The 45,960-nt window shown below is 63.4% G+C and carries 40 protein-coding genes and 2 tRNA genes; 11 read left to right on the forward strand and 31 right to left on the reverse strand.

Annotated features, from left to right (window positions below; all coding sequences use genetic code 11):
• Positions 1–197: 197 nt before the first annotated feature.
• Positions 198–1,172 carry a LysR family transcriptional regulator gene (locus B552_RS0123980; RefSeq protein WP_237718347.1) on the reverse strand — a complete coding sequence of 325 codons (975 nt, stop codon included), beginning with the start codon at positions 1,170–1,172 and terminating at the stop codon, positions 198–200.
• 120 nt (positions 1,173–1,292) lie between these two features.
• Here B552_RS0123980 and B552_RS0123985 point away from each other — a divergent pair, with 120 nt between their 5' ends.
• From B552_RS0123985 to B552_RS0124000, 4 genes are all read left to right on the forward strand, one after another.
• On the forward strand, positions 1,293–2,525 hold the full coding sequence (locus B552_RS0123985; protein ID WP_019451603.1) for an acyl-CoA dehydrogenase family protein: 1,233 nt from the start codon (positions 1,293–1,295) through the stop codon (positions 2,523–2,525).
• The gene (locus B552_RS0123990) at positions 2,522–3,625 is read left to right on the forward strand and encodes a nitronate monooxygenase (RefSeq protein ID WP_019451604.1); all 1,104 of its coding nucleotides are present in this window, start codon (positions 2,522–2,524) and stop codon (positions 3,623–3,625) included. The genes B552_RS0123985 and B552_RS0123990 overlap by 4 nt, the downstream gene beginning before the upstream one ends.
• 47 nt (positions 3,626–3,672) lie before the next feature.
• Positions 3,673–4,677, forward strand: a complete 1,005-nt coding sequence (locus tag B552_RS0123995) for a tripartite tricarboxylate transporter substrate binding protein (RefSeq protein WP_019451605.1) — start codon at positions 3,673–3,675, stop codon at positions 4,675–4,677.
• A gap of 214 nt (positions 4,678–4,891) precedes the next feature.
• A complete protein-coding gene (locus B552_RS0124000; RefSeq protein WP_026036000.1) occupies positions 4,892–5,392 on the forward strand; it encodes a hypothetical protein in 501 nt (166 codons plus the stop codon).
• Positions 5,393–5,599: 207 nt separating this feature from the next.
• On the opposite strand, the gene B552_RS0124005 is transcribed toward B552_RS0124000, so the two are convergent.
• The 6 genes from B552_RS0124005 to B552_RS0124030 all read right to left on the reverse strand — a co-directional run bounded on the left by B552_RS0124005 (position 5,600) and on the right by B552_RS0124030 (position 12,193).
• Positions 5,600–6,871: a hypothetical protein gene (locus B552_RS0124005; RefSeq protein WP_026036001.1), complete on the reverse strand. Its 1,272-nt coding sequence runs from the start codon at positions 6,869–6,871 to the stop codon at positions 5,600–5,602.
• Between the two features lie 434 nt (positions 6,872–7,305).
• Positions 7,306–8,373: a porin gene (locus tag B552_RS0124010; protein WP_019451608.1), complete on the reverse strand. Its 1,068-nt coding sequence runs from the start codon at positions 8,371–8,373 to the stop codon at positions 7,306–7,308.
• Positions 8,374–8,457: 84 nt separating this feature from the next.
• Positions 8,458–8,982 carry a gamma carbonic anhydrase family protein gene (locus tag B552_RS0124015; RefSeq protein WP_019451609.1) on the reverse strand — a complete coding sequence of 175 codons (525 nt, stop codon included), beginning with the start codon at positions 8,980–8,982 and terminating at the stop codon, positions 8,458–8,460.
• A 23-nt stretch (positions 8,983–9,005) separates the two neighbouring features.
• Positions 9,006–10,001 carry a tripartite tricarboxylate transporter substrate binding protein gene (locus B552_RS0124020; protein ID WP_019451610.1) on the reverse strand — a complete coding sequence of 332 codons (996 nt, stop codon included), beginning with the start codon at positions 9,999–10,001 and terminating at the stop codon, positions 9,006–9,008.
• Between the two features lie 51 nt (positions 10,002–10,052).
• Complete coding sequence (locus B552_RS0124025) at positions 10,053–11,201, reverse strand: CaiB/BaiF CoA-transferase family protein (protein ID WP_019451611.1); 1,149 nt, start codon at positions 11,199–11,201, stop codon at positions 10,053–10,055.
• Between the two features lie 20 nt (positions 11,202–11,221).
• Entirely contained in the window at positions 11,222–12,193 is a 972-nt protein-coding gene (locus B552_RS0124030) for a hydroxymethylglutaryl-CoA lyase (protein ID WP_019451612.1), read from the reverse strand.
• A 132-nt stretch (positions 12,194–12,325) separates the two neighbouring features.
• Here B552_RS0124030 and B552_RS0124035 point away from each other — a divergent pair, with 132 nt between their 5' ends.
• Positions 12,326–13,234 (forward strand): LysR family transcriptional regulator, encoded by a 909-nt coding sequence (locus B552_RS0124035; RefSeq protein ID WP_019451613.1) that lies wholly within the window; start codon positions 12,326–12,328, stop codon positions 13,232–13,234.
• Positions 13,235–13,335: 101 nt separating this feature from the next.
• Here B552_RS0124035 and B552_RS0124040 read toward each other — a convergent pair.
• Both B552_RS0124040 and B552_RS0124045 read right to left on the reverse strand, forming a co-directional pair.
• A tRNA-Arg gene (locus tag B552_RS0124040) sits at positions 13,336–13,412 on the reverse strand.
• A 77-nt stretch (positions 13,413–13,489) separates the two neighbouring features.
• Positions 13,490–14,740, reverse strand: coding sequence for a GGDEF domain-containing protein (locus tag B552_RS0124045; RefSeq protein ID WP_019451614.1), 1,251 nt, complete (start codon positions 14,738–14,740; stop codon positions 13,490–13,492).
• 448 nt (positions 14,741–15,188) lie between these two features.
• On the opposite strand from B552_RS0124045, the gene B552_RS0124050 reads away from it, so the two are divergent.
• The 4 genes from B552_RS0124050 to B552_RS0124065 all read left to right on the forward strand — a co-directional run bounded on the left by B552_RS0124050 (position 15,189) and on the right by B552_RS0124065 (position 17,650).
• Positions 15,189–15,265: transfer RNA gene (locus B552_RS0124050), tRNA-Pro, on the forward strand.
• Between the two features lie 431 nt (positions 15,266–15,696).
• Positions 15,697–15,918: a translation initiation factor IF-1 gene (gene infA, locus B552_RS0124055; RefSeq protein WP_008641674.1), complete on the forward strand. Its 222-nt coding sequence runs from the start codon at positions 15,697–15,699 to the stop codon at positions 15,916–15,918.
• A gap of 159 nt (positions 15,919–16,077) precedes the next feature.
• Positions 16,078–16,554, forward strand: coding sequence for a histidine phosphatase family protein (locus tag B552_RS0124060; protein ID WP_019451615.1), 477 nt, complete (start codon positions 16,078–16,080; stop codon positions 16,552–16,554).
• 244 nt (positions 16,555–16,798) lie between these two features.
• Positions 16,799–17,650, forward strand: a complete 852-nt coding sequence (locus tag B552_RS0124065; protein WP_083860349.1) for a GNAT family N-acetyltransferase — start codon at positions 16,799–16,801, stop codon at positions 17,648–17,650.
• Between the two features lie 84 nt (positions 17,651–17,734).
• On the opposite strand, the gene ppx is transcribed toward B552_RS0124065, so the two are convergent.
• Positions 17,735–19,267 (reverse strand): exopolyphosphatase, encoded by a 1,533-nt coding sequence (gene ppx, locus B552_RS0124070; RefSeq protein ID WP_019451617.1) that lies wholly within the window; start codon positions 19,265–19,267, stop codon positions 17,735–17,737.
• A 110-nt stretch (positions 19,268–19,377) separates the two neighbouring features.
• Between ppx and ppk1 the strand changes: the two genes are divergently transcribed.
• On the forward strand, positions 19,378–21,498 hold the full coding sequence (ppk1, locus tag B552_RS0124075) for a polyphosphate kinase 1 (RefSeq protein WP_083860350.1): 2,121 nt from the start codon (positions 19,378–19,380) through the stop codon (positions 21,496–21,498).
• A 96-nt stretch (positions 21,499–21,594) separates the two neighbouring features.
• On the opposite strand, the gene phoR is transcribed toward ppk1, so the two are convergent.
• From phoR to B552_RS0124130, 11 genes are all read right to left on the reverse strand, one after another.
• Positions 21,595–22,947, reverse strand: a complete 1,353-nt coding sequence (gene phoR, locus B552_RS0124080; RefSeq protein ID WP_019451619.1) for a phosphate regulon sensor histidine kinase PhoR — start codon at positions 22,945–22,947, stop codon at positions 21,595–21,597.
• A gap of 123 nt (positions 22,948–23,070) precedes the next feature.
• Positions 23,071–23,778 (reverse strand): phosphate regulon transcriptional regulator PhoB, encoded by a 708-nt coding sequence (gene phoB, locus B552_RS0124085; RefSeq protein WP_019451620.1) that lies wholly within the window; start codon positions 23,776–23,778, stop codon positions 23,071–23,073.
• Positions 23,779–23,814: 36 nt separating this feature from the next.
• A complete protein-coding gene (phoU, locus tag B552_RS0124090; protein WP_019451621.1) occupies positions 23,815–24,519 on the reverse strand; it encodes a phosphate signaling complex protein PhoU in 705 nt (234 codons plus the stop codon).
• Positions 24,520–24,584: 65 nt separating this feature from the next.
• Positions 24,585–25,373 (reverse strand): phosphate ABC transporter ATP-binding protein PstB, encoded by a 789-nt coding sequence (pstB, locus tag B552_RS0124095; RefSeq protein WP_019451622.1) that lies wholly within the window; start codon positions 25,371–25,373, stop codon positions 24,585–24,587.
• Positions 25,374–25,418: 45 nt separating this feature from the next.
• Positions 25,419–26,321, reverse strand: coding sequence for a phosphate ABC transporter permease PstA (gene pstA, locus B552_RS0124100; RefSeq protein WP_019451623.1), 903 nt, complete (start codon positions 26,319–26,321; stop codon positions 25,419–25,421).
• Positions 26,318–27,283 (reverse strand): phosphate ABC transporter permease PstC, encoded by a 966-nt coding sequence (gene pstC / locus B552_RS0124105; protein WP_026036003.1) that lies wholly within the window; start codon positions 27,281–27,283, stop codon positions 26,318–26,320. Before pstC ends, pstA begins: the two co-directional genes overlap by 4 nt.
• Positions 27,284–27,396: 113 nt before the next feature.
• Positions 27,397–28,428, reverse strand: a complete 1,032-nt coding sequence (gene pstS, locus B552_RS0124110) for a phosphate ABC transporter substrate-binding protein PstS (protein ID WP_019451625.1) — start codon at positions 28,426–28,428, stop codon at positions 27,397–27,399.
• A 296-nt stretch (positions 28,429–28,724) separates the two neighbouring features.
• The gene (gene glmM, locus B552_RS0124115) at positions 28,725–30,071 is read right to left on the reverse strand and encodes a phosphoglucosamine mutase (protein WP_019451626.1); all 1,347 of its coding nucleotides are present in this window, start codon (positions 30,069–30,071) and stop codon (positions 28,725–28,727) included.
• A gap of 4 nt (positions 30,072–30,075) precedes the next feature.
• Entirely contained in the window at positions 30,076–30,945 is an 870-nt protein-coding gene (gene folP / locus B552_RS0124120; protein WP_026036004.1) for a dihydropteroate synthase, read from the reverse strand.
• A 102-nt stretch (positions 30,946–31,047) separates the two neighbouring features.
• Positions 31,048–32,949, reverse strand: coding sequence for an ATP-dependent zinc metalloprotease FtsH (gene ftsH, locus B552_RS0124125; protein WP_019451628.1), 1,902 nt, complete (start codon positions 32,947–32,949; stop codon positions 31,048–31,050).
• A 183-nt stretch (positions 32,950–33,132) separates the two neighbouring features.
• Complete coding sequence (locus tag B552_RS0124130; RefSeq protein WP_019451629.1) at positions 33,133–33,804, reverse strand: RlmE family RNA methyltransferase; 672 nt, start codon at positions 33,802–33,804, stop codon at positions 33,133–33,135.
• A 139-nt stretch (positions 33,805–33,943) separates the two neighbouring features.
• On the opposite strand from B552_RS0124130, the gene B552_RS0124135 reads away from it, so the two are divergent.
• The gene (locus B552_RS0124135; protein ID WP_019451630.1) at positions 33,944–34,450 is read left to right on the forward strand and encodes a YhbY family RNA-binding protein; all 507 of its coding nucleotides are present in this window, start codon (positions 33,944–33,946) and stop codon (positions 34,448–34,450) included.
• Positions 34,451–34,513: 63 nt separating this feature from the next.
• Here the strand turns inward: B552_RS0124135 and B552_RS0124140 are convergent, their stop codons facing one another.
• The 10 genes from B552_RS0124140 to B552_RS0124190 all read right to left on the reverse strand — a co-directional run bounded on the left by B552_RS0124140 (position 34,514) and on the right by B552_RS0124190 (position 45,843).
• The gene (locus tag B552_RS0124140) at positions 34,514–35,017 is read right to left on the reverse strand and encodes a DUF4149 domain-containing protein (RefSeq protein WP_019451631.1); all 504 of its coding nucleotides are present in this window, start codon (positions 35,015–35,017) and stop codon (positions 34,514–34,516) included.
• Between the two features lie 12 nt (positions 35,018–35,029).
• Positions 35,030–35,506, reverse strand: coding sequence for a transcription elongation factor GreA (greA, locus tag B552_RS0124145; protein ID WP_019451632.1), 477 nt, complete (start codon positions 35,504–35,506; stop codon positions 35,030–35,032).
• A gap of 239 nt (positions 35,507–35,745) precedes the next feature.
• Positions 35,746–38,994, reverse strand: a complete 3,249-nt coding sequence (carB, locus tag B552_RS0124150) for a carbamoyl-phosphate synthase large subunit (protein ID WP_019451633.1) — start codon at positions 38,992–38,994, stop codon at positions 35,746–35,748.
• A gap of 69 nt (positions 38,995–39,063) precedes the next feature.
• On the reverse strand, positions 39,064–39,738 hold the full coding sequence (gene leuE / locus B552_RS0124155) for a leucine efflux protein LeuE (protein WP_026036005.1): 675 nt from the start codon (positions 39,736–39,738) through the stop codon (positions 39,064–39,066).
• Between the two features lie 27 nt (positions 39,739–39,765).
• Entirely contained in the window at positions 39,766–40,914 is a 1,149-nt protein-coding gene (gene carA, locus B552_RS0124160; RefSeq protein ID WP_019451635.1) for a glutamine-hydrolyzing carbamoyl-phosphate synthase small subunit, read from the reverse strand.
• A 317-nt stretch (positions 40,915–41,231) separates the two neighbouring features.
• Positions 41,232–41,642, reverse strand: coding sequence for a RidA family protein (locus B552_RS0124170; protein ID WP_026036006.1), 411 nt, complete (start codon positions 41,640–41,642; stop codon positions 41,232–41,234).
• 44 nt (positions 41,643–41,686) lie between these two features.
• Entirely contained in the window at positions 41,687–42,106 is a 420-nt protein-coding gene (locus tag B552_RS0124175; protein WP_019451638.1) for an acyl-CoA thioesterase, read from the reverse strand.
• Complete coding sequence (locus tag B552_RS0124180) at positions 42,103–43,770, reverse strand: AMP-binding protein (RefSeq protein ID WP_019451639.1); 1,668 nt, start codon at positions 43,768–43,770, stop codon at positions 42,103–42,105. The genes B552_RS0124175 and B552_RS0124180 overlap by 4 nt, the downstream gene beginning before the upstream one ends.
• 45 nt (positions 43,771–43,815) lie before the next feature.
• Positions 43,816–44,982, reverse strand: coding sequence for an acyl-CoA dehydrogenase family protein (locus B552_RS0124185; protein ID WP_019451640.1), 1,167 nt, complete (start codon positions 44,980–44,982; stop codon positions 43,816–43,818).
• 9 nt (positions 44,983–44,991) lie between these two features.
• On the reverse strand, positions 44,992–45,843 hold the full coding sequence (locus B552_RS0124190) for an enoyl-CoA hydratase family protein (protein WP_019451641.1): 852 nt from the start codon (positions 45,841–45,843) through the stop codon (positions 44,992–44,994).
• Positions 45,844–45,960: the final 117 nt, after the last annotated feature.

Genomic DNA, 45,960 nt, shown 5'->3' on the forward strand with positions numbered 1-45,960 from the left:
CTTTCTTCCTGGGTTCATCGAGACATTCAAACGTCGGCTTCGTCCCAGATAACGAACCTTCTTGCATGACTCTTACGCGGCGCGTCATCGGCCAAAAGAGCAAGTGGTGAGTATCCGGGCCATGGTGTCTTACAGGGAGGAACACGCTGACGGGGAAGCCCAGGAACGTGGACCGTGCGGGCGTCGCACCCACCCTGCTAGCTCCTCCGCCACCGCCCTTCCTCGATCAATGCCTCGGCCAGCTTCGGGATCATCTGGGCCACCTGCCGCGCGGCCTCGGTGAACGGACGCTGGCTGCTGGTCGCCAGCACCACCGACTGGCGCAAGGCGCGGTCGGTCAGCGCCACTGCCTCGAACTCGCCACTGTCCAGCTCCGCCGCTACAGCGTGGTAGGGCAACACCGAATACGCCGCGTGATCGACCAGGATGCGCTTGATGACTGCCGACGAACTGGCGTCCATGCAAACGTTGAGCGCAATGCGCTGCGCACTGCCCAGTTCGTCGAGCAGGTTGCGGATCGCATTCGGCGGTGCCGGCAGCACGAGCGGCAGGCCAGCCATCTGTCGCATAGGCATTGACGTTGGCACGCCTCCCAGCGCACGCCAGCGCCGCCGCATCGATGCGCGGCTGCCGACCAGCATCAGCGGTGTGTCGAACAGGCGCCGGTAGCTATTGCGGCCTTCGGCGCGGTAACGGTTCACTACGGCGAGATCAATACTGCCCTGCGTCAACCGGGTCTCGATGTCGCCGCTGTAGCCCTCGACAATCCGCAGCCGCACGGCAGGTAGCCGTTCGCCGACCGCCGCGTACAGCCGGCTCGCCAGTAGTGGCGCCACCGCCGGCACGAGTCCGATCGTCAGCACGCCGCTCACTTTGCCCGCCTGCCCGCGCGCGCTTTCCACCAGTTGCCGTGCGCTGGCGAGCAGCGGCTCGGCGTTTTCGAGCACCTGTTCGGCCAGCGCGGTCGGGCGCACACCCCGTCCAGTCCGGTAGAACAGTGCGCCGCCGAACATGTGTTCGAGTTCGGCCACCTGCCGGCTGATCGCGGACTGCGCGACCCCGAGGTTCGCCGCCGCCCCCGACACGCTGCCAGCGCGCGCCACCGTGATGAAGGTCGTCAGCGCCTTCAGCGTCAGTTCCTGACCGGCCTCCGCCGGCAAGCCAGCTTCCATCTGCATGCCTCCTGCTATCTGTTTATCAGAAATCTGGTTTCCGTCAGCGGCATTGATCGCAGCATAGTGGCTATCTATCGTTATGGGCAAGCGACTATAAAAACCAGGAGACATCTGCCTATGCCACTCACCGCTCACCACCACCCGCTCGCTCCGCTCGATGGCGCCGAGGCCGACATGCTTGCTCGTGTCCAGGCGCTCGCGCAGGAACATATCGGCCCAAAAGCCAACGCGGCCAATCGCGGCGACGCGTTCGCCTGGGACACGTTCCGCCTGCTGGCCAGCCACGGCGTGATCGCCACCGCATTCCCGCGTGAACTGGGGGGTACCGACGCGTCGATGCTGCTACGCGTACGGATGATCGAGGAACTTGCACGGGTGTGCAGTACAGCGGCATCGCTTGTCACGGGCACCGACCTGTCCTCGCGGCCCATCGTCGCCGGTGCGTCGCCGGCGCTGGCCGCGCAGACGGTGCCGCTGCTGGCGCGCGGCGAGAAGCAGTCCGCCTTTGCGCTGACCGAGCCCGGGGCCGGCTCCGACCTCGCCCGCCTGCGCACGGTCGCTACGCGCGACACGGGTGGCTATTGCCTGCAGGGAGTCAAGAAGTTCATCACTCGCGCGTCGGTGGCCGATTTGTTCGTCGTGGTCGCCTCGCTCGCCGATGGCCCCGGGGGCAGCAGGGGCCTTACCGCCTTTCTTGTGCCGCGTGACGCCGCCGGCCTCAGGGTTTCCCCAATCATCCCGAAAATGGGCTGGCACGGCGTACCGATTGCCGAGGTGTATCTCGACGACGTCCATGTGCCCACATCGCATCGACTTGGCGAGGAAGGTCACGGCATGGCGATCGCGCAAGACACGCTCCTGCGCGCCCGTATCGGCCACGCAGCCATCGCATTGGGCCGCATGACCGGCGCATTGCAGATCGCTGCGCAGTACTCCGGGCACCGGCAGGTATCGGGCAAGGCGGTCGGCGAACACCAGGGTATCCAGTGGATGCTGGCCGACATGGCTGCGCGCATCGAGGCGGCCCGCTGCCTCATCTATTGCGCCGCACAGCGCTATGACCGCAAGGACGCCGATTCGTCGATCCACGCGTCTATCGCCAAGATGCACGCCACGGATCTCTGCATGCGTGTGGTGGTGGACTGCGCGCAACTGCTCGGCGGAAATGGCTACCTGGACGCGTATCCGATCGAACGTTTCCTGCGCGACGCCAAGATGAACCAGATTGGCGAAGGCACCAGCGAAGTCCACAAGAACCTGATCGGTCGTCACGTAATGAAGGCTGCCTCGGCCATGCCGCAGCACCCATGCCTCGACTTCGAACCAAACCTGTTCGGAGATGCCCGATGACCAGCGCCGACACCCTCGCCAACGATCTGTGCCGCCGACTCGGCATCCGATATCCGATCTTCGGGCTGGCCCATAGCATCGAGGTGGCTGCCGCCATCTCGAACGCCGGGGGGCTTGGCGTCTACGCCGCTGCACGGGACGGCCCCAACGAACTGGCACACAAGCTGCGCGACTTGCGCGCGCTATGCCCGGGCGTGCCGGTTGGCGTCGATCTGCTGCTACCAACGTCGCTGCCAGGCGAGTCGACGCCTGAGGACATCGCCGCTGCCATCCCTGAAGGCCATCGGCGTTTCATCGACAGCCTGTTCGATCGCTTCAACGTGCCGCCCGCCACGCGCGGCAACTTCTTCTCGCAGTACGTGCGTTCGCAGGCGCTGTTTGAAGAACAGGTGGAGGCGGTTGCGGAGAGCGACATGGACGTCTTCGCAGCGGGCGTTGGCACGCCGGCGGATACCCTCGCACGCGTCCGCCTCGCTGGCAAGACCACAATGGCGCTGGTCGGCGCGGTCAAGCACGCGCAGAAGGCCATTGCGGCAGGCGTCGATGTGCTGGTCGCGCAAGGCTACGACGCGGGCGGCCACACCGGCAAGGTCGGCACCTTCACGCTGGTACCCCAGATCATCGCGGCGTCCGCTGGACGGCCCGTTCTCGCAGCCGGCGGTATTGGCGAGGGGAGTCAGATCGCTGCCGCGCTGGCAATGGGCGCGCAGGGCGCGTGGCTTGGGACGGTCTGGCTCGGCAGCACCGAACACAACCTGCCGCGGGCGTTGACTGACCGGCTCCTGTCGGCCGGCAGCGAGGACACCGTAATCACGCGCGCTCACAGCGGCAAGCCGTGCCGCGTGGTTCGCAGCGCGTTTTCTGACGCATGGGAAGCGCCTGGCGCGCCGGCCCCGCTCGACATGCCTTACCAGCAGGCGCTGACCGGCCGGCTGCTCGCGGCTGTCGAGGAGCACGAAGTCGCGCCGCTGATCTATGAGGCAGCCGGGCAGAGCGTGGCGTGGGTGCGCGAGGTCGAGCCGGTCGTTCAAATTGTGAACCGGCTCGTGCGTGAAACGCGCCAGTCGCTGGAGAACCTGCGAGGTTATCTGCCGGCATGACCGAACACACCCGACGCAGATCGGGTGAGCACACATCTGGAGACAACATGAACCGTCGTGCCTTTGGCAAGACAACCTTGCAAACCGCGCTGATGCTGTCGGCCCCCGGCTGGCTGCCGGCGGTCGCCCGTGCCGCCACCCCGCCGGGTCCGAACGGCTTCCCCAGCAAGCCGCTGCGCGCCGTGGTGCCGTACCCGGCCGGCGGCGTAGTGGACGTAACGCTGCGCCCGGCAATCGAGCGGATGTCGCTCGACTTGCCGCAACGCGTTGTGGTTGAGAATCGCCCCGGTGCCGACGGCCGCATCGCCATCGAGTACGCCATACGGGCGCCAGCCGACGGTTACACAATCCTCGCTGTGACACCGGTGCTGGCGGTTGCGCAGACGCTCTATCCGAACTCGGGCATCCGCGTGCAGAGTTTCCGCGCGATCGGCGGGGTGGCTGCAGTGCCGTCAGTGTTTGTAGTCCACGAGAGCGTGCCGGTGAAGACCCTGAAAGAGTTCACCACGTGGGCCAAGGCACGGCCGGGCGAGGTCAATGTGCCGGTGCCGGGCAACGGCAGCTCACTGCATCTGGCGCAAGAACTCTTTTTCGAATCCGCCGGTATCCGCGTGACCAACGTTGGCTACAAGGGGCAGCCTCCAACGGTGCCTGACCTTGCTGGCGGGCAGTTGCAGTTCGCCCTTCTGTCGCAGAATCTCGCGTTGCCGATGATTCAGGCGGGGAAGCTCCGGCCGCTCGCTGTCAACGCGGTGCAACGCACTCGCTCGCTGCCCGACGTGCCAACCATCACCGAGGCCGGCTTTCCCGACACACTCGTGCAGTCGTGGTATGGGCTAGCCGTGCACGCCAGCACGCCACAACCTATCGCCGACTACCTCGGCGCGACGCTGCAAGCGGCAATGACGACGGCCGACGTGCGCAACAGGCTGGCTGCGCTCGACGCCGAGATCCTTGCGCTCGACGCGAACCGCTTCGACGCATTGATGCGATCTGAATCCGCGCGCTGGGCCGCCCTGATCAAGGCACGCCACATCAAGGCGGAAGCATGAGCACCACCACCACGAAGTCCTTCGCCGACTATACGGAACTCGGACTGAATGCGAAGAATGGGCACTGACGTGCTGCCCCTCCCGAAGCAGTTGTTCCAGGAGCCCTCCCCTTGCGGTCGATGCACTGCACACTGTATATTTATACAGTATCTTGATTCCGCAACCCTGGCCCGCAGCGACGGACCGCCTCCCTAATTCCTTGACGACCATTGCCATGTCCCAAAACGACACCGCCCTTTTGGAAGACGAAACCTCTCAAATCCATGAGCCCCGGCTTTGGCGGGACAAAGGCTGGACGGCGAAGGTGGTCAAGAACGAGGACGGCGAGGGATGGGCCGTCGAGATGATTCGCGACGGCAGCGCGGAACCTGCCCTCGTTGGCCCATGGACGATGGGCAGAAACAAGGTCGATCCGAAGCCGCTCGACGCTGTTGCACACCAGACATTGGTGAAGACGGCATCTGAGGTCATCCGCCGGCACGAGCAACAATTGCACGCACAGCTCAACAAGCAAGTCTCCATTGAGATCGCCTCGCAGCTCGTGAATGTCAGGCTGGCGATTACGCCAGACGAATTCGAGCCATTCGGCACGCTGACGGCCATCGATCCATGCGGGGACGTTCTCGCAAGCGTCAATGTGCAAGCGGACTTTCGTTTGACAACGGAAAGCGCAACAAGATGGGCGGATGGCGGATTTGCTCAGATCCGGCATTGAACGTGGTAGTCGCGACCGTCGAAGTACATACAGGAGCCGGGAGGTGGAGAACCTCGCCGGCCCTGCGGCAATCGGAACTTGTGACGAATACCGACAGGGGCGCCGAGCATGGTGCTTTGGCCGCTTGCCAGGAAGTGGCCACTGGCCACAGCATCCCCGTTGCAAGCGGCATATGCACCGCCCCATCCAACAACGCCTGCTATGGGGCTATCGAGAACACGTAAGGTTGACCGAGAGGCCGCCCCAACTCGTCGCCTGGTTGTTGTCGAGCTGTACCTGCAGCTTGTCGCTATGATTTACAGCGCCTGCCGGAGCCTGCGCATTGCAGCTCTGCTGACCGTTGCTGATCTTGCAACTCAAGCCGCTGACCGGAGCGAAGGTAGCTGAGGCGCCAGAACCCGTGACCTTGGACACCGCGAGGTTTAGCACGCCCGTTACCTTGCCAAGTGTCGTGGCCGTTAGGGTCACGCTGCTGCAATCGTACGGGATCGTAACGCCGAAGTCGTTCGGCAAGGGCACTGCGCCGCCGTCACCCGTCATGACATACGTGCCTCGACTCAGCGTGTCGGGCACATTGAAGTTGCCGCTGTAGTTGGTGCCGGCAGTCAAGGTCACGCCGGTGGCAGGCCACTTGCCGTCCGTCTTGGGACCGTAGAGGGTTGACGTCGAAGTATCGAGATAGAAGTCGCCGTTTGCCCCGATATCGTCGGTCGGCGCACCGCTGCCGGACAGGATATGGCCACCGGTGTCGGAACCACCGCTGCCGCTGCTACCACCGGTACCGCTACCACTGGAAGGTTGGCTGATCAGCGATACACCGGCCGGCCAGGTGCCATTGACCTTGGGCCCGTAAATTGTCCAGGTATTGGTGTCGAGATAAAAGTCGCCATTGTTGCCGACGGTGTTGCTGGGGGCACCGGTGCCCGACAGGATGGTACTGCCGTTGGCACCGGGGTTGCCGTTCGAGCCGGCCGGACCGACCAGCGAAACACCCGGCGGCCACGTGCCGTTAGCCTTGGGCCCAAACAGCGTTGAAGTGGCGGTGTTGATGTAATAGTCCCCGTTATTGCCGACGCTGGCGGTCGGGTCGGTCGAGCCGGAGAGAATGGTATTGCCGGCTGCGCCTGTATTTCCGGTGGCGCCAGTCTCGCCTTTGACGCCATTCGTACCCGCGGGGCCCGCCAAGGACACGCCTGCCGGCCACACGCCATTGGCCTTGGGCCCGAAGATCATCCAGGTGGTCGTGTTGATGTAGAAGTCCCCATCGTTGCCGACACTCGGGCCAGGATCCGTAGTGCCTGACAGAAGCGTATTGCGCGTGACGATCGGCGCTTGCGTTGTTGCTGGTGTTGTAGCCGTCGTTCCCGTGCTCGGAGTGGTGGTGCTTGTAGTTGTGGAGTCGCCGCCCCCACCGCAACCCGCCAACGTAATTGCCAGGCAGGCAAAAGACACCGCAGTCAGCTTCGCAGGATGTGTCATACATGGCCCCTATTTACCCGGATTTCTCTGTATTCGTTGTTCGACCGCTCTTCGTGAGCGCGACAACGTGTACATAACGTATATCCAAAAGTGACGTTTCAATATCGACTGTTTGGATGAAGCACTAATAGCTGAGCCAAAGTCCGTTGTGGCATCGATTAAAGCGGTCGTTATATTTATTCGATGCAAGGACAAGCGTTGCCAGCCTCAATCGTGAGTGCTCCGCCGCAAGCTCGACGGGCAGCGGATGACCGAGTGGAAATGACCATCGGCACGTTATGACGCACCAGCTTTCGCCGCGAAAAATGGAGGGCGCAAGAGCGCGTCGAGCCCTACCGTAGAGGGGGGTGAAAATGGAAAGAAAAGCCTAGTACAAAAGGATGAATTTCGGATGAGTTTCGGGGCTCGGCGCCATGGCGTTGGCGCTTCGCCGTTCAGAAGATGTGCTTGACCCCGGCCACCACGCCGGTCTGATTCACGCCGGGTGCCACGGTACCGCCATTGACCACGCCGAGCGTCGAAGCGCCCTTGTTATCCATATACGACGCATTGAGGTAAAGGTCGGTACGCTTCGACAGACTGTAGGCCATGGCAACGGCATAGTTCATGGCGTCATTCGGTGAATTGCGCAGGTCGGCACGATAAACGCCGGCCCGTACCACAAAGGCCGGCGTAAAGTTGTACGAACCGCCAATCCAATACAGATGCGCGCGCAGCGATGGCGTGGCAATGGTTCCCTGAAGGAAGCGATAGCCCACGGTGGCGGTGAAAGGCCCATCGCTCCAAAGCAGGCCCGTAGCGTAACGTCGTTCGATATTGCCTTGAGACCCTGCCGTAGTGCCGCGACGCTGGTCATATGCCAGCACCATGCCGAGCCTGCCGATTGTGTATGACGTGCCAGCGCCAATTTCCTGCCCGATACGCGGATTGCCAGGCACCTCGCTACCGTTTGCGATGGTGGCGTCGTAACCGGCGCTATACATGCCCGTGACAGTCAGGTCGCCAAAGTTGCCGGTGTACTTGATCACGTTGTCCGCGCGGTTGGCGAACTGCGCGTCCTGCGCCAGCAGACCGTAGCTGGTATAGCGCACGGGATCGAGCGGCACGAACAGGTCATAGAGCGTGTTGTTTTGCCGGCCGAGCGAGATCAGGCCCCAGTCCCCCTGCAGGCCAACGTACGCTTGCCGGCCGAACAGCCGTCCGCCCTGCCCTGACGTGCCGGTGTCGTTATTGAAGCCGCTCTCCAGCACGAATACTGCGCCAAGACCGCCGCCAAGGTCCTCCCTGCCGCGCAGGCCCCAGCGCGAGCCCGTTACGTTGCCGGAGGATATCCGGTACTGCGAACCCGAGCCATTGGCGCCCGCGTGATTCAGGAATTCAATACCGGTATCTACCAGCCCGTACAGCGTGACCGATGTTGACGATTGTGCGTGAGCACCGCCGATGCAAAGCGCGGACGCGAGTGCGCCCAGGGCGGGCAGCGCCAGCCTGTTCTTCTTCATGTCTCCTCCGTTGTGATAAAAGCGGGTTCGCGCCGGTCTGTCTGGTGGTCTGCGCGCCGGCTGCGAGCAAGGTGACCGGGGTCTTCAGTCCAGCCGGGTCAATGAGGTCTTGTAGAGCGTCGCGCGGCGCGCGTAGTCATCGGCGTTGGCACGCAGGTTGTTCACTTCTTCCTGCGTCAGTTCGCGCACGGCCTTCGCGGGTGCCCCGAGAATCAGCGAGCGCGGCGGAAAGGTCTTGCCTTCGGTGACCAACGCGCCCGCCGCCACCAGCGATTCGGCACCAATCTTCGCGTTGTTCAGCACGATGGCCTGGATGCCGATCAGCGCACCATCGCCCACCGTGCAGCCGTGCAGCATGGCCTGATGGCCCACGCTGACCCGTTCACCGATATCAAGCGGACATCCCGGATCGGTATGCAGGACGGCACCTTCCTGAATGTTGCTGCCGGCACCAATGCGGATCGACTCGTTGTCGGCGCGGACAGTGGCGCCGGGCCAGACGCTGACTTGCTCGGCCAATTCCGCACGGCCGATAACGGTGGCTTCATTGGCAACGAAAGCGGTGCCGGCAATTGCTGGCGCGTATTCGCCAAGTTTGTAGATGGGCATTGTGGATGGGACGCTGATGGGGGTTACTCGATCTTGACGTTGGCCTTCTTGACCAAACCCGCGTAGCGGTCCGCCTCGGCACGGAAGAACTGCGCAGCCGCTTCGGGCGTGCCTGGCTTGATCACGGTGGCCTGCTTCTTCAGGGCCTCGACAACTTCCGGACTGGTGAACGCGGCGGCAAACGCGTCATGTACACGCTTCACATCAGCCGGTTTCATATTGGCCGGGCCGACGACGGCAAACCAGCCCGCCACGTTGAAGCCTGGCATGCCCTGTTCGGCGATGGTTGGAAGATCCGGCGCCACGGCAGAGCGGACGTCGCCGCACAGCCCGATGGCGCGCAGGCTGCCCGACTTCAGATGCGGCAACGCGGCGTTCAGGGCCACCACGCCCATGTCCACCTGCCCACCGAGAAGATCGGTCATCATCGGCCCGGTACCCTTGTAGGGAATGTGGTTGGCCTTCACGCCCGCTTCGGTCAGGAACATTTCGCCGGCAAGGTGAATGATCGTGCCGTTGCCAGAGGAGGCCAGGTTGTATGCATCAGGCTTTGCCTTCAGCAACGCCACCAGTTCCTTTACGTTCTTCGCCGGCACTTTGGGATTGACCACCAGCACTAGCTGCGTGGCGCCAATGACGCTGATCGGCGTAACGTCCTTGATGGGGTCGAATGGCATCGACTTGAACACGCTCGGGTTGATCACGTGATTGTTCGATACCAGACCGAGCGTGGAGCCATCAGGTTGCGCCTTCACGACTGCTGACGCTCCGGTGATGCCGCCAGCGCCGGGCAGGTTCTCGATCACTACAGGCTGGCCGAATGCCCTGCCTAGCGCAGGACCGGCCGCGCGGGCAATCGCGTCCACGCCCGATCCGGCACTGATCGGCAGGATCAGCCGTACCGGTTTGCTGGCCTGGGCAAGCACCGGCGTGGACAGCGTGAAAAACAGGGCCGCCGTGCCGGCCACGGCCTTCCATCCGGACCGCCATGCGGCCCGGGTTGCGGGGGTATGGAACATCGTTGTCTCCGTGATGCGTTGTTATGTGTGCGGGTCTGTGCGTGCTCGTGATTAGTCTGGCTTGCCGAGCCGCCCCAGTATTTCTGCGTTGTGCTCGCCCGGTCTGGGCAGCGGCCGTTGCACGCCAGGCCGCCGGCCGCCCATCAGCAAGGGCAGCAGCACGGTTGGCGCTGTCGAGCCGTCGTCCACCTGCATCGGCACAAGCCCGCCACTTGCCTTGAGGTGCGGATCATCGAGCAACTGGTCCGGCCGCACGATTGGTGCGTACGGAATGCCCGCCTCTTCCAGTCGAGGACTCAGGGCTTCGGCGCGTTCCAGCAGCAGGATTTCGCCAAGCTCAGCCAGCAATTGCGGCCGTACCGTGACGCGCGATGCGTTGTCCTTGTACTCGGGGCGGCCGACCAGTTCCGGATGCCCAAGCACATGGCACAGCGTGATGAACTGCTTGTCACTGACGGCTCCGATGAAGAGCTGTTCGTCGTCGGCCAGCGTGAACACGTCGTAGACGCTCCACGCCGATACACGCGATGGCATTGGCGGCGGCGCCTCGCCCGTCATCGCAAACTGCTGCATGTGTTGCGACGCCAGGAAGACGCAGTTCTCGAACAGGGCACTCTGGATTTCCTGCCCTTTTCCAGTGGCATCGCGTTCGCGCAATGCCGCGAGTACGCCAATGGCACCGAACATGCCGCCCATGATGTCGTTGACAGAGGTACCCGCGCGCAGCGGCCGGCCTTTCGGGCCTGTCATGTACGACAGCCCGCCCATCATCTGCACGACTTCATCGAGCGCCAGCCGTTTCTCGTATGGCCCGGGCAAGAAGCCCTTGTGAGAGACGTAGATCAGGTGCGGATACTTTTCAGCCAGCGTGCCGTAGTCAAGCCCCAGCTTCTCCATCAGACCGGGCCGAAAATTCTCCAGCAGCACATCGCTCTGACCGGCCAGTTCGGCCGCTGCTGCGCGTCCTTCCTCGGTAGTGATGTTCAGCACCACGCTCTTCTTGTTGCGATTGAAGGCACGAAAAAAGCCGATACCGAGCCCGGGCAGGTTGCGAGTCTTGTCACCACCGGGCGGCTCGATCTTGATGACCTCGGCGCCCAGATCCGCGAGGATCATGCCGCAGGTGGGACCCATCACCATATGCGTGAATTCGACGACGCGAATGCCGGACAACGGCAACGATGTGTTCTGTGGTTGCATGATTGAAATCCTGTTGTTGCTCAGACCATTGCCCGGTCGATGCTAGTGGTCAGAGTTTTCGGAAGCCCGGCGCGCCACAGCGTGCCCTGCAGCGTCTCGCCTTCCAGCCAGGCGGCCACCTGCGCGCGCAGCGCCAGCAGCGCGTAGATATCGATCCCCGTTTCCATTCCCATGCTGGCCAACATGTACGCGAGGTCTTCAGTGGTCACATTGCCACTTGCCCCCGGTGCATGCGGGCAACCGCCAATTCCGGCCAGACACGCATCGAAGCGCGTGACGCCGGTCTGGAGTGCGGCCAGCACATTGGCGAGCCCCAGGCCGCGCGTGTCGTGGAAATGTCCGCACCAGAGACGATCGCCGGCAATGTCGAAAGCGCGTTCGAACAGGTCGCGCACCATGCGCGGATCGGCATAACCCACGGTGTCGGCCAGGCTGACGCGGTCTGCACCGGCATCGAGCAGCGCCTGCATCAGTCGGAGAACCTCCGCTGGGTCCACGCGACCCTGGAGCGTGCAACCGAACGCGGTACCAACGCCGCCTTCGATCAGTGTCTTCGCGCCGGCGGCGTCGCGCGCAGCCCGAATCCGCGCCACTTCGGCCACCACATCGTCAGGCGTCTTGCGCAGGTTCGCCAGACTGTGCGCGTGACTGGCGGAAAGCGGCACGATCATCAGATCGGCCCCGCTGGCAATGGCGTTCTCCGCACCGCGCAGGTTCGGCACCAGCACTGAGACAAACAGGCCGGGCAGTGTCCTGGCAAATTCCACCAGTTCAGCCGTATCAGCCAGTTGCGGCAGCAGCCTTGCTGGCACGAACGAGCCGACTTCGATCTCGCGCTGCCCGGCAGCGTGGGCCGCGCGGATCCACGCCTTCTTCCGATCGGTCGGCACGATGGTCCGGATGCTCTGCAGGCCGTCACGCAGGCCAACTTCACGGATCACGGCACGCGCCGGCCAGGCGGTGGATTGAAAGGAATCTGAAACGACGGTCATGGCTTCGGGTGATGGAAATCACCGGCGGGAATGGCGATAGACGCAATGTATGAGCTTCCCAATCGAGACGAAAGCGATCATTCATCAACGCTATCGTTCCATTTCGGAATGTCTCAAACTACAATCCCGAGCATGAGAGACCTTGACCTGACCACCCTGCGGCTGTTCGTCGCCGTCTGCGAGACCCAGAATATGGCGCGTGCTGGCGAGCAGGAGCACATCGTGGCCTCCGCCATCAGCAAACGCCTGGCTCAACTTGAGGAAACGGTGGGCGCCACGCTGCTAGAGCGGCAGCGGCGCGGTGTGACGCCAACGCCTGCCGGTGAAATCGTGCTGACGCATGCCCGCGCCATGCTTGCGGCGGCGGATCGCGTTGCCCGGGACATGGAGGATTACGGCTCGGGAATCCGAGGCCAGGTGCGACTGCTGGCCACCGTGTCGTCGATGGCCGAATCGCTGCCAGATGACATCGCGGCATTCCTTCAAATGCCGGGCCATCAGGACGTAGGTATCACCATCGAGGAAAGTCTGAGCATCGATGTAGTGCGATCGCTGCGCGAAGGCTCGGCACCACTGGCCATATGCTGGGACGCTGCAGATCTCGAGGGTTTCCAGACGCGCCCGTATCGCGCGGATCGGCTGGCGGCAATCGTGTCCAACTCTCACCCGCTGGCACAGGCAATCAGTTGCGATTTCGCGCAGACGCTCGACTACAACCACATCGGCATGCCCGCGCAGACCGCCGTGCAGACCATGCTGAACCGGCATGCCGCCATCCTCGGCCGCCGCATCAACTACCGCGCAGTCGTCTCAACGTTCGATGCAGCACTGCGCTGTGTGCGCGCCGACCTTGGACTCGCCATCATCCCGTCGGAAATTGCGGCCCCCGTCGCGCAGGCACTCGACATACGCGCCGTTCCCCTGCGCAACGACTGGGCGCAGCGCAGGTTCGCCATCTGCTCGCGTGACTTCGATGCGCTCTCACCTGCGGCCAAGCTGCTGGTCGACTTCCTGCAAGCGCGTGCTACAGACCATCAGTAGATACGGTCTCGCTGCACTGACATGTCAACGGCCTTGGACACCCGCCTGGGGGCCTGGGGACGTGTTGCTCGGGGCAACTTCCCGCAGACCCGCGAAAAGATTGGCCCGCCCTAGAGGATTCGAACCTCTGGCCGCTCGCTTAGAAGGCGAGTGCTCTATCCAACTGAGCTAAGGGCGGAGCGACCTTGCCATTGCGGCAAGGCGTGCATTCTACCGCAGCGAACCTGACGGGAGCAGCGCGCGGCGTTCTTTTTGCTACGAATCGCGCTCGCCCTCGCGCACTCGCGGACGGCGCGGCATGCCAATGGTCTCGGCGGTGTCATGCGACGAGACGCAGTTGCGTCCCATCTGTTTGGCATCATAAAGCGCGCGGTCCGCACGTCGCATCACTGCATCGGCATTCTCGCCCGCCTGGTGTTCCGCCATGCCGATACTGACTGTGTAGGCAATCGAATCAGGTTCTGACGGACACGGTGTCGCGCGCACCATCGCGCTCAGCCGCAGGCTCACGGCGCGGCCCGTTTCCAGATTCATGTCCGGCATCACAATGGCAAACTCCTCGCCGCCCAGCCTGCCGATTACCGCCCCACCCGGCGCCGCCTTGCGCAACAGGCCGGCGAAATGGCGCAGGACGCTGTCGCCGGCCAGATGACCATAAAGATCATTGATGGCCTTGAAGTGATCCAGATCGATGAACGAGACCGTAAACGGCTTGCGCTGGCGTTCGGCTTGCCGGCATGCGATTTCAAGCTCTTCCCAGAACGCGCCGCGGGAGAGAACGTCGGTCAGGTCGTCATGCCGTGCCCGCCGTTCGATGATCCGGCGCAGGCGGTCGTGGGCCATCAGCGCGAAGCTGACAGACAACCCCATCACCCCGAACACGAACCAGACAGTCATGCTGTCGTGCTTGTCCGCAACCGAAAGCACGTGGCCATCCACCAGTGCCAACAGCAACGGCCAGGCCTGTGCGCCAGCCAACACCGTGCAGCCCAGTGCCATGATCGACAGCGAGAGTGCGGCGAGGCGGCCCGTACTTCGTTTGAGCGGCGCCAGCAATACCGAGACCCGGATGATCTCGAGCAGAAGCAACATCTGGATCACGGAGGCAGCGAGCGCCAGCCAGGTCGCGACCGGGGTCGTCAGTTCGAGTGGCGCACCGCCCAGCCCCCTGGTCGCATGAACGGCCAGCGCGGCCAACCCCGGCAGGTTCAGCAAGGCCAGAATTACACCGCGCCCCCGCTTGCCGGCGAAGTGGCGGGTGCCATGGACCATCATGGACAGCCCGGCTGTCAGCGCGAGTTCAGGGAGCGCTGCCAGCGGCCATTCCGGCCGGTAGGCATGAGCGGCCAGCAGAACCACGGCCAAGGTCACAATCAGATCGCCGAGCGCCCACGATGTGAGCCCGCTGCGCTCCATACCCGTAGAGCGCCGCAGCACGGCACAGACGATCGCCATCTGCAGCGCAAACAAGCCTGCGATCAGCACCACCACCTGCGACTGAAACATCTTTATTCCCGTTCACAAAGGCGTCGCCAGTACTCCGCTCGGCACTTGGCGCGTCTTCTGATTACGGCCCCGCGAAAAGCCGTCATGTAATGTTTTCCGCAGGTCCGGCTGTCCAGGCTGCCACCGGCACTCGTGCCGGGCGGGACATGACTCAGGCGCATCCCGGCCAACCGCGTCGCGCGCAGGGCCGGCACACCATTATTGTGATAATCGGGACCAGGTCCGGGTGAACAAGGCAATGCCTGGCGCGAAGCCCGGCTCGGACCATTTTGCGGTCTGCGGATTATGTCAGCGCGCCGCATCAAGTCAAGCCAAAACCGAACCCACCTGAAGCAGGGTGTCGCAGTGAGGTTCAACCGGCACTCCGGCCCCCAATCAACACCAGCTTTCACTATCGATCACGCCGCATTTGACCTGGCGCCCATGATCGAGATAGAATCGCCGGCTCCGGAGCGTAGCGCAGCCTGGTAGCGCATCTGATTTGGGATCAGAGGGTCGTAGGTTCGAATCCTATCGCTCCGACCATATTTGCAAGTTGTTTAGGTAGTGAGATCAAGGGCTTACGTTGGAAGACGTGAGCCCTTTTTCTTTGGCGCCGCGGCGCCCGCCAATGCCGCACCGCATCATGCTCCCCGCCGGCATCACACGAACGATTCCGCCGCGCGATGCTGCGCCTGCGAAGCGGGTGCGAACGTGCTACAATCCCGCGTCAGTTCGGGGTATCTGAGCATGCCCTGTAACCGGGTCGGCGCCGCCAGGCGCACTGGAAAATTTGGCCCCCACGGCCCATATCGGGAAGTCGGGACCGGCCAGACCCGGAAACACCTTGCCCGCCTTTCCCCGTGACGTACGGACGCGCCGCCGATCAGGTGGCACGCTCGCGGGTGAGTGCCCTCAGGGTCCGCTCCATCCCTCTAACTCATGCAGCCATGCGGGCTGCCGCAAAGGAAAACAGATTGGCTAAGGAAGAACTCATTGAATTTGGCGGCGTGGTGTCGGAAGCCCTGCCCGACAACCGTTATCGCGTCACGCTGGAAAACGGCGTGGAAATCTGGGCATACGCCTCGGGCAAGATGCAGAAGCACCGCATCCGTATCCTGGCAGGCGACCGCGTGACCCTGGAAATGTCGCCCTACGACCTGACCAAGGGCCGCATCAATTTCCGCCACAAATCCTGAGTTCGCTCCTGTCACGCGGCTGACACGGCCGCTACAGAGACTAACGGGCTATCCGTGGGCCATCCCCATCGGATGGCCCGTTTTGTTTTTGGCGCCCGTCTTGCGGTGGGCTGCCCGCTTCACCATACTCAAGACTCGAACGAAGCCCCTGCTCCGAACATGAACCTGATTCTGTGGCGTCACGCCGAAGCCGAGGATCTGCCCGACGTGCTGAGCATCTCGCGCAGCGCCGATCTCCAGCGGCCCCTGACCCGCCGCGGCCGCAAGCAGGCCGATTCCTCCGCAGCATGGTTGCGTGCACACCTGCCGGCCGACTTTCGGGTTGTCAGCAGCCCGGCATTGCGCACCCGCGAAACCGCCGCCGCACTGACCAGCAAGGCAGAAATTCTGGATGCCCTCGCCCCAGGCGCGGATGTTGGCGCCGTGCTTGCTGCGATCGACTGGCCGCAAGGACACGAGCACACGGTCGTGGTTGGGCATCAACCCTGGATCGGCCAGATCGCCAGCCTGCTGCTGGCCGGCCAGGAGATCAATTGGAGTGTGAAGAAAAGCGGCATCTGGTGGCTCGCTGCACGCACGCGCGAAAGCGAGGCGCAGGTCGTACTGCGCGCCGTCATCCAGCCCGATTTTCTCTGACACCCTCTTCGACACTGGCAACGTATTTGTTGCCTGCTGTCACAGTTTTGCATTAGTGCGTTCACATTTCGTAGAACGGCGATAGCTGTAAAGCGGCCCCCCGCTTATGGTCGGGGGCTTGCCGCCATGTAGCGCAGGCACAAGAGCGTGACCGTCACTGAAGCGTCATCATCAGTTCACGGCGCTGTCACCGGGCCTCTCTACATTGCTTCGAAGCCGTTTCGTCACCGAAAGGACACACCTGATGCGAGACCTTCCGACGCCTACCCAGCCGCTCTTCGACTCCTTGCCCACTGGCCTGACTGGCCAGTCGGCGCGGAGGCGTCTTCCTCGTCAGCCAGCACAACGCCAAGCCGAAACACAAGTTGCAACGCCTGCTTTCAGCGTGGCGTGGGCACGTCACCAGGACGAAGTAGCCGAAGCCCAGCGGCTGCGCTACAAAGTCTTTGCCGAAGAAATGGGCGCACGCCTGCAATCGTCGGCCACCGAAACCGATGTCGACATGTTCGACGCCTACTGCGATCACCTGATCGTTCGCGATCAGGAAACGCTCAAGGTGGTGGGTACCTACCGCGTGCTGCCGCCCCACCAGGCCAAGCGCATCGGTTGCCTGTACGCCGAATCGGAATTCGACCTCGTCCGCCTGGCCCACCTTCGGCCGAAGATGCTCGAACTGGGCCGATCCTGCGTGCATCGCGACTATCGCTCGGGCAGCGTCATCATGGCGCTGTGGGGCGGTCTCGGCGAATACCTGCAGCGCTACAACCTTGAGTCGATGCTTGGTTGCGCAAGCGTGCCGATGAGCGACGGCGGCCACTACGCAGCCAGCCTCTACCGCCTGTTCGCCGAGAAGTCTCTGGCGCCGATCGAGTATCACGCCTTCCCGCGCGTGCCGCTGCCGGTCGAAGACCTGAACCAGATGCTCGAGGTTGAGCCGCCCGCGCTGATCAAGGGCTACCTGCGGCTGGGCGCAAAAATCTGCGGCCTGCCTGCCTGGGATCCTGACTTCAACGTAGCGGATTTCCTGACGCTGCTGCGCGTGCGCGACATGAATCCGCGCTATGCACGGCACTTCCTGGGCCTGCACCACGTCTGATCCTCAGACGTAGCAGCCCGATCCCGCAAAGAAGAACGGCGACTCCTGCGAGTCGCCGTTCCTGCATTCTGGCCTGACAGCCATTCAAACGTAGACGACCTTGTAGCGCTTGCCGACGCGCTCCCACTCGTCGGCCTCCTGGGCCAGGCTGTACTCGACCAGCGGGTTGACGTCGATCCACGACTTCGGCAATCGCACTTCAAACCCTTCGTCGAGTTCGTCGGAACGCTGTCCGACTTGGATCTCCGGCAGCTTCATGTCACCGCGCCGACGACACAGCACAAAGGCCAGCCGCAGGCTGAACAGCATGCGCCAGTCCAGGAACCTGCTGCTGCCAGTGAGCTTGCCAAGCTTGCCGGCATGACCGAGCAGCAGCGTGGCCAGGCGTGCCTGGTCGGTTTTGGAGAACCCAGGCATATCGGCATGCGTGGCGATGTAGGCCGAATGCTTGTGATACCCGCTGTGCGAGATCGACATGCCGATCTCATGCAGGCTCGCGGCCCAGCCCAGCAACGAGAGATTGTCCTCCCGGCGCTCGTTTGGCGGATCGGGGAACTGCGCAAGCAGGTCGCGTGCGGCCTGCCCCACCCTAGTCGCCTGTGCCCGATCGACACCGTAGCGGCGCATGAACTGATCCACAGTCACCGTGCGCATGTCCTCGTGATGGCTGCGGCCAAGCAGGTCATACAGCACGCCAAGCCGCAACGCGCCGTCGGTCACGTCCATGCGGTCGATATCGAGCTCGGCAAATACCCCCAACATGATCGACAAGCCACCCGGCAACACGGGAATGCGATCGGCCTTGAGGCCGGCCAGCTTGACCCGATTGGTGTTCTCGGCCTTGATCAGCGCACGTTTCAGGCGCTCCAGGCCTTCGCGCGTGATACCGTGCTCGGCCGGATTGTCATTCATGCCGTTCAGCTCGATCAGCTCGGCCAGCGCGCGCGCGGTGCCGGATGAACCCACGGCCTGCTCCCAGCCGGCCGCCCGATACTGGCGGACCAGCACCTGGATTTCCCGGCGCGCGGCCAGTTCGGCCTGCTTCATCGCATATTCATCGACATTGCCGCTCGGAAAGAACTGGCGGCTGTGGGACACGCAGCCAATATAGAGACTCTCCATCAGCTTGGACTGATAGCCGCTGCCGATGATGAACTCGGTAGAGCCGCCGCCGATGTCGACGACCAGCCGGTTGCCCGGGCAGGCCGGCGCATCGTGCGACGCGCCCAGGTAAATCAGCCGTGCCTCTTCCCGTCCGGCGATCACCTCGATCGGGAAACCCAGTGCGGCTTCCCCCTCGATCAGGAAGTCGGAAGCATTCTTGGCCACGCGCAATGTGTTGGTGGCCACTGCGCGCACCTGGTCCGGGGCGAAGTCGCGCAAGCGATCGCCAAAACGCCGCAGCGCATCAATGCCGCGCCGGCGAGCCGGCTGGTCCAGGTATTTGTCAGGCGTCAGGCCAGCCGCCAGCCTTACGGGTTCGCGCAGGGCGTCGACCTGGAAGATCTGGCTGGCTGGCCCGGAGGCCGTGGGCGTCTCATCCACCCGCCCGATCATCAGGCGGAAGCTGTTGGAGCCCATGTCGACGGCGGCCAGCAGGCGGGGATTCTGTGTCATTGCGTGGGATATACGCGGGCTAGGCCCAATCGGGCCGAACCCGTAAGATTATGTCGTAGCCATGTCCGCATCATGACAAAATCAAAGTGTCATCAAACCGACACGATTCTATGAAAAAGTCGCCACATCGCCAAAACAAGGTCATAGACATGTCGACGACGCCGCCCGGCACGCTGCTGAATCGCGAGCTGGGCATCCTGGAATTCAATGGGCGCGTCCTGGCGCAGGCCGCCGACCCCAATGTTCCCCTGCTGGAACGGCTCAAGTTCATCTGCATCGTATCCAGCAATCTGGACGAATTTTTTGAAATCCGGATGGCGGGCCTGAAGGAACAGATGCGGGAAAACGCGTCGGGCCTCACGCCCGACGGCCTCTCGTTCCAGCAGGCCTACCAGCTTGTCACCGAGCGCACTCAGAAGCTGGTTGCCTCGCAGTATGACATGCTGCAGAACGTGATATTCCCCGCGCTTGAGCAAGAGGGTGTGTTCTTCCACCTGACCAGCACATGGACCGAGGCCCAGCGCGCCTGGGCGCGCGATTTCTTCGTGCATGAGCTTGGCCCGGTGCTGACGCCGATTGCACTCGATCCCGCGCACCCGTTCCCGCGTGTGCTCAACAAGAGCCTGAACTTTGTGATCGAGCTGTCTGGCAAGGATGCGTTCGGCCGGGAAGCCGATCTTGCCATTGTCCAGGCGCCGCGCGCACTGCCGCGGGTGGTGCGCATGCCCGAGGAGCTCTCGGGCTTCCCGCATGGCTTCGTGATGCTGTCGTCGTTCATGCAGGCGTTCGTGCATGAGCTGTTCCCGGCAATCGAGGTGGAAGGCTGCTACCAGTTCCGTGTCACGCGCAATTCGGACCTGTTCGTGTCCGAGGACGATATCACCGATTTGCGCGAAGCGCTGCAGGGCGAACTGCCGACGCGCCACTTTGGCGACATGGTCCGGCTTGAGGTGTCGTCCGACACACCGCCCGCGCTGGCGCGGCGCCTGTTGCTCGAATCCGGCCTGACCGAGAATGACCTGTACCGTGTGAGCGGCCCCGTCAACCTGGTTCGGCTGATGCAGATCCCCGACATGGTGGATCGCCCCAACCTGAAGTTCCCGCCGCATGTGCCGGCAGTGGTCAAGGCATTCCCGGCCAGCGCGAACATGTTCGATGTGGTGCGCCAGCGCGATGTGCTGCTGCATCACCCGTACGAAAGTTTCTCGTCGGTGCTGGACTTCCTGCAGCTTGCGGCCAGTGACCCGAACGTAGTGGCGATCAAGCAGACCGTGTACCGCACCGGCAATGAATCCGCGGTGATGGAAGCGCTGATGACGGCCGCGCGGAACGGCAAGGAAGTCACCGTGGTGGTGGAACTGCTTGCCCGCTTCGACGAGGAAACCAATATCAACTGGGCCGAACGGCTCGAATCGGCCGGCGCCCATGTCGTCTACGGCGTGGTGGGCCACAAGTGCCACGCCAAGATGCTGCTGATCGTGCGCCGCGAGCCGGCCACGCCAAAGGCGAAGCAATTCGTCCTGCGCCGCTACGTCCACCTTGGCACCGGCAACTATCATCCTCGCACCGCCCGGCTGTACACGGATTTCGGCCTGCTGACCTCCGACGAGAAGATCTGCGAGGACGTGCATCATGTGTTCCAGCTTCTTACGGGCACGGCCGGAACGATCCGTCTGAACCACCTGTGGCAGTCGCCGTTCACGATGCACAGCAACCTCGTCGAGCATATCCGCGCCGAGGCCCGTAATGCCCGCGCCGGCAAGCGAGCGCGCATCATCGGCAAGATGAACGCGCTGCTGGAACCGACGATCATCGACGAGCTCTACAAGGCATCGCGCGCTGGCGTGAAGATCGACCTGATCGTTCGCGGCGTGTGCGCACTGCGTCCGGGTGTGCCGGGGATGTCCGAAAACATCTCGGTGCGCTCGATCGTCGGCCGCTTCCTCGAGCACCATCGCGTCTACTATTTCCATGCCGGTGGCGAGGACGTCCTGTACCTATCGAGTGCGGACTGGATGGATCGCAACCTGTTCCGCCGTGTGGAGGTCGCCTTCCCGGTGCTTGATCGCTCGCTCAAGGCGCGCGTGATCAAGGAAGGCCTGCAGGTCCATCTGCGCGACAACGCTTCGGCATGGATCATGGAGCCCAATGGCGAGTATGTGCGTAAGGCCTCGCGGGCCAAGGAACAGCGCGTGAGCCAGGTGGAGCTGCTTGAGAAGTTCGGAACCTGAACGGCTGCGCGAAGCGAAGAGGAAAGAGAAAGGCCGCTCCAGATACAACGGAGCGGCCTTTCTTACTATCGCTATCTTTAGCGCAACAAGAAGAACCTATGCCGCGTGGCGCGAGGCATCACCGAGTTGCTGAATCTCCTGCGCGGCCTCTGGCTCATACCCGCTGCGATCGACCGGGAAGACGATGCGGAACGTGCTGCCCCGCCCCACTTCGCTGGTCACACGCAGGTCTGCCTGGTGGCGCGACAGCACGTGCTTGACGATTGCAAGACCAAGCCCCGTACCGCCGGTATCGCGTGAACGGCTGCGGTCGACCCGATAGAAGCGCTCGGTCAGTCGTGGAATATGCTCCGGCGCGATGCCCAGCCCCGTGTCGCTGACGGAAAACACCGAATGGCCGTCCGTGAAGGTCATGCGGATCGCAATGCGGCCGCCGTCTGGCGTATACCGCACAGCATTCGATACCAGGTTGCCGAGCGCCGACAGCAACTCGCCTTCGGAGCCGCGCAGCACCACGGCGGTATCGATCTCGGTCAGGATTTCGTGATGACCCTGCGACAGCGCCTCGGCGTCATGCACAAGGTGAGCGGCCAGGCCGGCCACATCCACGCGATCGAGAGTCGGCGGCTGGGCGTCCGATTCCAGCTTGGCCAGCGCCAGCAGATCCTCGACGATATGCTGCATGCGCATCGACTGCACCAGCATTAGATCGATGTAGCGCTTGCGGTCATCCTCCGACACCGGCAGATCGCGCACGGTTTCCAGAAAACCTGTCAGCACGGTCAGCGGTGTCTTCAGTTCATGCGACACATTGGCCACGAAGTCACGGCGCATCGCCTCGGTGTTCTCCACCTTGGTGATGTCCTGCGTCAGCACGAGCTTGCGGTTTTCGCCGTAAGGAAGGATCTGCACCGACGTGATGCTGCGCTTGTGCTCGCCCATGTCACGCATGATCAGCGGCTCGTCATAGCGCTCGCGCGTCAGATATTGCACGAACTCCGGTCGGCGGATCAGATGGGTAATGCGCTGGCGCACGTCGCGACGCGCATTGAGGCCGAAGTGCTGCTCGGCTACGCCGTTGCACCATTCGATCTGGTCGGCATCGTCGAGCATCAGCACGCCGTACGGCGACGCCTGGATAGCCTGGATGAAGCGGGTGTGCTGCTGCTCGACCTGCAGCACCTGGGTGCGCCAGCGCTTGACCAGCCGATGCAGGCGGTAATACACCTCGCCCCACAACCCAAGTGCACTCGGAACCTCGCCATAGGCAGGGGCGTCCAGCACCTTCCAGAGTCTGTTGATCTGGAACAGGTAGTAGCCGAGCAGCAGAAACAGCGAAATGCAGAGGAACAGCAGGCCGATGATTGGGCCGGCAAATACGTACAGTCCGGCGCCGATAACCGCCAGGCTGACGAGGATGGCCGCGGAACGGGCCCAGATGACATTCATGCGAGGGTAGAAGGTTCAGGCGGCAATCGCATTGCGACGGAGTGTGCCACGAAACGGCCCCGTCCGATATGACCTGACTCGGCCAGACGGGGCCCTCGCTGCACCGCCATCGGCCGAAATCTGTCAGTGGCTCGGTGAGCGTGCCAGGCGATAACCACTGCCCCGCACGGTTTCGATCATGGTGCTGTACCCGCCGGGCGTCAGCGCTGCACGCAGCCGCTTGATATGCACGTCCACCGTCCGTTCTTCGACGAATACGTGGTCGCCCCACACCTGGTCGAGCAATTGTGAACGACTGTGCACACGCTCCGGATGAGTCATCAGGAAGTGCAGCAAGCGAAACTCGGTGGGCCCCAAGTCCAGCTTGATCGGGCCGCCGTCGTCGTGACCAGTCACGCGGTGCGTGGCCGGGTCCAGACGCAGGCCGTTAATCGCCACCACGTCGTCGGTCAACTGCGGCGCACGGCGGCGCAGCACGGCCTTGATGCGGGCCAGCAACTCCTTCGGCGAGAACGGCTTGGTCACATAGTCGTCCGCGCCGGCCTCAAGCCCCATCACCTTGTCCTGCTCCTCGCTGCGGGCGGTGAGCATGATGATCGGGATCTGCTTGGTGCGGTCGTTGGTGCGCAGCTCCTTGGCGAAGGTTGCGCCCGACTTGCCCGGGAGCATCCAGTCCAGCAGCACGAGATCCGGCAGCACATCGCTCATCAGCGAAAGCGCCTGCTCGGCGTTGTACGCGCGGATCGGATAGTGCCCGGCGTGCTGCAGATTGACGGCAATCAGCTCGGCGATTGCCGGTTCGTCTTCGACAACGAGAATACTGCTCGGCATGTATGGTTTCTCCGCTTACTCAGTCCTGGCGCAGCATCAGCTCAACGCCTCGCGCTCCATGTCCTCACGCGAGGCATGGCGCACGTCCGTGCCCTTGACGATATAGATGATGAACTCTGCAATGTTCTTCGCGTGGTCGCCGATACGCTCGACGGCCTTGGCGATGAACAGGAAGTCCAGCGCTACCGAGATCGTGCGCGGGTCTTCCATCATGTACGTGATCAGCTTGCGCACGAAGGCCCGGAATTCGTCGTCGATGGCCTTGTCGTCCTTGACGATGCGCGCGGCAGCAACGGTGTCCAGGCGCGCAAACGCGTCCAGCGCCTGACGCAGCAGCGTGATGGCCATCTCGCCGGACAGCTTCACTTCGGCATAGTTGATGGTGTGGGCAGCAGCATCTTCCATGATGTGCTTGGTCCGCTTTGCAATCTTCTCGGCTTCATCGCCGGCGCGCTCGAGGTTGGTGATCGTCTTCGAGATCGCCATCACCAGGCGCAGGTCGCGCGCGGTGGGCTGGCGGCGCGCGATGATGTTGCCGCAGTCGGCGTCGATCTCGACTTCCATCGCGTTGAGATCGTGCTCGCGGGCGATGACCTGGTCTGCAACTTCAGCGTCAAAATCGGCCAGCGCACGCATGGCCATTTCGATCTGCGATTCCACCAGGCCACCCATCTGCAGCAGCTTGGTGTTGATCGCGTTGAGGTCAGCGTCGAATTGTGTCGACAGGTGCTTGTCAGTCATGATGTTCTCCTGGCCGCTATACGTATGCTAAGCGTGGATGCTCGAGTCCTGCAAATCGCCGTAAATCAGCCGAAGCGGCCGGTGATGTAGTCTTCGGTTTCCTTGCGATGCGGCTTGATGAAGATCTTCTCGGTCTCGCCGAATTCGATCAGCTCGCCCAGGTACATATAGGCGGTGTAGTCCGAGCAGCGCGCCGCCTGCTGCATGTTATGCGTCACGATCACGACCGTGTATTCATCCTTGAGCTCGGCGATCAGCTCCTCGATGCGGCCCGTCGAGATCGGGTCCAGTGCCGAGCACGGTTCATCGAGCAGCAGCACTTCGGGGCGGATTGCGATACCGCGCGCGATGCACAGCCGCTGCTGCTGGCCGCCGGACAGGCCGTAGCCAGACTGGTGCAGCTTGTCCTTGGCTTCGTTCCAGAGCGCCGCCTTGGAGAGCGCCCATTCGACGCGGTCATCCATCTCCGAGCGCGATAACTTCTCGAATAATCGAACGCCAAAGGCGATGTTGTCGTAGATCGACATCGGGAACGGCGTCGGCTTCTGGAACACCATGCCCACCTTGGCGCGCAGCAGCGAGATGTCTTCCTTGCTGGTCAGCAGGTTCGCGCCGTCCATGTTGATCTCGCCCTCGGCGCGTTGCTCCGGGTACAGCGCGTACATCTTGTTGAAAGTGCGCAGCAACGTGGACTTGCCGCAGCCGGACGGACCGATGAACGCAGTCACCTTCCTGTCCGGGATCGACATGTTGATGTTCTTGAGCGCGTGGAACTGGTTGTAGAAGAAGTTCAGGTTCCGGACGTCAATCTTGGCGCGCACGGTGTCGGGAATATCGATGACGGTAGAGGTCATGCTGATGTCTCGCTGGAATTCGTTGATCGGGCTCACGGGCGCGGGTTACTTCTTGAAAAGCATGCGCGCGATGATGTTCAGCGCAAGCACACCGATCGTAATCAGGAACACGCCGGCCCAGGCCAGCTGCTGCCATTCGGTGAACGGGCTCATGGCGAAGCGGAAAATCGTAACCGGCAGGTTGGCCATCGGCTTGTTCAGGTCCGCGCTCCAGAACTGGTTGGACAGCGCAGTGAACAGCAGCGGCGCGGTTTCGCCGGCGATACGGGCCACGGCCAGCAGCACGCCGGTCACGATGCCCGCGTACGACGACTTGACCGTGATCGACATCACCATCTTCCACTTCGGCGTGCCGAGTGCCACGGCCGCTTCACGCAGCGCGTTGGGCACCAGGTTCAGCATGTTCTCGGTGGTGCGGACCACGATCGGGATCTGCAGCAGCGCCAGCGAGCACACACCGGCCCAACCCGAGAAATGGCCCATACGGGTCACCACAAGCGCGTAGACGAACAGGCCGATCACGATTGACGGCGCGGACAACAGGATGTCGTTGATAAAGCGGATGAAGCTTGCGAGCGGCGACTTCTTGCCATACTCGGCCAGGTAGATGCCGGCCAGGATGCCCAGCGGCGTGCCAACCAGCGTGGCCACGCCGACCAGCACGAAGCTGCCGAAAATCGCATTGGCCAGACCACCGCCCTCGGTGTTCGGGGCCGGCGTCATCTGCGTGAACAGATCCAGCGAGAGTCCGCCGACACCCAGTGAGACCGTGGTCCAGAGAATCCATGCGAGCCAGAACAGGCCGAAGCCCATGGCCCCGAGCGACGCCGTCAGGGCGATCATGTTCATGCGGCGGCGCGAGCCTTGCAGGCGCGCACGCACGGCGTCCGAATCGGGACGTACGGCGGGAATGGTCGAGGTTGCCACGACGTGATTGGCTTGGTTCATTTGCCACCCTCATTCTTGGCCAGACGCAGCAGCAGGACCTTGGATAGCGCCAGCACCACGAACGTAATGAAGAACAGGATCAGGCCCAGTTCCATCAGGGCAGCGGTATGCAGACCGGCACCGGCTTCCGCGAACTCGTTGGCCAGCGCCGAGGTGATGCTGTTGCCCGGCGAGAACAGCGAAACGTTGTCAAGGATGTTGGTATTGCCGATCACGAACGTGACGGCCATCGTCTCTCCCAGCGCACGGCCCAGGCCCAGCATGACGCCACCGATGACGCCCGCGCGGGTATAGGGCAGCACCACATTCCACATTACTTCCCAGGTGGTGCAGCCGATGCCGTAGGCAGACTCCTTGAGCAGCACCGGGGTAACTTCGAACACGTCGCGCATGACCGAAGCGATGTACGGGATGATCATGATCGCGAGGATCACGCCCGCGCAGAGCAGGCCGATACCGAGCGGCGCGCCCTGGAACAGCTTGCCGATCACGGGTACCTGGCCGATGGTGTTGGCCAGCGGCTTCTGGAAGTATTCGCCAAAGATAGGCGAGAACACGAGCAGGCCCCACATGCCGTACACGATCGACGGTACTGCGGCAAGCAGCTCGATGGCGGTGCCGAGCGGCCGGCGCAGCCAGGCAGGCGACAGCTCGGTAAGAAACAGTGCGATGCCGAAGCTGACCGGCACGGCGATGATAAGCGCGATGAGCGAGGTGACGATCGTGCCATAGATGGGCACGAGCGCGCCGTAGACATCGGCGGGCGGATCCCATTCCGAAGCCCACAGGAACGAGAAACCGAACTTGCTGATCGACGGCCATGCGCTGATGGCCAGGGACACGATGATGCCGCCAAGCAGCAACAGCGTCACGATGGCGGCACCGCGGGTCAGGCCGCCGAACAGGATGTCGCCAAGGCGGCTGGGAGGCCGGACGACGGGAAGATCGGACGAGGTCGCCATGATGAAAAGATCGATGGGTGGATCGGAGCCGGGCGGCGTACAGTCCGCCGCGGCCACCCGTCACGCAACGCCGGGGCCGTGCCCCGGGTTGCGTGATCGGACAAGCTTCGAGCTTAGTACAGCGACTTGCCCGAAGCGTCCTTGACGCTGTTCTTCCAGGTCGAACGGATCTGGTTCACGACCGAATCCGGCAGCGGAACGTAGTCGAGGTTCGCAGCCATCGTGCCACCGCTCTTGTAGGCCCAGTCAAAGAACTTCATGACTTCCTGGCCCTGTGCCGGCTTCTCCTGCGTCTTGTGCAGCAGGATGAAGGTGGCGCCGGCGATCGGCCATGCGGCCTTGCCCGGCTCGTTGGTCAGGATCTGGTAGAACGACTTGTTCCAGTCGGCGCCGGCGGCAGCGGCCTTGAACGCTTCGTCGCTCGGCTTGACGATTTCACCGGCCGAGTTCTTCATCGTCAGGTACGTCATCTTGTTCTGCTTGGCGTAGGCGTACTCGACGTAGCCGATGGCGCCATTCAGACGCTGCACGAATGCAGCCACGCCTTCGTTACCCTTGCCACCCGTGCCGCCGCCCGGCCAGTTCACCGTGGTGCCCTCGCCCACCGAGTTCTTCCACTCGGGGCTGACCTTCGACAGGTAGTTCGTGAAGATGAACGTCGTGCCCGAGCCGTCAGCACGGCGCACCGGCAGGATGTCCTGGTTCGGCAGGTGGGCCTTCGGGTTCAGGGCCTTGATCGCGGGATCGTCCCACTTCTTGATCTTGCCCAGGTAGATGTTGGCCAGCACGTCACCCGTGATGATGAGTTCGCCCGGCTTCACGCCTTGCAGGTTGATCACCGGCACCACGCCGCCGATCACCGTCGGGAACTGAATCAGGTTGCCCTTGGCCAGTTCTTCGTCCTTCAGCGGAGCATCGGAAGCACCAAAATCGACGGTCTTGGCGCCGATCTGCTTGATACCGCCCGACGAACCGATCGATTGGTAGTTGACTTTGTTACCCGTCGCTTTTTGGTAGGCATCAGCCCACTTGGAATACACAGGCGCCGGGAAAGAAGCGCCAGCACCGGTAATTTCCGCCGCGAACGCAGTACCCGCCACCACAATCGACACGATGCCTGCTACGGCAGTCTTGACCAGCTTCATATGTCCTCCAGAGAACATGGGTTGGGAATGACAAATTTTTGACAAGGCGAACTTTATGCTCCCTATATGACAGTTCCATGACATCTCCAAATCTTCTTCAAACGTCACCTGAACCTGCCGATATCCAAGGCCTTGTCATAAGCCAGCCGCATTAATGTGACGCAGTAGGCCCTCCGACCTGCAAGCCAGATCAAGCTCCGCGCGGGTGGAAATTACGGCGGTTAATTGCTAAATTTCCAAGCAAAAACGCCACGGCGCGGTGCCGTGGCGTCTGAGAGCAAAAGCTGCGATCTCGCTCAGGTACGCAGCGCGTCGGCAAGCTCCTGGGCGGCTCGTTCGGCGGTCTCCACTTGTTCGGCCTCCACCATCACGCGCACCACGGGCTCCGTGCCCGATGCGCGAATCAGCACGCGGCCACGGCCTTCCAGCTGCGGCTCCACCCGCTCGCGAGCGGCCTTGAGGCCGGCGTGGTTCTGCCAGTCGAACCCCTTCTCCACCCGCACGTTGATCAGTGTTTGCGGGAATAGGCTCACACCGTCCAGCAGTTGCGCCAGCGTCTTGCCGCTGCGGCGCAACGCCGCGAGCACCTGTAGCGCCGACACGATTCCGTCGCCCGTCGTATGACGATCCAGGCACAACAGGTGGCCAGAGCCTTCGCCGCCAAGCTGCCAGTGATGCCGGTTCAGTTCTTCGAGTACATAGCGGTCACCGACCTTGGCGCGCACGAACGACACGCCGATGCGTTTGAGCGCCAGTTCGACGGCCATATTCGTCATCAGCGTGCCGACTGCGCCTTCCACCTGCTGGCCCGATGCCTGACGATCACGGACGATCAGATAAAGCAACTCGTCGCCGTTGTACAGGCGGCCATTGGCATCCACCACTTGCAGCCGGTCGGCATCGCCATCGAATGCCAGGCCCAGATCGGCACCATTGGCCTTGACTGCCTCGACCAGCTTCTCCGGCGCAGTGGCACCGTAACCCGCGTTGATGTTGCGGCCGTCAGGCTGGTTGCCGATCGAGATCACCTCTGCGCCCAGTTCATGGAACACGTGCGGGGCGATGTGATACGCGGCACCGTGGGCACAATCGACCACGATCTTCAGGCCATGCAGATCCTGCTCGTACGGGAACGTGCTCTTGCAGAACTCGATGTAGCGGCCTGCGGCATCGTCGATCCGGCGCGCGCGGCCGAGTTCTTCGGAACGCACGCACGTCATCGGCTCGTCAACCATCGCCTCGATCTGCGCCTCGACCTCATCAGGCAGCTTGTCGCCCGAAGCCGAGAAGAACTTGATGCCGTTGTCGTAGTACGGGTTGTGACTTGCGGAAATCACCACGCCGGCCGCCAACCGCAGCGCGCGCGTCAGGTAGGCGATGCCAGGCGTTGGCAGCGGACCGGTCAGCAGCACATTGACACCCGCCGCAGTAAAACCGGCCTCGAGCGCCGCTTCAAGCATATAGCCTGAAATACGCGTGTCCTTGCCGATCAGCACGGTCGGCTTGCCCAGGTGGGCGGCCTTCTGCCCCAGCGCCAGCACCTTGCCGGCGGCATGGCCCAGCCGCATCACGAAGTCCGGCGTGATCGGCGCATCGCCAACCCGACCCCGCACGCCGTCTGTCCCGAAATACTTGCGTGTCATTGGTTTATTCTCCTTGCTGCCCGGCTGGGGCAACTGATTCATGGCGGATCGCCCACCACACCTTGAGGGCGTCCACGGTTTGTTCGACATCGTGCACGCGCACGATATAGGCGCCGCGCTCGGCTGCACACACGGCCGCAGCCACGCTGGCCGCGACGCGCTCGCTGGGCGGCTTGCCACCGAGGATGGCTCCCAGCGTCGACTTGCGCGACAGGCCCGCGAGAATCGGCAGGCCGTCGATGGCAAGCCGTGGCAATTGTCCGAGCAAACGGAGATTATGATCCGGAGTCTTGCCAAACCCAAAGCCCGGATCGAGCGAGATGCGTGTTTCGTCGACGCCCGCCGCACGCAGGGTTGACACCCTTTCGCGCAGGAACGCCTCGACTTCGGCCACCACGTCGGTGTACTGCGGGGCCTCCTGCATCGTCTGGGGGTCCCGCTGCATATGCATCACGCATAGCCCCGACTGCCCTGCCGTAACTGCCTCGACGGCACCGGGCATGCGAAAGCCCCAGATATCGTTGATCAGATCGGCTCCGCCCGCCAGTGCCGCGCGCATGACCTCCGGCTTATAGGTATCGATTGACAACGGCTTGCCGCAATCCACCAGTGCCTCGACGATCGGCATGACGCGATCGAGTTCCTGTTCAAGCGGCAGCGCGGCCGAACCCGGGCGGCTCGATTCCCCGCCGATATCGATGATGTCGACACCCTCGGCAATCATCTGCTCCGCGTGGCGCAGTGCCGCGTCACGCGTGGCATGCTCGCCACCATCGGAAAACGAATCGGGAGTCACATTGAGGATGCCCATTACCAGCGGGCAGCGATTGCGAGCAAAGCGATAGCGCCCGCACTGGAAAAACTCGGTCGACAAGATGCGTGTCCTGAATACAAAAAGGCCGGTGCGCAAGGCACCGGCCTGAGAGGCTATCAGAAACTATCCCGGCTGGGGATGGCCTCCGCGACTACCGCCCAATTACGCCGTTTCGTCCGCGCGAGCCGTGGCGGGCGCGTTGGTCGGCGCCACCGGCGAGCCGCCCGAAGGCGTGCTGCCACCGCCGCTCGGGCCCTGCGCGCTGCGCGGCGGGCGCGGCGGGCGGCCGGCCATGATGTCGTTGACCTGCTCGGCGTCGATCGTTTCCCATTCCATCAGCGCGTTGGTCATCGCCTCGACCTTGTCGCGGTTCTCTTCAAGCAGGCGCTTGGCCAGCGCGTATTGCTCGTCGATGATGCGACGGATCTCGGAATCGACCTTCTGCTGAGTGGCTTCGGACACGGTCTTCGACGACAGCTTGCCGAACATGCCATCCTGCTCGGTGTCGACATAGACCATCGCGCCGAGCGTGTCGCTCATGCCGAATCGGGTCACCATGTCGCGGGCAATCTTGGTAGCACGCTCAAAGTCGTTCGAAGCGCCGGTGCTCATTGCATTGAGGAACACCTCTTCGGCAGCACGTCCGCCAAACAGGATAGCGATCTCCTCGAGCATGTTGTCCTTGTACTTCGAGTACTTGTCATGCTCCGGCAGTTGCCAGGTTACGCCCAGCGCCCAGCCGCGCGGCATGATCGTGACCTTGTGCACCGGGTCGGCCTTCGGCAGCAGCTTGGCCACTACCGCATGGCCGGACTCGTGGTAAGCCGTGGCCTTGCGCTCTTCCTCGCGCATGACCGTCGACTTGCGCTCCGGGCCCATGTAGATCTTGTCCTTCGCGTCCTCGAAGTCCTGCATGTCCACCACGCGCTTGTTGCGGCGGGCGGCAAACAGCGCGGCCTCGTTGACGAGGTTGGCCAGGTCGGCGCCCGAGAAACCAGGCGTGCCGCGCGCGATCACCGACGCGTCGACGTCGTTGCCGATCGGCACCTTGCGCATATGGACCTTCAGGATCTGCTCGCGGCCGCGGATATCCGGCAGGCCCACGTAGACCTGGCGGTCGAAACGACCCGGACGCAGTAGCGCCTTGTCGAGCACATCGGCACGGTTGGTCGCGGCAATCACGATCACGCCCGAGTTGGCCTCGAAGCCATCCATCTCGACCAGCATCTGGTTCAGGGTCTGTTCGCGCTCGTCGTTACCGCCGCCCATGCCGGCGCCACGATGGCGGCCGACCGCGTCGATTTCGTCGATGAACACGATGCAGGGAGCCTGCTTCTTGGCGTTCTCGAACATGTCGCGCACGCGGGCCGCGCCCACGCCGACGAACATTTCCACGAAGTCGGAACCCGAGATGCTGAAGAACGGCACCTTGGCCTCACCGGCAATCGCACGAGCCAGCAGCGTCTTGCCGGTACCCGGGGGACCAACCAGCAGCACGCCGCGCGGAATGCGTCCGCCCAGCTTCTGGAATTTCTGGGGATCCTTGAGGAAGTCGACCAGCTCGACCACTTCTTCCTTCGACTCGTCGCAGCCGGCGACGTCGGCGAAGGTAACGGCGTTCTGGTTTTCGTCGATCAGACGCGCACGGGATTTGCCGAAGGAGAAGGCGCCGCCTTTCCCTCCACCCTGCATCTGTCGCATCATGTAGAACCAGAACACGATGATCAGGAGCGTCGGTCCAAGGTAGTACAACGCCTGGACCAGCACGTTCGGCTCGTCATCGGCCTTGCCGGTCACCTGGACGCCGTACTTCATCAGATCGCCGACCATCCAGATGTCGCCCGGCGAGATGATCGTGTACTTCGCCCCTTCCTTGGGCGACACCACAAGGTTGCGGCCCTGTACGTCGACGCGCGACACCTTGCCGTTCTTGGCGTCATCCATGAACTGCGAATAGGTGACACCTTCCTGGGCACGTGGTTTGTCGAACTGCTTGAAGACGGTGAACAAAACCAGCGCGATTACGAGCCAGATTGCCGCCTTTTGAAACAGGTTGTTATTCAAGGCCGAACTCCTTTGCAATTGCCTTGCCAACGGGTAGCTGCATTGCATTGTAATGCAGCGCCCGCCCCCGCAGGGAAATCTGAATCTATGGGCCTGATAGTGCCCGATACGGCCCGTTCGGGGCAAGCCACGCTGCGCGCTGCCCCGCGGATCCCTCCTCCGGAGGGGTCCGGCGGCCCGTTTTCAGTCCACCGACTTCAGGTAACGCCCAAGAATGAAGGTTTCTGAAGACTTGTCGCGCGACGCCTTGGGCTTGCGCTTGGCGACGACCTTGAACTGCCGCTTGAACTTTTCCACGATCTGGCTGTAGCCCGACCCGTGGAAACACTTGACCAGCAACGACCCTTCCGGCTTCAGGTGCGCCTGGGCAAAATCCAGTGCCAGGTCACACAAATACTCGATCCGCGCGGAGTCGGCCGACGCTACACCCGACAAGTTGGGGGCCATATCCGAGATAACAAGGTCGATTCGCGATCCGCCCGACGCCTCCAGCACCACTTCCTCAAGCTGGCGGAACACCTCTTCCTCGCGGAAATCGCCCTGGATGAACGTCACATCGGCCACCGGCTCCATCGGCAGGATGTCGATCGCCACCACGGCGCCGTCGATCCGGCCGTCCTTGGCACGTGACGATGCCGCCAGCTTGTTGCGGGCGTACTGGCTCCAGCTGCCCGGCGCCGCACCCAGGTCGACGATGACATGGCCCGGCTGGATCAGCTTGTCCTGCTCGTCGATCTCCTTGAGCTTGTAGGCCGCGCGGGCGCGATAGCCCTCGCGCTGGGCCATCTTTACGTACGGATCGTTGATGTGGTCGTGCAGCCACGACTGGTTGAACTTGTTCTTGCCCTTGGACATCCTGAGACATGCCTGTTTTGCGGGAGTGCCAGCGCACGTCGTGTGACTGTACGCAGCTTTTTCTCCCGATTTGGAGATCTTTGCCGCCTGCCGACGACATTTTGGCGGATAATACGCGCCAAATCGCTTTTTGCCCTCTATGCCAGCCCTACAACTGATTCCCGCCCAACGCTCCGACCTGCGCTCGCGCGCCCACAGCCTCAATCCCGTGGTCATGATCGGCGCAGAAGGCCTGACCCGTGCGGTCCTGGCCGAGATCGACCGCAGCCTGGCGGCCCACGATCTGATCAAGATTCGCGTGTTTGGCGACGAGCGCGATACGCGCGTGGCCATTTACGAATCCATCTGCGACGAACTCGACGCCGCGCCGATCCAGCACATCGGCAAGCTGCTCGTGATCTGGCGTCCGGGCCCCGCCCGCCTGAAGGAAAACCAGCCGGACGAACTCGGCCATGGCCAGCACCGTCGGCTTGGTACCGGCGCCGCACCGCGTACCGTGATGGTTCGCAAACCGGCCAAAACCGGGCAGCGCCGCCCCAGTCGCACGGCAGTAACCGTGCTGGGCAACGAGCGTGTGACCCAGGGCGGCAACGTCAAGCGTTCGCGCGCGCGTCCGGCCAGCCAGAAGAAGAAGGCGTTGGGTTGATGCCGTGGCCGAACCGGCCACCTGCACCCACTCCAACCAGAAGGCGGCCCAGGCCGCCTTTTTTCATTCCCCTGCCGAACGTGGCGCGCTGGCGCGCCATACGAGTACCAGCGCCAGCAGGCTCTGCACAAGGTAGATCACGCTCGACACCCCGTGCAGCATGCCGAACTCGCTCCTGTACGGCGACTCCGACACGCCCAGGCTGAGTGCCTGAGCCTTGGCCTTGAGCCCTTCCATGAGCGGCTGCACGCCGAAATAGCCGGCCAGCACACATACCAGCATCGCCAGCACGACCCACCGCAACGAGCGGTAGCGCGCCGCGCCGCGGCGGATCAGCACATTGCAGAGCACAAGCTGGAGCACACCCACGGTAATGCCGAGGATGGCCTCATAGCGGAACAGATGACCGGCGATCATGCCGGCCGTCTCGCGGCTTGGCAGCACCGCGAACAACGTGGGCGCCACCATGTAGCCAACCGTCCACAGGCTACCGGCCCAGATCACGGTCAGCAGCAGGAATAGCCGGTGCGGCAGCGGCGGCAGGTTGGCGTAGGAAGACGAAAACACGTCTGTCCCGCGTCAGATGTAGCGCACCGTGATGACTTCGTATTCGCGCTCGCCGCCAGGGGCCAGCACGGTGGCCACGTCGCCTTCGAACTTGCCGATCAGCGCGCGGGCAATTGGGGAGCTCACGGAAATCTTGCCGCTGTCCAGGTCGGCTTCGTCGTCGCCAACGATCTGGTAGCTCACGGGCCTGCCCGATTCCAGGTCTTCCAGGTCCACCGTGGCGCCAAAGACGATGCGGCCGTCCGTGTCAAGTTGAGTGGGGTCGATGACCTGTGCGGCGGACAGCTTTGCCTCCACTTCCAGGATGCGGCCCTCGATGAATGCCTGCTTTTCCTTGGCAGCGTCGTATTCGGCATTTTCCGACAGGTCACCCTGTGCGCGGGCCTCGGAGATGGCATTGATCACCGCGGGACGTTCGACGGCCTTGAGGTGCTGGAGCTCTTCCTTCAGGAGTTCGGCGCCACGCTTGGTAATCGGAATGGTGCTCATTGTCTTGTTCAACAAAAAAATGAGCCGCAGCGGAGCTGGAGCCGTACCGCCGGCAACACCTGCCAGGCAGCACTTCCGCTCAACCGCGGCTTTCGGGTGGGACCGCACGGCACATGGCCCGTCCGGTCAACGAATTCGACGTAGTTTAGGCCAGAACCGCTGCCGGTATCAACCCGGCGGCGGGGCCGCTGCAGGCGGGTCGCTTCCCCCGCACTGCAGCATCAGGCACTTCGGATGCTTCAGGCCAGTTGCTTGTGCAGGCCCTGCAGGTCATAGACCTCCAGGCTTTGCATGTGCTTCAGACCTTCCACTGCGGCGTTGGCGCCGGCGATGGTGGTGTAGTACGGCACGCGGGCGGCCAGCGCGGCGATACGGATCGAGCGCGAGTCGGCGATTGCCGTGCGCGTCTCGTCGACGGTGGTGAACACCAGCGCCAGTTCGCCGTTCTTGATCATGTCCACGATGTGCGGACGGCCGTCCTTGACCTTGTTGACCACCTTGACCGGGATGCCTGCGGCCTCGATGGCCGACGCCGTGCCACGCGTGGCAACGATCGGGTAGCCCAGGTCATGCAGCATGCGGGCCACGCTCACGGCGCGCGGCTTGTCGCTGTCCTTGACCGTGATCAGCACCGTGCCCTTCTCGGGCAGGCGCGAACCGGCTGCAAGCTGGCTCTTGAACAGCGCTTCGCCGAACACCTTGCCCACGCCCATCACTTCACCGGTCGAACGCATTTCCGGTCCAAGCACCGGGTCAACGCCCGGGAACTTGTTGAACGGGAACACGGCTTCCTTGACGCTGTAGTACGGCGGCACGACTTCGTCGCCGATCCCTTGTGAGTCCAGCGACTGGCCGGCCATGCAGCGCGCGGCGATCTTGGCCAGCGACAGGCCGGTAGCCTTCGACACGTACGGCACGGTACGCGACGCGCGCGGGTTCACTTCCAGCACGTAGACGATGTCCTCGCCGTTCTTCTGCTGGATTGCGAACTGCACGTTCATCAGGCCCACCACGTTCAGCGCCTTGGCCATTGCGGCGGTCTGCCGCTTCAGTTCGTCGACCGTAGCCTGCGAAAGCGAGTACGGCGGCAGCGAGCAGGCCGAGTCGCCCGAGTGGACGCCTGCCTGTTCGATGTGCTCCATCACGCCGCCGATGAACACGCGCTTGCCGTCGCACAGGGCGTCGACGTCGCACTCGATGGCGTCATTCAGGAAGCGGTCCAGCAGCACCGGCGAGTCGTTCGAGACCTTCACGGCCTCGCGCATGTAGCGCTCGAGGTCGCGCGGCTCGTGCACGATTTCCATCGCGCGGCCACCCAGCACGTACGACGGACGCACCACCAGCGGATAGCCGATTTCCTCGGCCAGGCGCAGGGCTTCGTCCTCGGCACGCGCGGTGCGGTTCGGCGGCTGACGCAGGCCCAGCTCCTGCAGCAGCTTCTGGAAGCGCTCGCGGTCTTCCGCGGCGTCGATCATGTCCGGGCTCGTGCCGATGATGGGCACGCCGTTGGCTTCCAGGTCCAGCGCCAGCTTCAGCGGGGTCTGGCCGCCGTACTGGACGATCACGCCAACCGGCTTTTCCTTGTCGACGATTTCCAGCACGTCTTCCAGCGTCAGCGGCTCGAAGTACAGGCGGTCCGACGTGTCGTAGTCGGTGGAAACCGTTTCCGGGTTGCAGTTGACCATGATGGTCTCGTACCCGTCTTCGCGCAGCGCCAGCGCGGCGTGCACGCAGCAGTAATCGAACTCGATACCCTGGCCGATCCGGTTCGGACCACCGCCCAGCACCATGATCTTCTTGTTCGTGGTCGGGTCCGCCTCGCACTCGCCGTGTTCGGCTTCATACGTGCCGTACATGTAGGCGGTGTTGGTGGCGAACTCAGCCGCGCAGGTGTCCACGCGCTTGTAGACCGGGCGAACGTTCTGGGCCAGACGCGCCTGGCGCACGGACTTCGCGTCGGTCTTCAGCAGCTTCGCCAGGCGGCGATCCGAAAAGCCCTTCTGCTTCAGGTAGCGCAGTTCGGGGGCCGACAGGCTTTCCAGCGTGCGGTTGCGCACCAGGCCTTCGGCCTTGACGATGTCTTCGATCTGGGCCAGGAACCACGGATCGATGTCGGTCTCGGCCTGCACTTCTTCCAGCGACATGCCCAGGCGGAATGCGTCGCCCACGTACCAGATGCGGTCCGGGCCGGCTTCGCCGATTTCCTCGATCACTTCATCGCGGTCGGTCGACTTTTCGTCCAGGCCGTCCACGCCAACTTCCAGGCCGCGCAGCGCCTTCTGGAACGATTCCTGGAACGTGCGGCCCATGGCCATCACCTCGCCCACCGACTTCATCTGGGTGGTCAGGTGGCTGTCGGCCTGCGGGAATTTCTCGAACGCGAAACGCGGCACCTTGGTGACCACGTAGTCGATCGACGGTTCGAACGAGGCCGGGGTCTGGCCGCCGGTGATTTCGTTCTTGAGCTCGTCGAGCGTGTAGCCAACGGCCAGCTTGGCCGCGACCTTGGCGATCGGGAAGCCCGTGGCCTTCGAGGCCAGCGCCGACGAACGCGACACACGCGGGTTCATTTCGATCACGATCATCCGGCCATCCTGCGGATTGATCGAGAACTGCACGTTCGAGCCGCCGGTGTCCACGCCGATCTCGCGCAGCACGGCCAGCGAGGCGTTACGCAGGATCTGGTATTCCTTGTCCGTCAGCGTCTGAGCCGGGGCCACGGTGATCGAGTCACCGGTGTGGATGCCCATCGGGTCCAGGTTTTCGATCGAGCAGATGATGATGCAGTTGTCCGCCTTGTCGCGGACCACTTCCATCTCGTATTCCTTCCAGCCCAGCAGCGATTCCTCGATCAGCAGTTCACGCGTCGGCGACAGGTCCAGGCCGCGCTTGCAGATCTCTTCGAACTCTTCGCGGTTGTAGGCGATGCCACCGCCCGAGCCGCCCAGCGTGAACGACGGGCGGATCACGATCGGGTAGCCGGTGGTGCCGGTTTCCTGGGCGATGCGCGACTGCACGGCCACAGCTTCGTCCATCGAGTGGGCGATGCCCGACTTGGCCGAACCGAGACCGATCTTGGTCATCGCGTCCTTGAACTTCTGGCGGTCTTCGGCCTTGTCGATGGCTTCCGGCGACGCGCCGATCAGTTCGACGTTGTACTTGGCCAGCACGCCGTGGCGGTGCAGGTCCAGCGCGCAGTTCAGCGCGGTCTGGCCGCCCATGGTCGGCAGGATCGCGTCCGGGCGCTCCTTCTCGATGATGCGCTCGACCACTTCCCACGTGATGGGCTCGATGTACGTCACGTCGGCCGTGTTCGGGTCCGTCATGATGGTCGCCGGGTTCGAGTTGACCAGGACGACCTTGTAGCCCTCTTCGCGCAGCGCCTTGCAGGCCTGTGCGCCGGAGTAGTCGAACTCGCACGCCTGGCCGATGATGATCGGGCCCGCGCCGATGATTAGGATGCTCTTGATGTCTGTGCGCTTTGGCATTGCACGCTCTCTTTGTTGGCCGGCCCGCGCGTTTGGCGCGAGCCGTGCCGGATATCAGGTTGTAGGCCGTCAGCCCAGTGTGGCAGTGGCCAGCTTGGCGCCGAAGCCGATGAACATCGCCCCGACACCACTCGACATGCCTGCGGACAGGCGGCGTCGGCGGCGGAACGCATCGGCCAGCTTCGCGCCCACGAAGATGATCGTGGTCAGGTAGGCGAAGCTGCAGATCTGGCAGACCAGGCCCAGCGCCACGAACGACAGCGCCGGATAGCCGAACTGCGGATCCACGAACTGGATGAAGAACGAGATGAAGAACAGGATGGCCTTCGGGTTCAGCAGGCTGATGAACAGCGCCTTGCTGAACGGATTGGCCGACCGGTCCAGCGGCACCTCGGCCGCCTTCGCACCCGCTTCAGCCGGCTTCGACCAGTTGCGCAGCGCGCCGCGCAGCATCTGGAAGCCGACCCAGGCCAGGTAAGCGGCGCCCACGTACTTGATCACGTGGAACAGCGCCGGGCTGGCCTTGAGCAGCGACGCCACGCCGGCGGCCGACAGCACCATCAGGATGGCATCGCCGAGGAACACGCCGCACGCGCCCTTGTAGCCGGCACGCACGCCGCGCTGGGCGGCCACCGACAGCACGTACATCGAGTTCGGCCCCGGCAGCAGCACGATGAAGATCGTGCCCAGCACATAGGTCCAGAAATCGGTGATGCCGAAGTTGGCGAGCATAAAGGCGTTCACGGGTGTTTCCTGTTCAGGCTCTCGTTATCAGGCAGCGGCCTTCGCACGCGCGTCCTGCATCAGCTTCGTGAAGCGATCGAACAGGTACGCGATATCGTGCGGGCCCGGCGACGCTTCCGGGTGACCCTGGAAGCAGAACGCCGGCTTGTCGGTCAGCGCGAAGCCCTGCAGCGTGCCGTCGAACAGCGACGTATGCGTCACACGCGCGTTGGCCGGCAGCGTCGATGCATCGACAGCAAAACCGTGGTTCTGCGACGTGATCACCACGCGGCCGTCATCGTGGTCCTTGACCGGATGGTTGGCGCCATGGTGGCCCGTGCTCATCTTGAGCGTCTTGGCGCCCACGGCCAGGGCCATGATCTGGTGACCCAGGCAGATGCCGAACGTGGGAATGCCGCGGGCGAGGAACTCTCGCGTGGCGGCGATTGCGTAGTCGCAAGGCTCAGGGTCGCCGGGGCCGTTCGACAGGAAGATGCCGTCCGGATTCAGCGCCAGGGCGTCGGCCGCGCTGGCTTGCGCCGGCAGCACCGTAACCTTGCAGCCGCGCTCGGCCAGCATGCGCAGGATGTTGAACTTGACACCGTAGTCATAGGCCACGACGTGGAACTGCGGCTTGTCCTGCTTGCCGTAGCCCTCGCCCAGCTTCCACTCGGTCTGGGTCCACTCGTACGGTTCCTTGACGGAGACCACCTTGGCCAGGTCCATGCCGGACAGGCCCGGGAACGAGCGTGCCAGGTCGATGGCCTTCTGCACGTTGTCCTCGCCAGCCAGGATGCAGCCGTTCTGGGCACCCTTTTCGCGCAGGATGCGGGTCAGCTTGCGGGTATCGATACCTGCAATCGCCACGACCTTTTCCTGCTTCAGGTAATGGCCGAGCGTGTGTTCCTTGCGGAAATTGGAGGCCAGGATCGGCAGATCCTTGATGATCAGGCCGGCGGCATGGACTTTCGTGGCTTCAACATCCTCAGGATTGACACCGTAATTGCCGATATGCGGATACGTCAGCGTGACGATCTGCCGGGAATAGCTCGGGTCGGTGAGGATTTCCTGATAACCGGTGATAGCGGTGTTGAACACCACTTCGCCGATCGTATGGCCGGAAGCGCCGATGGAATAGCCACGAAAGACCGTGCCGTCTGCAAGCGCGAGGATGGCGGACGGAAAAGACGGTAACACGGGTAGGCTCCTGCTGGATTCACCCCGTGACCGACCTGCTCAACGCCTCGTGCCCCGTGGGCGAGTCCGTGGCCATCTGGATGGCGAGACTCGCGGCGGCGGCGTTTTCGTCACTTTGCACAATGTCTGCAAGATGCACGAATAGCCCTCGCGAATGGGGGGCGGCGGAAGGTGGAATACGGTAGGCGCTAGGGTGAAGGGTTCTGAAAGCGAAACTTTCGAATTATATCCCGCGGCGCCCAATTTCTCAAGTATTCAAGGACTTGCGATGACGCACAGCGCGGGCGGCATGTCGACCATGCCACCCGGCGCCCGCATCACGCGGATGGCGGCACAACGGCCGTGACCTCGATTTCCACCTTGGCACGCGGCTCGACGAGATCGGCCACCTCCACCGCGGTCATCGCCGGGAAATGGCGGCCGATGATGTCGCGGTAGTGCTGCCCGATTGCCTTGTAGGCATTCACGTACGCGGCCTTGTCCTTCACATACCAGGTCATGCGTGCGATGTGCTCCGGGCGTGCCCCGCCCTGCTCCAGCACCGCAACGATATTGCGCAGCGTCTGCGCCACCTGCAGCCCGAAATCGTCGGTCTCGAATTCACATTGGCCGTTCCAGCCGATCTGCCCGCCGACGAAGATCAGGCGGCTGCCCACCTGCATTTCGGCGAGGATGCCGTTGGCGTAACCCTTCGGGGGTGCCCAGTCGGGCGGTTGCAGTGTTTTCAGCATGATGTCGATATCCGTATCAATAAAATTGTTCAGGTTGTTCGTCAGGCCGTCAGGTACCGCCCCATCGCGGTGCGCACCTGGTCCGGCAGGGACTGGGCGGTCATCGTGCGCGTATCGACGCACACAAGCCGCTGTGAAACGTGCATGCGGGTGCTATCGTCGGGGCCCGCCAGGCGGACCTCCACCGAGAAACTGCTGCGGCCGATATGCGACACACGCAACTCGCGCGTCAGCAGTTCGCCAAGCCGGCTCGGCGCTTCGAAGCGGCACTGCAACTCGGCGGTCGGCACGCCCGCGTGGCCCGAGATGTGCATGGCATCGAACGGCCAGTCGAGCGCGTCGGCAAACCAGTCCTCGATAAAGTCGTTCAGCATTTCGAAGTAGCGCGGGTAGAAGACGATGCCGGCCGTATCGCAATGCTTGAAGCGCACTCGGACTTGGTTGCGGAATACCTCGCTCATGGCTGCGCGCCCTCCGTCGCCATCTGCCGCAGGCGGAAGCGCTGCAGCTTGCCGGTCTCGGTACGCGGCAGCGCCCCCACGAACTCGATGCGGCGCGGATACTTGTACGGGGCGATCTCGCGCTTGACGTAGTCCTGCAGCGCAGTCCGCGTGGCATCGCTGGCCTCCACGCCCGGCCGCAGCACCACGTAGGCGGTCACCACCTGCCCGCGCTCGGCGTCCGGCGCACCCACCACACCGCATTCGGCCACCCATTCGTGGCGCATCAGCGATCCCTCGACCTCGGGCCCCGCGATGTTGTAGCCGGCCGAGATGATCATGTCGTCCGAACGTGCCTGATAGAAGTAGTAACCATCGGCGTCAGCCATGAACGTGTCGCCCGGCAGGTTCCAGCCATCGCGCACGTACGCTTCCTGGCGCGGATCGTCGAGATAGCGGCAACCGGTGGGGCCGCGCACCGCGAGCTTGCCAACCGTGCCCGGCGGCACCGGCTGCATGTTCTCGTCGACGATGCGCGCTTCGTAGCCGGGGACCACGCGGCCCACCGCGCCGGGACGTACATCGGCACCGGCGCTGGAAACGAAGATATGCATCATCTCCGTGCCGCCCAGGCCATCGGTCATCTCGATGCCGGTGGCGGCCTTCCACGCCTGCCGTGTCGCATCGGGCAGCGCTTCGCCCGCCGATACGCTCTTCTTCAGGCTCGACAGGTCGAAGTTCTTCACCAGCGTTGCCATCTGGCGATAGAACGTTGGCGCCGTGAAGACGATCGTTGCACGATGGTCCTGGATCAGCTTGAGCAGCAGCTCCGGCGTAAGTTTCTCGGCAAGCGCCGTGCTCGCGCCGATACGCAACGGAAAGCAGAGCATGCCGCCAAGCCCGAACGTGAACGCGATCGGCGGCGTGCCGCAGAAGATGTCATCGGGCGTGGGCTTGAGCACATGACGCGGGAACAGGTCGCACATCGCCAGCACATCGCGGTGGAAGTGCATCGTACCCTTGGGCTGCCCCGTGGTGCCGCTGGTGAACGCGATCAGGCAGATGTCGTCGGCGGCCGTGTCGCAGGCGGTGAACGTTTCCGGCTTGCCGGCCATCGCCGTCTCCAGCGCGTCGGCGCCTTCGCCATGGAAGTAGCGCACCTGGGCCAGCGTCGGACAGAAGTGCTCGCCATCGGCACGCTGGTTGGCTTCCAGCTCGTCGCGCAGGCGCGCATCGCACAGCGCGGCCGTCACCTGGGCCTTGTCGATGATCTGCTTGAGCTCCTTGGCGCGCAGCAGCGGCATGGTTGGCACCGCGATCAGCCCCGCTTTGAGCGTGGCCAGCCAGCTTGCCGCCATCATCAGGTTGTTCGGGCCACGCAGCAGCACGCGGTTGCCCGGCACCAGCCGCATGTCCTCGACGAGCACATGCGCGATGCGATTGACCAGCGCGGCCAGCCCGGCATAGGTCACGGTCTCGATGCGTCCGTCGCGCTCATGGCGCACCGCCACGCGCGCGCCGTTGCCCGCAGCGACGTGGCGGTCCACAAGCTCCACCGCCGCGTTGAGGCGATCGGGGTAGCGCGTATCGTCGTTGAACTGGAATACCGGCCACGTACCCGGCGGGGGCAGCCGGTCCCGCGCAAAGGTATCAACATGAGCGGTGGCTTGGTTGGGGGCGGCCATGCTTGTCTCCTGTCTCGTGTTCTATCGCGTGTTCTATCGCGTGTTCTATCGAGCTGCCAGCGTCTCGCGCGCAATGATCAGCTTCTGCACTTCGGTGGCGCCTTCGTAGATCCGCAGTGAACGGATCTCGCGATACAGACCCTCCACACGTGTGCCAACCTTGACGCCAAGGCCGCCAAAGATCTGCACCGCGCGATCGATCACCTGCTGCGCGTTCTCCGTGGCAACCATCTTGGCCATCGCCGCTTCGCGCGTCGTACGCTGCTGCTTCACGTCGCGCAGCCACGCGGCGCGATAGGTCAGCAGTGCGGCGCTATCGATGGCCGTGGCCATGTCGCCAATCGCAGCCTGCGTCAGTTGCAGATCGGCCAGCACGCCGCCGAACATCGGGCGCGACGTGGCGCGCGCCAGCGCATCGTCCAGCGCGGCGCGGCCGAAGCCGAGCGCGGCGGCCGCCACGGAGGCACGGAAAATGTCGAGCGTCATCATCGCCACCTTGAAGCCCTGCCCCGCGTCGCCCAGCCGGTTGCCCACGGGCACGCGGCAGTTGTCAAAGCGCAGCGTTGCCAGCGGATGCGGCGCAATCACGTCGATCCGTTCGGCGATGGTCAGCCCCGGCGCATCGGCATCCACCACGAACGCGGTGATGCCGCGCGCACCGGGCGCTTCACCAGTGCGGGCGAATACGCAATAGAAGTCGGCAATGCCTCCGTTCGAAATCCACGTCTTGGCGCCGTCCAGCACGTAGTGCGTACCATCATCGGACAGCCTGGCGCTGCATTGCATCGCGGCCACGTCGGAACCGGCCTCCGGCTCTGACAGCGCGAACGCCGCAATCGCCTCGCCACGCGCCACGCGCGGCAGGTAGCGTTCGCGCACGGCATCGCTGCCGGCCAGTGTGATGGCGCCGGAGCCGAGCCCCTGCATCGCAAAAGCGAAATCGGCCAGGCCATCGTGCCGTGCCAGCGTTTCGCGCAGCACGCAAAGCGCACGCGAATCGAGCGCGGGCAGTGCGCCGCCGAAAGCCGCCGGCACGCAATAGCGCAGCCAGCCAGCCTGACCGAGCTGGCGCACCAGCGCGCGGCAGGCCGCATCGGCATCATGGTGATCAACGTGCTGCAGGTTTTCACCGCACCAGGCGTCCAGCTCGCGTTCCAGCGTGCGATGGGCGTCGTCGAAGAACGGCAGGTCGAGGTAGGTCTTGTCGCTCATATCAGTTCCTCAATCGCCTTCGAACACGGGCTTCTGCTTGGCGACGAACGCGTCGTAGGCGCGCCGGAAGTCGCGCGTCTGCATGCAGATCGCCTGTGCCTCGGCCTCGGCCTCGATCGCTTCGTCCAGCCCCATATTCCATTCCTGATGCAGCAGCTTCTTGGTCACGCCATGCGCAAAGGTCGGGCCTGCGGCGATCTGCGCGGCCAGCGCCTGGGCTTCGGCCAGCAACGTATCCGACGCGTGCAGCGCGTTGAAGAAGCCCCATTGCAGGCCTTCCTCAGCGCTCATCGAACGGCCGGTGTAAAGCAACTCGCTCGCGCGCCCCTGTCCGATCATGCGCGGCAGCAACGAACATGCACCCATGTCGGCACCGGCCAGACCCACACGCACAAACAGGAATGCGGTCTTTGCCAGCGCCGTGCCAAGACGCATGTCGGACGCCAGCGCCACCATCGCGCCAGCGCCGGCGCAGATGCCGTCGATTGCGCTGATAATCGGCTGCGGGCATGCGCGCATGGCCTTGATCAGGTCACCGGTCATGCGCGTGAAGTCGAGCAGTTCCGGCATCGTCATGCGCGTCAGCGGGCCGATGATCTCGTGTACGTCACCGCCAGAGCAGAAGTTGCTGCCCGCGCCGGTCACGACCACGGTCTTGATGTCGGTGGCGTAGCAGAGGCCGCGGAACAGATCACGCAGCTCGGCATAGGAATCGAACGTCAGCGGGTTCTTGCGCTCGGGCCGATTCAGCGTGATCGTGCCAACCTTGCCGTCCGCAGAGACGGACCACAGGAAATGCTTCGGTTGATAGTCCGCAAAGGCGCGCTTGTGGTGGCGCATATCCAGTGCAATGTCGCTCATCTCTTGTCTCACTCCAGTCCGTGTTCTCCCCTCTCCCACGGCGTGGGAGAGGGGTCGGGGAAGAGGGCTTTGAGGTTCAAAATGCGACATGTCGCGCCTTGAGCCGCTGGCCCTCTC

It is taken from the genome of Cupriavidus sp. BIS7 (assembly GCF_000292345.1).
Lineage (GTDB): Bacteria > Pseudomonadota > Gammaproteobacteria > Burkholderiales > Burkholderiaceae > Cupriavidus.

What these genes read in the sequence shown, in the direction of transcription:
- carB (WP_019451633.1), bottom strand. Translation starts at nt 38,994, where the DNA reads ATGCCAAAGCGCACAGACATCAAGAGCATCCTAATCATCGGCGCGGGC.
- pstC (WP_026036003.1), bottom strand. Translation starts at nt 27,283, where the DNA reads ATGGCGACCTCGTCCGATCTTCCCGTCGTCCGGCCTCCCAGCCGCCTT.
- B552_RS0124185 (WP_019451640.1), bottom strand. Translation starts at nt 44,982, where the DNA reads ATGAGCGACAAGACCTACCTCGACCTGCCGTTCTTCGACGACGCCCAT.
- B552_RS0123980 (WP_237718347.1), bottom strand. Translation starts at nt 1,172, where the DNA reads ATGGAAGCTGGCTTGCCGGCGGAGGCCGGTCAGGAACTGACGCTGAAG.
- B552_RS0124035 (WP_019451613.1), top strand. Translation starts at nt 12,326, where the DNA reads ATGAGAGACCTTGACCTGACCACCCTGCGGCTGTTCGTCGCCGTCTGC.
- B552_RS0124045 (WP_019451614.1), bottom strand. Translation starts at nt 14,740, where the DNA reads ATGTTTCAGTCGCAGGTGGTGGTGCTGATCGCAGGCTTGTTTGCGCTG.
- B552_RS0124065 (WP_083860349.1), top strand. Translation starts at nt 16,799, where the DNA reads ATGCGAGACCTTCCGACGCCTACCCAGCCGCTCTTCGACTCCTTGCCC.
- B552_RS0124180 (WP_019451639.1), bottom strand. Translation starts at nt 43,770, where the DNA reads ATGGCCGCCCCCAACCAAGCCACCGCTCATGTTGATACCTTTGCGCGG.
- B552_RS0124000 (WP_026036000.1), top strand. Translation starts at nt 4,892, where the DNA reads ATGTCCCAAAACGACACCGCCCTTTTGGAAGACGAAACCTCTCAAATC.
- greA (WP_019451632.1), bottom strand. Translation starts at nt 35,506, where the DNA reads ATGAGCACCATTCCGATTACCAAGCGTGGCGCCGAACTCCTGAAGGAA.
- B552_RS0124135 (WP_019451630.1), top strand. Translation starts at nt 33,944, where the DNA reads ATGCCAGCCCTACAACTGATTCCCGCCCAACGCTCCGACCTGCGCTCG.
- B552_RS0124005 (WP_026036001.1), bottom strand. Translation starts at nt 6,871, where the DNA reads ATGACACATCCTGCGAAGCTGACTGCGGTGTCTTTTGCCTGCCTGGCA.
- B552_RS0124130 (WP_019451629.1), bottom strand. Translation starts at nt 33,804, where the DNA reads ATGTCCAAGGGCAAGAACAAGTTCAACCAGTCGTGGCTGCACGACCAC.
- B552_RS0124175 (WP_019451638.1), bottom strand. Translation starts at nt 42,106, where the DNA reads ATGAGCGAGGTATTCCGCAACCAAGTCCGAGTGCGCTTCAAGCATTGC.
- ppx (WP_019451617.1), bottom strand. Translation starts at nt 19,267, where the DNA reads ATGACACAGAATCCCCGCCTGCTGGCCGCCGTCGACATGGGCTCCAAC.
- pstB (WP_019451622.1), bottom strand. Translation starts at nt 25,373, where the DNA reads ATGACCTCTACCGTCATCGATATTCCCGACACCGTGCGCGCCAAGATT.
- B552_RS0124020 (WP_019451610.1), bottom strand. Translation starts at nt 10,001, where the DNA reads ATGTTCCATACCCCCGCAACCCGGGCCGCATGGCGGTCCGGATGGAAG.
- B552_RS0124030 (WP_019451612.1), bottom strand. Translation starts at nt 12,193, where the DNA reads ATGACCGTCGTTTCAGATTCCTTTCAATCCACCGCCTGGCCGGCGCGT.
- pstA (WP_019451623.1), bottom strand. Translation starts at nt 26,321, where the DNA reads ATGAACCAAGCCAATCACGTCGTGGCAACCTCGACCATTCCCGCCGTA.
- phoR (WP_019451619.1), bottom strand. Translation starts at nt 22,947, where the DNA reads ATGAATGTCATCTGGGCCCGTTCCGCGGCCATCCTCGTCAGCCTGGCG.
- phoB (WP_019451620.1), bottom strand. Translation starts at nt 23,778, where the DNA reads ATGCCGAGCAGTATTCTCGTTGTCGAAGACGAACCGGCAATCGCCGAG.
- B552_RS0123995 (WP_019451605.1), top strand. Translation starts at nt 3,673, where the DNA reads ATGAACCGTCGTGCCTTTGGCAAGACAACCTTGCAAACCGCGCTGATG.
- B552_RS0124015 (WP_019451609.1), bottom strand. Translation starts at nt 8,982, where the DNA reads ATGCCCATCTACAAACTTGGCGAATACGCGCCAGCAATTGCCGGCACC.
- B552_RS0124025 (WP_019451611.1), bottom strand. Translation starts at nt 11,201, where the DNA reads ATGCAACCACAGAACACATCGTTGCCGTTGTCCGGCATTCGCGTCGTC.
- B552_RS0124060 (WP_019451615.1), top strand. Translation starts at nt 16,078, where the DNA reads ATGAACCTGATTCTGTGGCGTCACGCCGAAGCCGAGGATCTGCCCGAC.
- ppk1 (WP_083860350.1), top strand. Translation starts at nt 19,378, where the DNA reads ATGAAAAAGTCGCCACATCGCCAAAACAAGGTCATAGACATGTCGACG.
- B552_RS0124010 (WP_019451608.1), bottom strand. Translation starts at nt 8,373, where the DNA reads ATGAAGAAGAACAGGCTGGCGCTGCCCGCCCTGGGCGCACTCGCGTCC.
- glmM (WP_019451626.1), bottom strand. Translation starts at nt 30,071, where the DNA reads ATGACACGCAAGTATTTCGGGACAGACGGCGTGCGGGGTCGGGTTGGC.
- B552_RS0124190 (WP_019451641.1), bottom strand. Translation starts at nt 45,843, where the DNA reads ATGAGCGACATTGCACTGGATATGCGCCACCACAAGCGCGCCTTTGCG.
- phoU (WP_019451621.1), bottom strand. Translation starts at nt 24,519, where the DNA reads ATGACTGACAAGCACCTGTCGACACAATTCGACGCTGACCTCAACGCG.
- pstS (WP_019451625.1), bottom strand. Translation starts at nt 28,428, where the DNA reads ATGAAGCTGGTCAAGACTGCCGTAGCAGGCATCGTGTCGATTGTGGTG.
- B552_RS0123990 (WP_019451604.1), top strand. Translation starts at nt 2,522, where the DNA reads ATGACCAGCGCCGACACCCTCGCCAACGATCTGTGCCGCCGACTCGGC.
- B552_RS0123985 (WP_019451603.1), top strand. Translation starts at nt 1,293, where the DNA reads ATGCCACTCACCGCTCACCACCACCCGCTCGCTCCGCTCGATGGCGCC.